The organism is Deinococcus depolymerans (genome assembly GCF_039522025.1).
In the GTDB taxonomy this organism is placed as follows: domain Bacteria; phylum Deinococcota; class Deinococci; order Deinococcales; family Deinococcaceae; genus Deinococcus; species Deinococcus depolymerans.
Map to the genome: position 1 here is coordinate 1 of NZ_BAAADB010000019.1, position 53,861 is coordinate 53,861.

57 protein-coding genes (1 of these 57 running past the window's edge) are annotated in these 53,861 nt (G+C 70.6%); 31 read left to right on the forward strand and 26 right to left on the reverse strand.

Translation table 11 applies throughout. From position 1 onward, the window contains the following. Nucleotides 1-573: 573 nt before the first annotated feature. Nucleotides 574-2,001 (reverse strand): aminotransferase-like domain-containing protein, encoded by a 1,428-nt coding sequence (locus ABDZ66_RS10225; protein WP_343758462.1) that lies wholly within the window; start codon nt 1,999-2,001, stop codon nt 574-576. Between the two features lie 98 nt (nt 2,002-2,099). On the opposite strand from ABDZ66_RS10225, the gene ABDZ66_RS10230 reads away from it, so the two are divergent. Beyond that, nucleotides 2,100-3,302 carry a benzoate/H(+) symporter BenE family transporter gene (locus tag ABDZ66_RS10230; protein WP_343758465.1) on the forward strand — a complete coding sequence of 401 codons (1,203 nt, stop codon included), beginning with the start codon at nt 2,100-2,102 and terminating at the stop codon, nt 3,300-3,302. Nucleotides 3,303-3,659: 357 nt separating this feature from the next. Here the strand turns inward: ABDZ66_RS10230 and ABDZ66_RS10235 are convergent, their stop codons facing one another. After that, nucleotides 3,660-4,676, reverse strand: a complete 1,017-nt coding sequence (locus tag ABDZ66_RS10235) for an LLM class flavin-dependent oxidoreductase (protein ID WP_343758467.1) — start codon at nt 4,674-4,676, stop codon at nt 3,660-3,662. A 110-nt stretch (nt 4,677-4,786) separates the two neighbouring features. Here ABDZ66_RS10235 and ABDZ66_RS10240 point away from each other — a divergent pair, with 110 nt between their 5' ends. Next, nucleotides 4,787-5,374, forward strand: coding sequence for a hypothetical protein (locus tag ABDZ66_RS10240; RefSeq protein WP_343758470.1), 588 nt, complete (start codon nt 4,787-4,789; stop codon nt 5,372-5,374). A gap of 205 nt (nt 5,375-5,579) precedes the next feature. On the opposite strand, the gene groL is transcribed toward ABDZ66_RS10240, so the two are convergent. Together groL and groES are read right to left on the reverse strand one after the other, a co-directional pair. Next, a complete protein-coding gene (gene groL, locus ABDZ66_RS10245; protein WP_343758472.1) occupies nt 5,580-7,214 on the reverse strand; it encodes a chaperonin GroEL in 1,635 nt (544 codons plus the stop codon). A gap of 145 nt (nt 7,215-7,359) precedes the next feature. After that, the gene (gene groES / locus ABDZ66_RS10250; RefSeq protein ID WP_221091337.1) at nt 7,360-7,647 is read right to left on the reverse strand and encodes a co-chaperone GroES; all 288 of its coding nucleotides are present in this window, start codon (nt 7,645-7,647) and stop codon (nt 7,360-7,362) included. Between the two features lie 278 nt (nt 7,648-7,925). Between groES and ABDZ66_RS10255 the strand changes: the two genes are divergently transcribed. The 5 genes from ABDZ66_RS10255 to ABDZ66_RS10275 are packed head-to-tail and all read left to right on the forward strand — an operon-like array spanning nt 7,926 to nt 11,330. Next, the gene (locus ABDZ66_RS10255) at nt 7,926-8,534 is read left to right on the forward strand and encodes a GGDEF domain-containing protein (protein ID WP_343758477.1); all 609 of its coding nucleotides are present in this window, start codon (nt 7,926-7,928) and stop codon (nt 8,532-8,534) included. Between the two features lie 29 nt (nt 8,535-8,563). Further along, the gene (locus tag ABDZ66_RS10260) at nt 8,564-9,196 is read left to right on the forward strand and encodes a nucleoside deaminase (protein WP_343758479.1); all 633 of its coding nucleotides are present in this window, start codon (nt 8,564-8,566) and stop codon (nt 9,194-9,196) included. After that, the gene (locus tag ABDZ66_RS10265; protein ID WP_343758481.1) at nt 9,193-10,152 is read left to right on the forward strand and encodes an NUDIX domain-containing protein; all 960 of its coding nucleotides are present in this window, start codon (nt 9,193-9,195) and stop codon (nt 10,150-10,152) included. Before ABDZ66_RS10260 ends, ABDZ66_RS10265 begins: the two co-directional genes overlap by 4 nt. Further along, the gene (locus ABDZ66_RS10270) at nt 10,149-10,757 is read left to right on the forward strand and encodes a histidine phosphatase family protein (RefSeq protein WP_343758483.1); all 609 of its coding nucleotides are present in this window, start codon (nt 10,149-10,151) and stop codon (nt 10,755-10,757) included. Before ABDZ66_RS10265 ends, ABDZ66_RS10270 begins: the two co-directional genes overlap by 4 nt. A gap of 21 nt (nt 10,758-10,778) precedes the next feature. Then, entirely contained in the window at nt 10,779-11,330 is a 552-nt protein-coding gene (locus tag ABDZ66_RS10275) for a GNAT family N-acetyltransferase (protein ID WP_343758485.1), read from the forward strand. A gap of 141 nt (nt 11,331-11,471) precedes the next feature. Here ABDZ66_RS10275 and ABDZ66_RS10280 read toward each other — a convergent pair whose 3' ends face one another. After that, the gene (locus tag ABDZ66_RS10280) at nt 11,472-11,987 is read right to left on the reverse strand and encodes a M23 family metallopeptidase (RefSeq protein WP_343758487.1); all 516 of its coding nucleotides are present in this window, start codon (nt 11,985-11,987) and stop codon (nt 11,472-11,474) included. 173 nt (nt 11,988-12,160) lie between these two features. Between ABDZ66_RS10280 and ABDZ66_RS10285 the strand changes: the two genes are divergently transcribed. Next, nucleotides 12,161-13,504, forward strand: coding sequence for a M16 family metallopeptidase (locus ABDZ66_RS10285; RefSeq protein WP_343758489.1), 1,344 nt, complete (start codon nt 12,161-12,163; stop codon nt 13,502-13,504). Continuing rightward, entirely contained in the window at nt 13,497-14,753 is a 1,257-nt protein-coding gene (locus tag ABDZ66_RS10290; RefSeq protein ID WP_343758491.1) for a M16 family metallopeptidase, read from the forward strand. Before ABDZ66_RS10285 ends, ABDZ66_RS10290 begins: the two co-directional genes overlap by 8 nt. Nucleotides 14,754-14,797: 44 nt before the next feature. Here the strand turns inward: ABDZ66_RS10290 and ABDZ66_RS10295 are convergent, their stop codons facing one another. From ABDZ66_RS10295 to mqnE, 3 genes are all read right to left on the reverse strand, one after another. Further along, nucleotides 14,798-15,658 (reverse strand): menaquinone biosynthetic enzyme MqnA/MqnD family protein, encoded by an 861-nt coding sequence (locus tag ABDZ66_RS10295; protein WP_343758810.1) that lies wholly within the window; start codon nt 15,656-15,658, stop codon nt 14,798-14,800. Between the two features lie 635 nt (nt 15,659-16,293). Next, nucleotides 16,294-16,638, reverse strand: coding sequence for a nuclear transport factor 2 family protein (locus tag ABDZ66_RS10300; RefSeq protein WP_343758493.1), 345 nt, complete (start codon nt 16,636-16,638; stop codon nt 16,294-16,296). A 4-nt stretch (nt 16,639-16,642) separates the two neighbouring features. After that, the gene (gene mqnE, locus ABDZ66_RS10305; RefSeq protein WP_343758495.1) at nt 16,643-17,791 is read right to left on the reverse strand and encodes an aminofutalosine synthase MqnE; all 1,149 of its coding nucleotides are present in this window, start codon (nt 17,789-17,791) and stop codon (nt 16,643-16,645) included. Nucleotides 17,792-17,904: 113 nt separating this feature from the next. Here mqnE and ABDZ66_RS10310 point away from each other — a divergent pair, with 113 nt between their 5' ends. The 3 genes from ABDZ66_RS10310 to ABDZ66_RS10320 all read left to right on the forward strand — a co-directional run bounded on the left by ABDZ66_RS10310 (nt 17,905) and on the right by ABDZ66_RS10320 (nt 20,674). Further along, a complete protein-coding gene (locus tag ABDZ66_RS10310; RefSeq protein WP_343758497.1) occupies nt 17,905-18,936 on the forward strand; it encodes a GGDEF domain-containing protein in 1,032 nt (343 codons plus the stop codon). Between the two features lie 257 nt (nt 18,937-19,193). Further along, nucleotides 19,194-19,592 carry a DUF3006 family protein gene (locus ABDZ66_RS10315; RefSeq protein WP_343758502.1) on the forward strand — a complete coding sequence of 133 codons (399 nt, stop codon included), beginning with the start codon at nt 19,194-19,196 and terminating at the stop codon, nt 19,590-19,592. After that, nucleotides 19,589-20,674 carry an MBL fold metallo-hydrolase gene (locus tag ABDZ66_RS10320; protein WP_343758505.1) on the forward strand — a complete coding sequence of 362 codons (1,086 nt, stop codon included), beginning with the start codon at nt 19,589-19,591 and terminating at the stop codon, nt 20,672-20,674. Before ABDZ66_RS10315 ends, ABDZ66_RS10320 begins: the two co-directional genes overlap by 4 nt. Before the next feature lie 166 nt (nt 20,675-20,840). Here the strand turns inward: ABDZ66_RS10320 and ABDZ66_RS10325 are convergent, their stop codons facing one another. Then, nucleotides 20,841-21,743: an RluA family pseudouridine synthase gene (locus ABDZ66_RS10325; protein WP_343758506.1), complete on the reverse strand. Its 903-nt coding sequence runs from the start codon at nt 21,741-21,743 to the stop codon at nt 20,841-20,843. Nucleotides 21,744-21,845: 102 nt separating this feature from the next. On the opposite strand from ABDZ66_RS10325, the gene ABDZ66_RS10330 reads away from it, so the two are divergent. Genes ABDZ66_RS10330 through ABDZ66_RS10345 form a run of 4 tightly spaced genes read left to right on the forward strand, consistent with a single transcriptional unit; the run spans nt 21,846 to nt 25,022 of the window. Next, nucleotides 21,846-22,604, forward strand: coding sequence for an FAD-dependent oxidoreductase (locus ABDZ66_RS10330; RefSeq protein ID WP_343758507.1), 759 nt, complete (start codon nt 21,846-21,848; stop codon nt 22,602-22,604). Then, entirely contained in the window at nt 22,601-23,596 is a 996-nt protein-coding gene (gene trmB, locus ABDZ66_RS10335) for a tRNA (guanine(46)-N(7))-methyltransferase TrmB (RefSeq protein ID WP_343758509.1), read from the forward strand. Before ABDZ66_RS10330 ends, trmB begins: the two co-directional genes overlap by 4 nt. A gap of 33 nt (nt 23,597-23,629) precedes the next feature. Further along, nucleotides 23,630-24,514 (forward strand): class I SAM-dependent methyltransferase, encoded by an 885-nt coding sequence (locus ABDZ66_RS10340; RefSeq protein WP_343758511.1) that lies wholly within the window; start codon nt 23,630-23,632, stop codon nt 24,512-24,514. Between the two features lie 55 nt (nt 24,515-24,569). Continuing rightward, a complete protein-coding gene (locus ABDZ66_RS10345) occupies nt 24,570-25,022 on the forward strand; it encodes a hypothetical protein (RefSeq protein WP_343758513.1) in 453 nt (150 codons plus the stop codon). A gap of 154 nt (nt 25,023-25,176) precedes the next feature. Here the strand turns inward: ABDZ66_RS10345 and ABDZ66_RS10350 are convergent, their stop codons facing one another. After that, entirely contained in the window at nt 25,177-25,929 is a 753-nt protein-coding gene (locus tag ABDZ66_RS10350; protein ID WP_343758515.1) for a peptidylprolyl isomerase, read from the reverse strand. A 107-nt stretch (nt 25,930-26,036) separates the two neighbouring features. Here ABDZ66_RS10350 and cmk point away from each other — a divergent pair, with 107 nt between their 5' ends. Further along, nucleotides 26,037-26,654 (forward strand): (d)CMP kinase, encoded by a 618-nt coding sequence (gene cmk, locus ABDZ66_RS10355; protein ID WP_343758517.1) that lies wholly within the window; start codon nt 26,037-26,039, stop codon nt 26,652-26,654. A 65-nt stretch (nt 26,655-26,719) separates the two neighbouring features. On the opposite strand, the gene ABDZ66_RS10360 is transcribed toward cmk, so the two are convergent. Beyond that, a complete protein-coding gene (locus ABDZ66_RS10360) occupies nt 26,720-29,416 on the reverse strand; it encodes a S8 family serine peptidase (RefSeq protein ID WP_343758520.1) in 2,697 nt (898 codons plus the stop codon). A 38-nt stretch (nt 29,417-29,454) separates the two neighbouring features. Further along, nucleotides 29,455-30,195 carry a DVUA0089 family protein gene (locus ABDZ66_RS10365; protein ID WP_343758522.1) on the reverse strand — a complete coding sequence of 247 codons (741 nt, stop codon included), beginning with the start codon at nt 30,193-30,195 and terminating at the stop codon, nt 29,455-29,457. Nucleotides 30,196-30,444: 249 nt separating this feature from the next. Here ABDZ66_RS10365 and ABDZ66_RS10370 point away from each other — a divergent pair, with 249 nt between their 5' ends. Both ABDZ66_RS10370 and ABDZ66_RS10375 read left to right on the forward strand, forming a co-directional pair. Then, a complete protein-coding gene (locus tag ABDZ66_RS10370; protein WP_343758524.1) occupies nt 30,445-30,990 on the forward strand; it encodes a hypothetical protein in 546 nt (181 codons plus the stop codon). Between the two features lie 355 nt (nt 30,991-31,345). Next, nucleotides 31,346-32,395, forward strand: a complete 1,050-nt coding sequence (locus tag ABDZ66_RS10375) for an alpha/beta hydrolase family protein (protein WP_343758527.1) — start codon at nt 31,346-31,348, stop codon at nt 32,393-32,395. Between the two features lie 3 nt (nt 32,396-32,398). Here the strand turns inward: ABDZ66_RS10375 and ABDZ66_RS10380 are convergent, their stop codons facing one another. The 5 genes from ABDZ66_RS10380 to ABDZ66_RS10400 are packed head-to-tail and all read right to left on the reverse strand — an operon-like array spanning nt 32,399 to nt 35,420. Next, nucleotides 32,399-32,995 carry a nitroreductase family protein gene (locus ABDZ66_RS10380; RefSeq protein WP_343758529.1) on the reverse strand — a complete coding sequence of 199 codons (597 nt, stop codon included), beginning with the start codon at nt 32,993-32,995 and terminating at the stop codon, nt 32,399-32,401. Between the two features lie 18 nt (nt 32,996-33,013). Then, nucleotides 33,014-33,703, reverse strand: coding sequence for a hypothetical protein (locus tag ABDZ66_RS10385; protein ID WP_343758531.1), 690 nt, complete (start codon nt 33,701-33,703; stop codon nt 33,014-33,016). After that, on the reverse strand, nt 33,700-34,281 hold the full coding sequence (locus ABDZ66_RS10390; RefSeq protein WP_343758533.1) for an HAAS signaling domain-containing protein: 582 nt from the start codon (nt 34,279-34,281) through the stop codon (nt 33,700-33,702). Before ABDZ66_RS10390 ends, ABDZ66_RS10385 begins: the two co-directional genes overlap by 4 nt. After that, on the reverse strand, nt 34,278-34,592 hold the full coding sequence (locus ABDZ66_RS10395; RefSeq protein ID WP_343758535.1) for a PadR family transcriptional regulator: 315 nt from the start codon (nt 34,590-34,592) through the stop codon (nt 34,278-34,280). The genes ABDZ66_RS10390 and ABDZ66_RS10395 overlap by 4 nt, the downstream gene beginning before the upstream one ends. A gap of 57 nt (nt 34,593-34,649) precedes the next feature. Beyond that, on the reverse strand, nt 34,650-35,420 hold the full coding sequence (locus tag ABDZ66_RS10400; RefSeq protein ID WP_343758537.1) for a TatD family hydrolase: 771 nt from the start codon (nt 35,418-35,420) through the stop codon (nt 34,650-34,652). A gap of 91 nt (nt 35,421-35,511) precedes the next feature. Between ABDZ66_RS10400 and ABDZ66_RS10405 the strand changes: the two genes are divergently transcribed. The 3 genes from ABDZ66_RS10405 to ABDZ66_RS10415 are packed head-to-tail and all read left to right on the forward strand — an operon-like array spanning nt 35,512 to nt 38,088. Further along, on the forward strand, nt 35,512-36,123 hold the full coding sequence (locus tag ABDZ66_RS10405; RefSeq protein ID WP_343758539.1) for a hypothetical protein: 612 nt from the start codon (nt 35,512-35,514) through the stop codon (nt 36,121-36,123). Between the two features lie 15 nt (nt 36,124-36,138). After that, nucleotides 36,139-37,038 (forward strand): LptA/OstA family protein, encoded by a 900-nt coding sequence (locus tag ABDZ66_RS10410; RefSeq protein WP_425544422.1) that lies wholly within the window; start codon nt 36,139-36,141, stop codon nt 37,036-37,038. 9 nt (nt 37,039-37,047) lie between these two features. Beyond that, a complete protein-coding gene (locus ABDZ66_RS10415) occupies nt 37,048-38,088 on the forward strand; it encodes an LptA/OstA family protein (protein ID WP_343758541.1) in 1,041 nt (346 codons plus the stop codon). Here the strand turns inward: ABDZ66_RS10415 and ABDZ66_RS10420 are convergent. Together ABDZ66_RS10420 and ABDZ66_RS10425 are read right to left on the reverse strand one after the other, a co-directional pair. Beyond that, on the reverse strand, nt 38,060-38,971 hold the full coding sequence (locus ABDZ66_RS10420) for a lactate/malate family dehydrogenase (protein WP_343758543.1): 912 nt from the start codon (nt 38,969-38,971) through the stop codon (nt 38,060-38,062). The two genes, ABDZ66_RS10415 and ABDZ66_RS10420, sit on opposite strands and share 29 nt — an antisense overlap. Next, nucleotides 38,968-39,432, reverse strand: a complete 465-nt coding sequence (locus ABDZ66_RS10425) for a universal stress protein (RefSeq protein WP_343758545.1) — start codon at nt 39,430-39,432, stop codon at nt 38,968-38,970. Before ABDZ66_RS10425 ends, ABDZ66_RS10420 begins: the two co-directional genes overlap by 4 nt. 154 nt (nt 39,433-39,586) lie before the next feature. Here ABDZ66_RS10425 and ABDZ66_RS10430 point away from each other — a divergent pair, with 154 nt between their 5' ends. Together ABDZ66_RS10430 and ABDZ66_RS10435 are read left to right on the forward strand one after the other, a co-directional pair. Beyond that, nucleotides 39,587-41,047 (forward strand): MBL fold metallo-hydrolase RNA specificity domain-containing protein, encoded by a 1,461-nt coding sequence (locus ABDZ66_RS10430; RefSeq protein WP_343758547.1) that lies wholly within the window; start codon nt 39,587-39,589, stop codon nt 41,045-41,047. 99 nt (nt 41,048-41,146) lie between these two features. Then, nucleotides 41,147-41,638 (forward strand): thioredoxin-like domain-containing protein, encoded by a 492-nt coding sequence (locus tag ABDZ66_RS10435; protein ID WP_343758549.1) that lies wholly within the window; start codon nt 41,147-41,149, stop codon nt 41,636-41,638. Between the two features lie 222 nt (nt 41,639-41,860). On the opposite strand, the gene obgE is transcribed toward ABDZ66_RS10435, so the two are convergent. The 3 genes from obgE to rplU all read right to left on the reverse strand — a co-directional run bounded on the left by obgE (nt 41,861) and on the right by rplU (nt 43,974). After that, nucleotides 41,861-43,201, reverse strand: a complete 1,341-nt coding sequence (obgE, locus tag ABDZ66_RS10440; RefSeq protein ID WP_343758551.1) for a GTPase ObgE — start codon at nt 43,199-43,201, stop codon at nt 41,861-41,863. Nucleotides 43,202-43,384: 183 nt separating this feature from the next. Further along, complete coding sequence (rpmA, locus tag ABDZ66_RS10445; protein ID WP_055363609.1) at nt 43,385-43,657, reverse strand: 50S ribosomal protein L27; 273 nt, start codon at nt 43,655-43,657, stop codon at nt 43,385-43,387. Nucleotides 43,658-43,671: 14 nt separating this feature from the next. Then, nucleotides 43,672-43,974, reverse strand: a complete 303-nt coding sequence (rplU, locus tag ABDZ66_RS10450) for a 50S ribosomal protein L21 (RefSeq protein WP_343758554.1) — start codon at nt 43,972-43,974, stop codon at nt 43,672-43,674. Between the two features lie 417 nt (nt 43,975-44,391). On the opposite strand from rplU, the gene ABDZ66_RS10455 reads away from it, so the two are divergent. The 6 genes from ABDZ66_RS10455 to ABDZ66_RS10480 all read left to right on the forward strand — a co-directional run bounded on the left by ABDZ66_RS10455 (nt 44,392) and on the right by ABDZ66_RS10480 (nt 49,353). Beyond that, nucleotides 44,392-44,754: a DUF1232 domain-containing protein gene (locus ABDZ66_RS10455; protein ID WP_343758556.1), complete on the forward strand. Its 363-nt coding sequence runs from the start codon at nt 44,392-44,394 to the stop codon at nt 44,752-44,754. A gap of 34 nt (nt 44,755-44,788) precedes the next feature. Next, a complete protein-coding gene (locus ABDZ66_RS10460; RefSeq protein ID WP_343758558.1) occupies nt 44,789-45,451 on the forward strand; it encodes a response regulator transcription factor in 663 nt (220 codons plus the stop codon). Nucleotides 45,452-45,459: 8 nt separating this feature from the next. Further along, nucleotides 45,460-46,848 carry a sensor histidine kinase gene (locus tag ABDZ66_RS10465; RefSeq protein ID WP_343758560.1) on the forward strand — a complete coding sequence of 463 codons (1,389 nt, stop codon included), beginning with the start codon at nt 45,460-45,462 and terminating at the stop codon, nt 46,846-46,848. Nucleotides 46,849-46,891: 43 nt separating this feature from the next. Beyond that, nucleotides 46,892-47,695, forward strand: a complete 804-nt coding sequence (locus tag ABDZ66_RS10470; protein ID WP_343758562.1) for an NTP transferase domain-containing protein — start codon at nt 46,892-46,894, stop codon at nt 47,693-47,695. A 108-nt stretch (nt 47,696-47,803) separates the two neighbouring features. Next, the gene (locus ABDZ66_RS10475) at nt 47,804-48,040 is read left to right on the forward strand and encodes a ferredoxin (protein WP_343758564.1); all 237 of its coding nucleotides are present in this window, start codon (nt 47,804-47,806) and stop codon (nt 48,038-48,040) included. Between the two features lie 377 nt (nt 48,041-48,417). Continuing rightward, nucleotides 48,418-49,353, forward strand: coding sequence for a magnesium transporter CorA family protein (locus ABDZ66_RS10480; RefSeq protein ID WP_343758566.1), 936 nt, complete (start codon nt 48,418-48,420; stop codon nt 49,351-49,353). Between the two features lie 228 nt (nt 49,354-49,581). Here ABDZ66_RS10480 and ABDZ66_RS10485 read toward each other — a convergent pair whose 3' ends face one another. From ABDZ66_RS10485 to ABDZ66_RS10500, 4 genes are all read right to left on the reverse strand, one after another. Beyond that, entirely contained in the window at nt 49,582-49,938 is a 357-nt protein-coding gene (locus tag ABDZ66_RS10485; protein ID WP_343758568.1) for a DoxX family protein, read from the reverse strand. A gap of 132 nt (nt 49,939-50,070) precedes the next feature. Continuing rightward, nucleotides 50,071-50,835 carry a ribonuclease PH gene (gene rph / locus ABDZ66_RS10490; RefSeq protein ID WP_343758570.1) on the reverse strand — a complete coding sequence of 255 codons (765 nt, stop codon included), beginning with the start codon at nt 50,833-50,835 and terminating at the stop codon, nt 50,071-50,073. Further along, nucleotides 50,832-51,716 (reverse strand): glutamate racemase, encoded by an 885-nt coding sequence (gene murI, locus ABDZ66_RS10495; protein ID WP_343758572.1) that lies wholly within the window; start codon nt 51,714-51,716, stop codon nt 50,832-50,834. Before murI ends, rph begins: the two co-directional genes overlap by 4 nt. Before the next feature lie 27 nt (nt 51,717-51,743). Beyond that, a complete protein-coding gene (locus ABDZ66_RS10500) occupies nt 51,744-52,967 on the reverse strand; it encodes an aminotransferase-like domain-containing protein (protein ID WP_343758574.1) in 1,224 nt (407 codons plus the stop codon). 140 nt (nt 52,968-53,107) lie between these two features. On the opposite strand from ABDZ66_RS10500, the gene fba reads away from it, so the two are divergent. Then, on the forward strand, nt 53,108-53,861 hold the 5' portion of the coding sequence (gene fba, locus ABDZ66_RS10505; protein ID WP_343758576.1) for a class II fructose-1,6-bisphosphate aldolase. It continues 164 nt past the right edge of the window; the window shows 754 of its 918 coding nt (coding positions 1-754); its start codon is at nt 53,108-53,110; its stop codon lies off the right edge, out of view.

Below are 53,861 nucleotides of genomic sequence, written 5' to 3' on the forward strand. Positions count from 1 at the left end.
CTGGGCGTGCGAGGCATAGTCACTTCGCATCAAGGCCCATGAGACCGGGGAATTTCAAGCCCCTGCCTCCTGGGCCTTCGTGCTGGTCGCTGTTCTCTCGCCCGTGGAAACTCTTGGGGCAAGAGTTTTGACTGGCGCGGCGTGTTTGTGTCGGGCGGTGACGGGTCCGGCCTCGACGCCATCCTGCCGCCCCCCGTAAGGCCCGCGCGCTGCGCGCACGACGGCCGGTGGTGATCTGCGGTGGCTGGCAGGGCACCTTGCCGAACGCCGCTGATCGACTTCAAAACCCAGCTTCGGCAGAAGCCCAAAAAGTAGAACCTTCCAGCACGCACCAAGTTGGCTGGCCAGCCCAGCGTCGTGGCAACGCGGCCCGTCGTGCGCGCAGCGCGCGGGGCGCCCGCCGCGAACTCGGAGGTCTGCAACCCCATCCGTGGCCGAACCCGCCAGTCACCCACCGACCACCCTAGAGAAATACCTGCCCAGTGCAACGCCGCTCCCCCTGCCCCCCTGGGGTAGGGGGCTGGGGGGTGGGGAGGCCCGCCGCCAGGCGCCCACCTTCCGACAGAGCCCAATTCACGCCAGCCGCTCACTCCCCCGGCTCGTGAACTCCGCCCAGGCCCGCGCGAGCCGGTTGACTGCTTCGGGGATGTGGTCGGGGTGCAGGGTGAAGGGGATGCGGAGGTACTGGTCGGGGAGGGGGTCGACGCCCATGCTGGCGCCGGGGTAGAGGCGCAGGCCGTGGCGGGCGGCGTGGTGGGTGTAGGCGCTGGCGGTGGGGGTTGGGAGGGTGATCCAGAGGAACTGGCCGCCGGGTGGGGTGGTGAATGTCCAGTCGGGGAGGTGGGTGCGGAGGAGGTGGGCGAGGTGGTCGCGGGCGGGGGTGATGGTGGCGCGGCGCTCGTGGATGAGGGTGGGGAGGTCGGTGAGGAGGTGGAGGGCGAGGTGCTGGGCGGGTTGGCTGCTGCCGAAGTCGGTGAGGGTCTTGGCCTGTTTGAGGGTGGGGGCGAGGGTGGGGGGGAGGCGGAGCCAGCCGATGCGCAGGCCCGCCCAGTAGAGCTTGCTGAGGGAGCCGACGTTGAGGATGGGGGCGTGGGGGGCGAGGGTGCTGAGGCGGGGGGGTGGGGGGGTGTCGGTGAAGGGGAGGTCGAGGAGGGTGTCGTCTTCGAGGGTGGGGAGCCCTGTGTCGTGGAGGTGCGCGGCGAGGTGTTGCCGGGCGGGGTGGGGGAGGGTGGTGCCGGTGGGGTTGTGGTGGGTGGGGGTGAGGAAGGCGAGGCGGGGGTGGTGGGTGCGGGTCTGGTGCGCGAAGTGGTGGGGGTCGAGGTGCTGGGTGGTGACGGGGGTGCCGGTGAGGTGGGCGCCGGCGGCGCGGATGACGTCGATGGCGCCGAAGTAGGTGGGGGTCTCGAGGAGGGCGGTGTCGCCGCGCCGGAGGAGGGTGTGGGCGGTGAGGGCGATGGCCTGCTGGGCGCCGCTGGTGATGAGGATCTGTTCGGGGGTGGTGGGGAGGCCGGCGCGGGTGTAGTGCTGGGCGAGGAGGTCGCGGAGTGCGGGGAGGCCGTGGGGGTGGTAGGGGCTGTCGTAGTGGGCGTGCTGGGTGGCGTCGCGCAGGCGGGTGCGTTGCTGGTCGGTGAGGAGGGGGACGGCGATGGTGAGGTCGATCTCGCTGGGGTGGGCCGCGCCGACGGGGGTGCGCAGCGTGAGGAGGGGCTGGGCGCGGGGGGCGGTGGGGGCGACGTGCGTGCCGCGTCCGACGTGCCGGGTGAGGTGGCCGCTGGCGGTGAGGTCGTCGAGGGCGGTGACGGCGGTGGCGCGGCTGACGCCGAGGAGGGCGGCGAGGGTGCGTTCGGCCGGGAGGCGCTGTCCGGGGGTGAGTTCGCCTCTGTCGATGGCGTGCTGGAGGTGGGTGTGCAGGCGGGTGTGGAGGGGGCCGGGGTGGTCGCGCCAGCCGCGCAGCAGGGCGGCCCAGTGGGGCGCGTCGGTGGGGCTGGGCGGCGTGGGCATGCGCTTCAGCTTACGGGCCAATCTGTCTGGATGAGCAGGCCAATGCGCGGGCCATTGCCTCTGCCCAGGGGGGGCCATCTGGGCGCAGACTCTGGGGCATGACCACGCTCCCTGCCGCCAGTGCTGCGCCCTCGTTCTGGCGGGATTCGCACCCGAGCGCGGTGCTGGCGGGGTTGATCACCATGCTGATCGGCTGGGCGGGCCCGAACGTGCTGATCTACTCGGTGGCGCAGGCCGCGCACCTCAGTGACGGTCAGGCGATGTCGTGGCTGTGGGCGCACGCGCTGCTGGCGGGCCTGACCGGGATCGTCCTGAGCCTGCGGACCCGCATGCCCATCCTGGTCACGTGGAGCACGCCGGGCATCGCGCTGCTCGTGACGGCGTTGCCGGGCATTCCCTTCCCGGAGGCGGTGGGGGCGTTCCTCACGTCGGGTCTGCTGGTGCTGGGTCTGGGGCTGTTCCCGCCGCTGACCAGGGGGTTGCAGGCCATCCCCGCGCCGCTGGCGGCCGCGCTGAACGCCGCGATCCTCCTCCCGTTCGGCTTCCGGGCGCTGCAGGCGTTCGGCACCGCCCCCACGCTGGTGGGCGTGATGATCGTCGCGTACTTCGCGCTGCGGCTGGTCGCGCCGCGCTGGGCAGTCGCGGGCGTCCTCCTGACCGGCGTGGTAGCCAGCGGCGTCCTGAACCTGTGGCATCCGCAGCCCGTCGCGCTGGCCCTCACCCGCCCGGAGTTCGTGCTCCCACAGTTCAGCCTGCACGCCACCCTGAACCTCGCCCTGCCACTCACGCTCCTCGCCTTCACGGGACAGTTCGTGCCGGGTTTCGGCGTCCTGAAGACCAGCGGGTACGAACCCGCGCCCGGCCCGATCCTGCGCGCCTGCGGCCTCGCCAGCAGCGCCGCCGCGTTCGCCGGATGCCACAACCTCACCCTCGGGGCGCTGCTGGCGAACATCGTCACGGGTCCCGAGGCGCACCCGGACGCCCGCAAACGCTACACCGCCGCCGTCTGGGCCGGCGTGTTCAACATGACCGTGGCGCTGTTCGCGGGCACCGTCCTGCACCTGCTGGGCATCCTCCCCACCCAGGCCATCGCCGCACTCGCCGGACTGGCCCTGCTCGCCGCCATGGGCAGCAGCCTCCAGGCCGCCTTCCAGGGTGCCCAGACCGGGAGCCTCGCCGCGCCCGTCGTCCTGCTCGTCGCCCTCAGCGGCATCACCCCGCTCGGCATCGGCGCGCCCTTCTGGGGCATTCTGGCCGGGCTGATCGTGTCCATGATCGAATCCCGGACTCGCGCAACCTGACGGACGTGTGGCATTCCCTGTGCGGATTCCGTCAGTCCGCGCTGCTGCCACTCTGCGGAGCAGCCCTACGGATCGCTCTGCTCGGATGGAAGGGGGGTGGCAACCCCTTCCATCCGGGGGGCCGTATCCCTCCACGGCTTGACACGCGGGGCGCGTCCCTGTAGAGTGATGGTTCTGGTCCGCAAGGACCGTGCAGTGCAGTCCACGTTGTACACGAATGCACTTGAGGGAGGCGCCCACCTCTAGGATTGACGAAAACACGGGCGCGCGAACAGAGGCAGTCGCCGGTCACACCGGCCTCCCTGATCCCCCAGAAAGCCACCCGAGCGGGTGGCTTTCCTCATTCAGCGTGCCGCCTCAGCGCCAGCCGAGGCCAGGGGCGACGTGCGTCAGGATGCTCCCGATCAGGTGCGCGTTGTAGTCCACGCCCAGCTGGTTCGGCACGGTGAGCAGCAGCGTGTCGGCTTCCGCGATCGCCTCGTCCTGCCGCAGCTGCTCGATCAGGCGGTCCGGTTCGTCGGCGTAGCTGCGGCCGAACACGGCGCGGTACTGGTCGATGGCGCCGAACTGGTCGCGACCGGCCTGCCGTCCGAAGTACGTGCGGTCCTGGTCGTTCACGAGGGCGAAGATGCTGCGGCTGACGGACACGCGCCCCTCGCGGGCGTGCCCGGCCTCGCGCCACGCGGCGCGGTAAGCGCGGATCTGCTCGGCCTGCTGCACGTGGAACGGCTTGCCACTCTCGTCGACCTTCAGGGTGGAACTCTGGAGGTTCATGCCCATCCGCGCGGCCCACTCGGCGGTCGCGTTCGACGCGGCGCCCCACCAGATCCGGTCCCGCAGGCCCGCCGAGTACGGCTCCAGGCGCAGCAGGCCGGGCGGGTTCGGGAACATCGGGCGGGGGTTCGGCTGCGCGAAGCCTTTGCCCTCGATCACGTCGAGGAACACCTCGGCGTGCCGCCGCGCCATGTCCGCGTCGGTCTCGCCGGGGGCGGGCGCGTACCCGAAGTGCCGCCACCCGTCGATCACCTGCTCCGGCGAGCCCCGGCTGATGCCCAGCTGCAGCCTCCCGCCGGAGATCAGGTCGGCGGAACCGGCGTCCTCGGCCATGTACAGCGGGTTCTCGTAGCGCATGTCGATCACGCCCGTGCCCAGCTCGATGCGGTTGGTTTTCGCGCCCATCGCGGCCAGCAGCGGGAACGGCGAGCCCAGCTGCTGCGCGAAGTGATGCACCCGCACGTACGCGCCGTCCGCGCCCAGCTCCTCGGCGGCGACGGCCAGATCGATGGTCTGGTGCAGGACGTCCGCCGCCGAGCGCGTGCCCGACTGCGGGGACGGATTCCAGTGCCCGAACGAGAGAAAGCCGATCTTCTTCATGGGCACAGGCTAGCGCCTATGGTTGAAAAAGTAAATCGGTTTGATTGGCAAATCTGAATATGGGTCGTGAAACGGATACCAGCATCCAGCCCGGCGGCTACCCTCAGCACATGGCCCGCAAACCCCGTACGAGACTCGTTGACCGCAGCGAGTATGACGAGATCACCGGGCGCCTGCAGCACTACGCCTGTTTCCATTGCCGCAAGGCCTTCAAACAGGGCTTTCCCAGGTCCGGGCACACGCTCCCATGCCCGCAGTGCCGCCAGCCCATGACGAACATGGGCACCGACTTCAGGGCCCCCGCCCAGCGCGAGCGCAGGCAATGGCAGAAAGTTCAGCAGCTCGCTCAGGCAGGCGTCCGGTTCTTCCCCGTCGGCAGCACGGGCACGCCCGGTGACCGTCCCGCGACCCTGGCGGAATTCCCCGCCTTCCTGCGGCGCATCCACCCGCCCAGCGCCGGGCAGCAGGAGTTGGAACGCGAGCCCAGCACGAAGTCTTCCGCCCCAAGAGAAGGCCGACTGGTCCAGCGCGGCCGGTTCCCACATCAGACCTATGAACTGCTGGGGGATGCACTGCACAGTGGTGCAGCTCTTGAACTCTTCAGGGAGGGCCGCTGGCAACCCATCACGTTCATGACCCGGGGAAGTGGGGGGCCACTCTTCCACACCCCTTCTTCTACCCCAGAACCAGTGTCATGACATACGTGTCGCACGCTCCGGTGTTTGTGACGCAGCGACATCGTCTGCGTTGGCCCGCACCATAGAAGAAAGCCGGAGCATCACGCCCCGGCTTCCCTCGCTCAGCCTCCGGCCATCAGCCGTCAGCCTTCTGCGTTTCTGGTGGCCTCAGACTCGGGGGCGGCCCCTCGTCTTTCTTGACCAGTCAACGCAGGAGTTGTTGCTCTTAGAAGTCCATGCCGCCCATGTCGGGGCCGCCGGCGGGTGCGGGGGCGGCCTTTTCGGGCTTGTCGCTGACGATGGCTTCGGTGGTGAGGATCAGTGCGCCGATGCTGGCGGCGTTCTGCAGCGCGGTGCGGGTGACCTTGGCGGGGTCGACGATGCCGGCGGCGACCATGTCGTCGACGTACTCGCCGGTGGCGGCGTTGAAGCCGAAGCGGGGCTTGTCGCTGTTGATGACGGCGTTCACGATGACGCTGCCTTCTTCACCGGCGTTCGCGGCGATCTGACGGGCGGGCTCTTCGAGAGCGCGGATCAGGATGCGGGCGCCGGTGGCCTCGTCGCCGGTCAGGCTCTCGGCGGCCTTGCGGACGGCGGGGATGATGCGCAGCAGGGTGGTGCCGCCGCCGGAGACGATGCCTTCCTCGACCGCGCTGCGGGCGGTGCTCAGGGCGTCCTCGTAGCGGTGCTTCTTCTCTTTGAGTTCCGTTTCGGTGGCGGCACCGACGCGGATGACGGCGACGCCGCCGGCGAGCTTGGCGAGGCGCTCCTGGAGTTTTTCCTTGGCGTAGTCGCTGTCGGTGGTGTCCAGTTCGCCCTTGATGGCGTTGACGCGGGCGTCGATCTGGGCCTGCTCGCCTTTCCCGTCGACGATGGTGGTTTCGTCTTTGGTGATGCGGACGCGGGCGGCGCGGCCGAGCATGTCCATGGTGGTGTTCTCGAGCTTGTGGCCGAGGTCTTCGCTGACGACTTCCCCGCCGGTGACGGCGGCGATGTCGCGCAGCATTTCCTTGCGGCGGTCGCCGAAGCCGGGGGCCTTGACGGCGGCGATGTTCAGGGTGCCGCGCAGCTTGTTGACGACCAGGGTGGCGAGCGCTTCACCTTCGACGTCCTCGGCGATGATCAGCAGGGGGCGGCCGGTCTGCGCGACCTTCTCGAGGACGGGCAGCAGGTCTTTCAGGGCGCTGACCTTCTTCTCGTAGATGAGGATGTAGGCGTCTTCGAGGACGGCTTCCATGGTGTCGGGGCTGGTGATGAAGTAGGGGCTGATGTAGCCCTTGTCGAACTGCATGCCTTCCACGACGTCCACTTCGGTGTCGAAGCCTTTGCTTTCTTCGATGGTGATGACGCCTTCCTTGCCGACCTTGTCCATCGCGTTGGCGATTTCCTCGCCGACCTGCTCGTCGTTGGCGCTGATGCCGGCGACTTTCTTGATGGCTTCGCTGTCCTCGACGGGCACGGCGAGGGTCTTGATTTCCTCGATGGCGGCGGCGACGGCTTTCTCGATGCCGCGCTTCAGGGCGAGGGGGTTGGCGCCGGCGGCGACGTTGCGCAGGCCTTCTTTCACGACGGCCTGGCCGAGCACGGTGGCGGTGGTGGTGCCGTCACCGGTGATGTCGTTGGTCTTGCTGGCGACTTCTTTCAGCAGCTGCGCGCCGATGTTCTCGAGCTTGTCTTCCAGCTCGATTTCCTTGGCGACGGTCACGCCGTCCTTGGTGATGGTGGGGCTGCCGAATTTCTTCTCGATGACGACGTTGCGGCCGCGCGGCCCGAGGGTCACTTTGACGGCGTTGGCGACGGCGTTCACGCCTCGTTCGAGGGCGCGGCGGGCTTGTTCATCGAACACGAGCTGTTTAGCCATGGTGATGCTCCTTTGGGGGCGGTGAGTGCAGAGCGCTGGGCTCTGGGGTCACGCCTGTTGAGTGGGATGGGGTGGGGGTTGGCTCCCCTGTGGGGGAGCGGTCAGCGCCGCTGACTGAGGGGCTGGGCCTCGGTCGGCGGGCGCGTTACTCGACGATGGCGAGGATGTCGCGTTCGGCGAGGATGGAGTAGTTCTTGCCTTCGAGGCTGACTTCGGTGCCGCCGTACTTGGCGAAGTAGACGGTGTCGCCTTCCTTGACGTCCAGCGCCACGCGGGTGCCGTTGTCGAGCATCTTGCCGCTGCCGACGGCGATGACCTTGCCGCGCTGGCTCTTCTCTTTGGCGGTGTCGGGGACGTACAGGCCGCCGGCGGTCTTCTGCTCGGCTTCCTCGATGATTTCAACCAGAACGCGGTCACCTAAGGGTTTCAGCATGTTGTGTCCTCCTGTGAGTTGGGGTGTGGAGCTTCGGCCTGCCGGACGCTCCGGCTGTTTTTGCCGTTCCGCACGCAATCCTAGGCGCGAAGTGACAAAAATGTCAAGTCGGGGAATCTGACAATTTGAGTCTGGTGCGCTCAAGGTGCGCCAGCACGCGCAAAGCGCATATGCCCTTGCCATCTCATAGCACAAACGTATATATGTAAGGAGAACATACGCACACAACCCGGCGCCTGGCGTGCCCGCACGCCCCCACCCCAGGAGGACTCCCGCACATGGCCACACGCCCCGCCATCCTGTCCCGCAACGCCTTCGAGGACGCCTTCGACGCCCTCGGCGCCGCCCCCCTCACCCTCGCCGTCCTGGACCTCGACCACTTCAAGACCCTGAACGACACCCTGGGCCACAGCGAAGGCGACCGCGTCCTGCGCGGCGTGGAACGCCTGCTGTCCGGCAGCCTCCCGTCGGGCAGCGTCATCGGCCGCATCGGCGGCGACGAGTACGCCTGCCTGCTCCCCGAAACCGCCGCCGAGACCGCCCTGATCCTCCTCGACGAGGTCATCAAGCACTTCCACATCCACCGCGACCCCCACTGGCCCAAGAGCCTGGGCCTCAGCGTCGGCCTCGCCTCGCGCCCCGCCCACGCCACCCACTACGCCGAGCTGTACCGCGCCGCCGAGGAAGCCCTGCTGCGCGCCAAACGCGAGGGCCGCGCCCGCGCCTGCATCTACGTGGAAAGCAAGATGGTCCTGAAAAGCAACTACTACAGCAAGAGCCAGCTCGACCGCCTCGCCAAACTGAGCGGCGCCCTGGGCCGCACCGAGGCCAGCCTGCTGCGCGAGGCCGTGGACGACCTGATCGAGAAGAACCGGGGTGAACTGTGACCGGGGTGGTGGGGGGTGGGGAGTGGGAAGTGGGAGGAGAGGCTGGGGCACTCGGCGCAGGCTGGCACGCGGCCCTGTCGGAGGCGTGGGACGCGTACCTGCACGGTTCTTATCCCGTCGGGGCCTGCGTCGTGGACGAGCGTGGACAGGTGATCGCCAGGGGCCGCAACCGCCTGAGTGAACGCCGCGCCGTCGAGCAGGGCGTGATCAGCGGGCATGACCTGGCGCACGCGGAAGTGAACGCCCTGCTGAACCTGACCACCACGCCCCGCCCCGAGTGCTACTCGTGGACGCTGCTCACGACCCTGCAACCGTGCCCGCAGTGCGCCGCCATCGCGGCGATGGGCGGCATGCGGCACGTATCCTACGCCGCGCCGGACGCCTGGATTGCCGAGTCGAACCTCCTGACGCACGATCCGTACGTGGCCCGCAAGGGCGTGAGGGTATCCAGAGCCCCGGAGCCCGTGCAGAGGGCGGCGCTGCGGCTGGTGCTGGTCGCCCACCTGGAGGACGGACAGGACCCGGACAGCCCCATGCTGCGCAGCTTCGCGTCGTACCCGGACGACGTTCACGCGGCGGCCGCCCTGCACGCCGCCGGCACCCTGGCGGCCCTGCGTGACCAGCGCGCTCCGCTGGCCGAGGCGCTGGCGGTGCTGGCATGACCCGCCCCGCCTTCGTGGACCTGTCGCCGGGCCTGGACCGTGTGGGCCGCGCCTGCGCGTGGATCGAGCGGGGGGACGGCTTCGTGCTGATGACGGGCCTGGAGTGGGGCGGGTGGACCCTGCCGGGCGGCGGCATCCACCCCGGCGAGACACCCGAGGTGGCCGCGGCCCGCGAGGCGTGGGAGGAGGCGGGCGCACACGCCGAGGTCGCGGGCGCCCCGTTCCCGATCGTGGGCGTCACTGGGGTCGAGAGCGTGTGCGTGCCCCTGCACCTGACCCGCCTGGAGCCCAGCCCGGAGGGCCGCCCCGTCACGTGGGTGAATCCCCGCTCGCTGCCGTGGGCGCAGGATCACCAGCTGCGGCAGGGCCTCGCGGCGCGCGGGCAGACGCCACCACACCTGGAGGTTCCGCCGCTGGTGCAGGCCGCGCAGGCGGTCGCCAGTCCCGATTTCGCGGGGGGCTGCTCGCCCGAGACGGGCCGCCTGCTGCGGACCCTGGCGGCCACGCGCCCCGGCGGGCGGGTGCTGGAACTCGGGACGGGAACCGGCGTGGGCGCGGCGTGGCTGCTCTCGGGCCTCGACCGCGCCGGGCGCCTCCTGACCGTGGAGGCCGACCCGGCGCGGGCCGAGGTGGCCTGGGCCGCGCTGCAGGCCGACCCGCGCGCCCGCGTGCAGCGCGGCGACTGGGGTGACGTGCTGCGTGACGGGCCGTTCGACCTGATCTTCGCGGACTGCGCGCCCGCGAAGACCCTGGACGCGCTGGACCGGCTGGTGCGGGCCCTGCGGCCCGGCGGGACGCTGATCATGGACAACTTCAGCCCGCCCGCCTTCATGTCGCCCGACCGGCACGCGGGCGACCCGCTCAGGGACGCGCTGTTCAGGCACCCGCAGCTGACCTGCACCGAACTGGAAGTCCGCCGCCGCGAACGCGTGCTGCTGGCCGTGAGGACCGCGTGACCGGCGAGCTGCACCTGACCGTCCTGCGCCACGGCCGCAGCCGCGCCGACGACGAGAACGTCCACGAGGGCCGATACGACAGCCCCCTGAACCCGGAAGGTGAGGCGCAGGCGGCCGCGCTGGCCGCGTACTGGAGGGCGAACCCGCCGGGCTTCGACCGGGCGTACTGTTCCACCCTGCAACGGGCGCACGGCACCGCCCGCATCGTCACGGACGCCCTGGGCGTGCCCCTGACCCCCACGGACCTGCTGCGCGAGTGGGACAACGGGCCACTGGCCGGCATGGGCCGCGAGGCGGCGCTGGAACGCTACCCCATCCCGGCGTTCCGGCACGACCTCGACCCGTTCACCGCCGAGGGGGGCGAGAGTCAGGCGGCGATCCGCGCCCGCGCGCTGCACGCCCTGGAACTCGTGTGGAATGGCGGCGGCCAGCGGGTGCTGCTCGTCACGCACGGCGGCTTCGGGAACAGCCTGCTGCGTGAACTGCTGGGCGCCTCGCGCGGCTGGTTCGCGTTCGGGGACACGGCCTTCGCCACGCTGCGCCTGAATCGGGGCAGCCACACGGCCCTGCTGACCGGCGTGAACCTCACGCCACACCTGCCCTGACCCGCCCCGTACAGTACCCGCATGCGCCACGACCTGACCCTGGTAGACGGCCCGTACACCCTGCGCCCCCTGACCGACGCGGACACCGCCCCGCTGATGGCACTGGCGCGGGCGCACGCGGCCGAGTACGCCCGCATGGGCACCTTTCCCACCCAGGAGCGCTACTACACCGGCGCGCTGGACGCCCCGGATCAGCTGCCGTTCGTGAAACTGGTCGGCGGCGAACTGGCCGGCGCGACCCGCTTCATGGAGATGCGCCCCGCGCACCGCCGCCTAGAGATCGGGAGTACCTGGCTGGCCCCGGCGTTCATGCGCACGCCCGCCAACCGCACCTTCAAGCGTCTGCTGCTGGACCACGCCTTCGGCCAGATGGGCATCCTGCGCGTGGAGATCAAGACGGACATCCTGAACACCCGCAGCCAGCAGGCCATTGAGCGTCTGGGGGCGACCCGCGAGGGCGTCCTGCGCCAGCACATGCCCCGCCCGGACGGCACGCAGCGCGACACGGTCATGTACTCCATCATTGCGGAGGAATGGCCGCAGCTTCGGGCGCGGCTGCTGGGTGCCACCTGATACGGACTCCGTTTGTTTCGTTAACAGATCGGACCACCACCGATCTGTCAACTCCACGTCCGGAACCCGGTTTTCTCCCACTCGCTTCGCTCGGATTGAACGGCTCTGTAAGCCATTCAATCGGAGTCCGTATGACCACCCCTACTCGTTGATCAGCAGCGGGTAGGGGTTGATCGCGCCGCCCGCCGCGTAGATCCCGTAGTGCAGGTGCGGGGGCGTGCCCTTTGCGTTCCCGCTGTCGCCCACGTAGCCCACCACGTCGCCCTGCTCGACCCAGTCGCCGCGCTTCAGGTCCGGGTAGCGTTCCAGGTGCGCGTAGTAGTGCCGCTGCCCGCCCGGCCCGAGGACCATGACGGTCCGGCCCCCCAGGTTGTTCGGGCCGACGTTCACGACCACGCCGCGCGTCGTGGCGCGGATGGGCGTGCCGCGCGGCGCGAAGATGTCCACGCCCTCGTGCCGGCGGCCCTGACTGCGCGCCCCTCCCCAGGTGTCCACGAAGCGCTGGCCCGGCAGCGGATTGGGCAGCGACCCCTCGGTCGCCCCCGGCTCCGACAGCAGGGCCGCGTACCGCCGCGCACCCTCAATCTGCGGCCACAGCAGGAACGCCGCGCCGCCCAGCACCGCCAGCGTCACCAGCCAGCCCAGCACCCGCCTCATTCCTGCCCTCCAGTGCGTCCTGGCCTCATCCTGCCCAGCATGGCGTGCGGGGGCCGCGCCCGAACCGGACAAAAGTTGCAGAGTGCCCCCACCATGAAGCCCGCCTCAACGGGGCCGGACCGGACCGTGCGCGCGGCCCCCGTCGGCCGCGCCGGGCAGGGTAGACTGACCGGATGCCCGCGCGTTCCCACCCCATTCCCGCGCACCTCTGGACGCTGCCCGGCGGCCTGACGGTCGCCTTCGAACGCCGGTCCGGTCCCGGCTTCGCCTTCGACCTGCGCGTGCCCGTCGGCAGCGCCCACGATCCTGCCGGGCAGGAAGGGGCCAGCGGCGTGCTGGAAGAATGGCTGTTCAAGGGTGCCGGCGGACTGGACGCCCGCGCCCTGCAGGACGCCTTCGACGACCTCGGCGTCCGCCGGGGTGGCGGGGTCGGCCCCGAAGCGACCCGCTTCTCCGTCAGCGGCCTGACCGCCGACCTGCGCGCCGCGCTCACCCTGACCGCCAGCGTCCTGAACAGCCCTCACCTGCCGGAAGACGAACTGCCGGTCCTGACCGACCTGGCCCGCCAGGACCTCGAGGGGCTGCTGGACAGTCCCGCCGACCGCCTCGCCACGCTGGCGCGGCAGACGGCGTTCCCCACCCCGCCCGGCGCGCCCCTGAGCGGGTACGGGCACCCCGCCAGCGGCACCCCGCAGGGCCTGGAAGCCCTGACGCCCGCCTCGCTGCGCGCCCACCTGCAGCGCTACGGGCAGGCAGGCAGCGTCCTGGGCCTCGTGGCGGACCTGGACCCCGGCGAGGCCCGCGACCTGACGGCCGCCGCGCTCGGCGACCTGCGCCCCGGCGTGCACGACCCCATTCCCGCTGCGCTGCGCACCCGCGCCCACGCGCACACCACCGACCCCGACGCCGAGCAGACGCACCTGAGCCTCACCATGCCCGGCGTACCCCCCGGCCACCCGGACTGGATGGCGTGGCAGGTCGCCCTGACCGCCCTGAGCGGCGGCAGCGCCAGCCGCCTGTTCCACGCGGTGCGCGAGGAACGCGGCCTGGCATACGCCGTGAGCGCCAGCCCGGTCATCCTGGGCGGGCAGGGATTCCTGGGCGCGTACGCCGGCAGCACCCCCGCCCGCGCACCCGAGACGCTGCAGGTCATCCTGGCAGAACTGCACCGCCTCCCGCAGGGCCTGACGCCCGCCGAGTTCGGCCGCGCCCGCGCCGGCCTGGACGCCAGCGTGGTCTTCGGCGCCGAGAGCATGCGCGCCCGCGCGCACGCCCTGACCCGCGACGCCGCCGTGTTCGGCCGGATCCGCAGCGTCCCGGAACTCCGCGAGGCCCTGGCCGCCCTGACCCTGGACGACGTGAACGCCTTCCTGGCCCGCTACCACCCCGCGCCGGACGTCACGACCGTCACCATCGGCCCCGAGGCGCACGGCCCCGGCGAACCCCTGACGGCCGGGAACGCCGAACCCACCCCCCCACAGCCTTCCGATCACCCCAGCGAGACCCTGCATGCCTGACCCTGCCCCCCAACACCACCGCCTGCCCGGCGGCCTGACCCTGCTGCTGGAACCCGACCCGGACGCCCAGACCGTCGCCGCCGGTTACTTCGTGAACACCGGCAGCCGCGAGGAAAGCGCCGCCGAGATGGGCGCCAGCCACTTCATCGAGCACCTGCTGTTCAAGGGCAGCGACACCCTCAGCGCCGCGCAACTGAACGAACGCCTCGACGACCTCGGCGGGCACGCCAACGCCTTCACCAGCGAGGAAGCGACCGTCTACCACGCCGCCACACTCCCGGAACGCACCACCGACCTGCTCGGCACGCTGACCGAACTGATGCGCCCCGCCCTGCGCCCCGACGACATCACCACCGAACGCGGCGTGATCCTCGAGGAGATCGCCATGTACGCCGAACAGCCCGCCGTGCGCGTCACGGACGAACTGCGCGCCGACTACTGGGGCGACCACCCGCTCGGCTGGCCCATCCTGGGCACCGCCGCCACCGTCACGGCCCTCACGCCGGACGCGCTGCGCCGCAACCACCGCGACCGCTACGGCGCCGACCGCGTCACCCTGACCGTCACCGGCCAGTTCGACCCGCCCGCCGTGCTGGACTGGGCCCGCACCCACCTGCAGGACTGGCCCGCCGCGACCCGCCCCGCCCCCCCACGCCTGCCCGCCCCGCGCCCGGACCGCGCCGCGCCCCGCCACCCCGGCACCGTCCGCGTCATCAACGACCCCACCCTGAGCCGCGTGCAGGTCACGGCCGCCACGCCCGGCCTGGACGCCACCCACCCGCTGCGCGAGGCGGCGCACGTCCTGGCCGACCTGATCGGCGGCGAGAACGGCGCGCTGTACTGGCACCTGATCGACGACGGCACCTGCGACAGCGCCGACCTGGGCCACCTGGAATACCAGGACGCCGGCACCTTCGAGGGCGGGTTCTCCTGCGACCCGGACCGGGCCGCCGCCGCGCTCGCCACGTACCGCCGCGTGCTGACCGGTGCGGGCGACCTGATCACCCCGGTCGCCGTGCGCCGCGCCGCCCGCAAACTCGCGGTGGGCACCCTGCTGCGCGCCGAGACCCCCCAGGGCCGCCTGTTCGCGCTGGGCATGGAACACCTCGCCACCGGTCACCCCCTCACCACCGAGGAACACGTCCGCCGCTACGAACAGGTCACCGCCGACGACGTCCGCGAGGTGCTGCGCCTGTGCCCGCTCGACCACCTGACCGTCGTCGCCCTGGGGCCCATCGACCAGCTCTGATCCCGGGCCAGTTCAATCGGAGTCCAGTTGAACCGCAGGCCGGTTCAGCGCGGGCCGGGGCGGGGGCCGAACGTCAACGGTGCGTGACCCGGCACGGCCTTCGCCGCGAACTCGTGCAGGCCCAGCCGGTCCGGCGCTTCCAGGTGGTAGCGGAAGTTCCACAGGTAATGCTGCACCACCCGCTCCGGCAACCCCAGCTTCCGCGCGTGCCGCGCCGCCACGTCCGCCAGGTGCCCGATCCCGTCGCGCCGCGCCTCCCGCATCGCCTGCACCAGCGCCGCAGGCGGCGGGCGGTCCTTGCGGTACGCCCACACCGCGAACGTGAACGGATGCCCCGTCAGGCGGAACCACTCCTCCGCCAGATCCGTCACGCTGATCCCCCGCGCCGAGTGCGGCAGGCTGGTCATGGTCGTCTCCGGCGTCAGCGGCCCCACCACCCCGTACCACTCCCGCAGCGCACTGTCCCCGATCCGCAGCACCCCGTCGAACCCCTGCGAGAGCAGCGCTTCCGCCTCACCCTCGGCCCGCTCCAGCGTGGGGCTCAGGCCCCGCTCGCGCAGCAGCACCTCCAGCAGCGCCACACTCATCGCCGACTGCGCCGTCAGCGCCACCCGCCGCAACTCCTCCAGCGGGCGCGTGTGAAACAGATTCACCGAGTACACCGGCCCCAGCACCGCCACACTGAAATCCGGCAGGGCCTCCAGCACATCCGCGTTCCGGATGAACTCCACCGCGCTGATGTTCGCGATATCCACCTCACCCGACAGCAGCGCCGCATTCATCTGCGTCGGCACGCCCGTGATCGCCGTCACGCCGGGCGGCAGCACCAGCGAATCCAGAATCGGCGCCACATTCGTGAAATGAATCCAACCCGCGCGGTACGGGTCGGGCGTTCCCCAGTCCACCTGCGCGACCTCTCCGGCGATCAGGGCGGCGCGGCTCCCCGCGTCCCGGACGGGATGCTCGCTGGGCACGGGCGGCCGACTGAATCCGAAGCGCACGGTGCGGCCTTCCAGACTCCTCAGCTCCGGAATCTGCAGTTCCTCCGGGTAGCTCTCGTGGTTCATCTGGCCGTACAGGTACACCTGGGTGTCGTTCACGACTTTCAGGTCTTCTACCCGGTCGCGGTAATTCCAGACGTAATCCTGCGCCACCCCCTCAACCCACGCCGTCACGGGCGCACCCGAGCGGTAGAAGGCATGCCACGCGTCACCCAGGCCGAGTTCCAGCCGGCCGAGCTGCTGCTCTCCCAGCGTGTGGCGTCCGCTGAGCGGATCGGGCGCCGGCCACTCCTGACAGGAGAAGCGCAGGAACTTGAAGCCCCGTGTCCAGTCGATGCGCTGATGAGTGGCGCGGCTGATGACCAACTCACCCCGCTCTGCGCTGTCCGGGCTGGCCTGAGCCCCAAGCCGGAACAGGACACTCCAGTAGGGCGAGGTGACCGGATCGGCGTCGGGCGGGTATGGGAGGACGTGGTCAATCACGCCCTCTACACCGTGTGGAGCGGCCTGACCCGTATCCAGAACGAGCTCGTATTCCGTCACGGGATGACCTGCACGCTGACGGCCTGCCAGTGTCCGTCCTGGCGGGCGTAGACGCGCAGGAAGCTCTGTACGCGCTGACCTGCGGCGTAGAGGGTGCCGCGTGTGATGGCGGTGTCGCCGTGTACCCGGGCGGCGTGCCGTTCGAAGCTGAGGGGGGTGGTGGGGTTGGTCTGCATGCCGGTCAGGAGTTCCTGTTTCGTGACGGGGGTGCCGTCGTGGTAGAAGCCCAGCCAGTCGTCGGCCAGGACGGCGTCCAGCCGGGCCGGGTCGCGGTGGTGGTACGCGGCGTTCCACTGGTCGTCCAGGGCGAGGATCAGGTCGAGGTCGCCGGGTGCGGGCATGGGGTCAGTCGGCGGCTTCGGTGGCCGGGGTGCGGGGGAAGGTCGCCAGTTCGTTGTAGTACGCGTCGCGCAGGACGGGGGTGCGGCCGGCGTGCTGGATCATGCGGATCATGCCCTGTTCGCTGAGTTTCATGGGGCTGGTCGCTCCGGCGGCGTGCGCGATGTGTTCCTCCTGGATGGTGCCGTCGATGTCGGACACGCCCCAGTCGAGGCTGACCTGCGTGAGTTCGCTGCCGATCATGACCCAGTAGCCCTTGATGTGCGGGAAGTTGTCGAGGTAGATGCGGGCCACGGCGAGGTTGCGCAGGTCGTCGAGGCCGGTGGTGAAGTCGGTCTTGCCGAGGTTCTGCGCCAGGGTGTTCCCGAGCGGCTGGAACGCCAGCGGGATGAACGCGTGGAACCCACCGCCGAAGCGGGCCACGGAGTCGTCCTGCAACGTCCGCAGGCGGTCCATGTGGTCCAGGCGTTCTTCCAGCGTCTCGATGTGGCCGTACAGCATGGTGGCGTTGGTGCGCATGCCCAGGGAGTGCGCCTCGCTGTGAATCTGCAGCCATTTCTCGGCCTTGACCTTGTTCTTCGCGACCTGCCGGCGCACGCGGTCGGCGAAGATCTCGGCGCCGCCGCCGGGCATGGCGGCCAGCCCGGCGGCCTGCAGTTCGCGCAGGACCTCCAGGGTGGGTTTCTTGCTGATCTTGCTCAGGTGTTCGATCTCGGCGGCGGTGAAGGCCTTGACCTGCAGGTCCGGGAAGGCCTCGCGCAGGCCGCGCACCATCTCGGGGTAGTACTCCCACCTGTGGTTGGGGTGGTGGCCGCTGCTCATGTGCAGTTCGGTGATGCCGGGCAGGTAGCGGCGGCGGACCTGTTCGGCGACCTGTTCGGGGCTGTAGTCCCAGGCCCGCGCCTCGTTCTTGTGCGCGGCGAACGCGCAGAAGGTGCAGCCCACGTAGCAGATGTTCGTGAATTCCAGCCGCATGGAGTGCACGAAGTACACCCGGTCGCCGTGCAGCTGCTGCTTGCGCAGGTTCGCCAGTCTCATCAGGGTGTTCAGGTCGCGGGTGTCGTACAGCTGCATGCCCTCGGCGAAGGTCAGGCGTGCGCCGGCCTCGACCTTTTCCACGATGGGCGCGAGTGCGGGGTCGGAGAGCCACTTCATGCGTGCAGGATACGCCCGGACGGGGGCCGTGAATGTCCCCATGAACGGAATCCCCGGGGGGTGGGCGGACCGTCAGATTCCTGACAGCGCCGCGTGGGATACTGAGCGGTACCTTGAACCTACATGCCTCCGACGCGCAGCGGCAGATTGCCCGGTACCGGTCCCTGGTACGGGTGACGGCGGCCCTGTCACGGCACGTGCGGACCGATGACCTGCTGCGCGCCATGCATGAGCAGGTGCGGCTGCTGTTCGACACGCCCATCACGCTGCTGGCCCGCTGCGTGCCCGGTGGCGGCTGGCACTGCCTGACGCTGGAGAGCGACAACGTGGCCGAGCAGGACATCGCCCCCCGCCCGGACGGCCTGCTGGAGCGGGTGTTGCGCGGCACGCTGCGCCTGGAGAACGACCTGCCCGCGTACCTGCGCCGCGAGAGCCTGGGCATCGTGCGCCTGCACCACCGGTCGGACCTGCCGCACACCCTGTCGTGGATGGGCGTGCCGCTGCATGCCGGGGAGGTCACGGGCGTGCTGTCGGTGCAGAGTTACGCGCAGGGGGCGTTCACGCCCGAGGACCTGGAGTTCCTGGAGCTGCTGGGCGTACACCTGAGCATCGCGCTGGAGAACGCCGCGCTGCATGAACGGGTGGAACGTGAGGCGCACACGGACCCGCTGACCGGGCTGTGGAACCGCCGGGGTTTCGGGGAGCGCGGTGAGGCCGCCCTGCGTGCCGCGCATCGGGACGGCGCGCGCTTCACGCTGGCGGTCATGGACCTGCAGGATTTCAAGGCGGTCAATGACCGTTTCGGGCACGCGGTCGGTGACGAGGTCCTGACCGGACTGGGGTTGTTGCTGCGCCGACTGACCGGGCGCGGCGCGCACGTGTTCCGCCTGGGTGGCGACGAGTTCGCGGTCCTGCTGCCCGGCGACAGCGGGCAGGCGCGTGGCACGCTGTCACGCTGGCTGGAGGACGTCCGGGGGCACCCCTGGCCGACCGCCGCGCCGCCGCACCTGAACATAGGGCTGGCGCAGGCGCACCCCGGGTATTCCATGAGTGACTGGCTGCGCGAGGCGGACACCCAGATGTACGAGGCGAAACGGCGACGCCTGCACCTGCTCGGCACGGAAGCCGACCGGGCCGGTGACTGAGGCGGACTCCGATTGAATGGGCTGCAAAGCCCGTTCAATCCGAGCGAAGCGAGCAGGAGCAAACCGGGTTCCGGACGTGGAGCTGGCAATCCGGTGAAGTTCCGGATTGTTGGCGAAACAAACGGCAGTCCGTATGAGACGGACGCCGGGGTGACGCAGGGCAGGGCCGTCCGGCTCCGGTGAAGCGGTCCGTCTGGGAGCGGGAAGCGTGAAGTTTCGGGGTGCGGTGGAACCGCCGCGTGCGCTACGCTGCGGACGTGAAGCCTGAACCTGTTCGTCCCGAAACAGAATCGGTGGGAGAGGCGTCAGGGGAAACCCCGCGCGCCGACAGCGCCGCCACGCAGGACGCCCCTGCCGGGAACGCCCCCACCGAGCGCTGGACGGTGGACGGAATCGAGGACACCCCGGCCGGCCCGGTGGCCCGCCTGGAACGCCCGGACGGGCGGACCGTCCTCCGGCCCCTGCCGGACCTGCCACCCGGCCTGCGCGAGGGCGACCTGCTGGCCGTCACCGACGGCCCGGACGGCGTGAGCCTGCAACGGCTGCCGGAAGAGACCGCCGCGCGCCGCCGCGCCGCCCAGACGGCCCTGGACACCCTGAACGCGGCCGACCGCGCCGCCCTGCCCCTGAACGACGACGGAGAGATCACCCTGTGAGTCCCAAGAAACCCGCCCGCGACACCCCCACCGCCCGCAAGGCCAGCGCCCCGCCCCGCGGCGACAGTCCGCGCGTGCCGGCCAGCCGGCCGTCCGGGAAGGCAGCCTCCCCCCGCGCGGGAACGGCCGCGAAGGCCGGGGCGGCCCGGGCCACGTCAGGCCGCGCCGCGCCGCGCCGGGGGGGCGGGCCGCGCCGCAGCGGTCCGAGCGCGTCGGACCTGCTGGGCCTGCTGATCCTGGGCGTCACCGGCACGCTCGCCGCCTGCGGCTGGATGAAACAGCAGGACGCAGGCCCCGCCGGACGCCCCGCCCCCGCGCCGTCCGGCGGGACCGTCACCATCCGCTTCCTGGACGTGGGCCAGGGGGACGCCGTGCTGATCCGCAGTCCCGAGGGCAAGACCGCCCTGGTCGACGGGGGCCGCAGCGGCGAGCGGCTGAGCGCCCAGCTGAAGAAGTACGGCGTGACCCGCCTGGACCTGATGATCGCCACCCACGCCGACGCCGACCACATCGCGGGACTGGTGCCGGCCGCGGCCCTGAAACCCCGCGTGTTCATCAACAACGGGCTGGGCGGCACGACCCAGACCTGGGAGCGGCTGGTGAAGGCCCTGCAGAACGTGGAGGCCACCTTCACGAAGGCCGGCAACCAGACCGTGAATCTGGGCAGCGTGAAACTGCGGATTGTTGCCGCGCCGCCGGGCATGCCGGACGATCAGAACCTGAACAGCGTGGGGCTGGCGCTGCAGTTCGGGGCGTTCCGCGCCCTGATGACCGGCGACAGCGAGACCCAGGAGACCGAGGGCTGGCTGGCGCAGGAACGACCGGACCTGCGCGGTCCCTTTCAGGTGTACAAGAGCATTCACCACGGCGCCAGCAACGGGGACAGCGCCGGCTGGCTGGCGAACGTCCGCCCGGAGAACGTCGTGATCAGCGTCGGGCAGAACAGTTACGGGCACCCGACCGCGGCCGCGCTGCGGCTGTACCGTCAGACCGGCGCGCGCGTGTACCGCACGGACCGGCACGGCACCGTGACCTTCGAGGGCCGCGCGGACGGCACGTACTCGGCCGACACCGAACGCTGATACGGACTGCCGTCTGGTTCGTTCACAGTCCGGAATGGGGGGCGCCGGGGTGGCCAACGCCACGCCCGGCAGTCCTCCGGGCTCCCACGCTGCGGGGCCGCCCTCCGGGTCGCTCCGCCCGGCTGGAGCGGTGCCCGCACGCCGTTCCACCGGCGTCCGTATGGGGTCATCCGCAGCGCAGACCGGGGGGCGGCGGGGCCTCGACCCGCACCTCCTGGCCCGTCAGCGGGTGCCGGAACTGCAGCGTCCAGGCGTGCAGGAGATACCCCAGGTCGCCCGGCAGGCCCGGCAGGTCCGGCAGTGGCAGCCCGCCCACGCCGTACAGCGGGTCGTCCACCAGCGGGTGCCCGGCAGCGGCGAGGTGAATGCGGATCTGGTGGGGCCGGCCGGTGTGGATCTCCACGTCGAACAGCGTCTGCCCGGCGCGGCGCTCACGGACGGCCGCCACGCTGCGTGACGCCTTGCCGGCCGGACTGGCGGCGAACACGCTGCCCAGGCGCGGGTGCGGCACCGGCCCGATGGGCGTGCGGATGTCCAGCGTGTCCCACTCCGGCACGCCCGCGCCGACCGCGCGGTACACCTTGCGGACCTCGTGTTCCCGCCACGCGCGGGACAGGGCCGCGCCCGCCTCCCCGGTGCGGGCGAACAGCACCACGCCGCTCGTGCCGCGCCCCAGCCGGTGCAGCGGACTGGCGCCCGGATAGCGCAGGCGCACCTGCGTGAGCAGCGTGTGCGTCAGGAACCCCGCGCCCGGCAGTGTCGGCAGGCCAGAGGGCTTGCTGACCGCCACGAGCGCCTCGTCCTCCAGCAGCGCCGCGTAGTCCAGCGGGGCCGCCTGCTCCCGCCACGGGGGGCGGTGCCACACGACCACGTCCCCGGCGCGCAGCACCTCGTGCCCGCTCGCCGGCACGCCCCGGACCTCCACTTCACCCGCCGCCAGCCGCGCCGCCCACGTCGCCCCGTCCGAGTGCCGGTACTCGCGCGTCAGGAACGCCAGCACCCGCTCGCCACCCGCGCGTACCTGCGAGCGGAACGCGAACCCGTCATTCGATGGTGCGTCGTCGGACATGCCCTCCAGGGTAAAGGGTTGCGGGTGGCAGGACGTGCGTCGGGGCGCTGCCCACAGCCCACACCCCACGGCCCACAGCCCTGGAAGTTACACTGGAGGGTGATGTTTGGTCCTGTTTCTCCGAGAAGTCGCCCGCAGCCGGGGCACCTGTATGACGTGGCCGTGGTCGGGGCCGGGCTGGCCGGAACGGAACTGGCGTGGCGGCTGGCCCGCGCGGGCCGGGACGTGCTGCTGGTGTCGCAGGCGCTCGATCACCTGGGGAACCTGTACCAGCCGACCACGGCGGGCGTGACGTTCCCCCCGGAGAGTCTGTTCGGGGAGGTGCGCGCCGCGCTGCACCCCGACACGGACGGCTGGACCTTCCACCGCCACCTGAAGGCCCGGATAGAGGAGACCAGCGGCATCCACCTGCTTCAGAGCACCGTCACCGCGCTGGACGAAGAAGAGACGCAGATCGTGCTCTCCACCTGGGAGGGTCCGAAACTCCACGCCCGCCTGTGCGTGCTGGCCGTCGGCGCGTTCCTGAAGGGCCGCCTGCTGGTGGGGGACACCATGGACGAGGCCGGACGCCTGAGCGAGGTCGCGTACGACTTCCTCGCGGACGACCTGACCGCCAGCGGCATCTGGCTGACCGGCAGTGAGCGCCGCGCCGAGGGCGAGGGCGTCGAGCCGCCGTACGACGTGCGCTTCCTGACACCCGCCCCGACCGAACTGGACGGGTTCCGCGTGAACCGCCTGGAGCGCGTGCGGATGCTCGGGCAGTGCACGCCCGGCGAGCACACCTACGGGAGCGTGCTGCGCGACGCCGCCCGCCTCGCCGGTGACCTGCTGACCGACCTGAACGCCGGGGGGCACGCATGATCGCCCGCCTCGGCGACTTCCGGTTCCCCGACAGCGCCGCGCGCCTGTACCCCGCCACCCCGGACCGCCCCTGGGTGCTGGAGGTCGGTTTTGGCGACGGGCGCTTCTGGCCGCACTTCGCGCGCACGTTCCCCGAGGCGCCCAACTACCTGGGCGTGGAACTCTCCGGCGTGTCCCTGCTGAAAGCCAACCGACGCCTGCGGGACGCGGGCCTGGAGAACGCCCTGCTGACCAAACTGCCGGCCGACGTCCTGATCCGCGAGGTGATCCCGCACGCGGGGCTGGACCTGATCGTCGTGAACTTCCCCGACCCCTGGCCCAAGGCCGGGCACACCGACCACCGCCTGCTGCGCGTCCCGTTCTTCCGCATGGCAGCCAGCCGCCTGAAACCCGGCGGGTCCATCCTGCTCACCACCGACCACGACGAGTACTTCGAATTCGCGTGCGAGCAGGCCCACGCCAGCGGCGTCATGCAGGTCGGGATCACCGACCCGCCCGCCGCCGCGCTGGAAACCAAGTACGCCCTCAAGTGGCGCGACCTTGGCCTGGGCGTCAACCACGCCCGCTTCACGCCCACCACCCACCTGCCCGTCCCACACGGACACACCGCGCCCTACCCGGAGGACCCCACCGCCGTGCCCCACGCCGTCCTGACCCTGCCCGACACCTTCGCCCCCCAGACCTTCCAGAAACTCACGGAACGCAACCCCGCCAGCCGCAATGCCGACGAGGGTGCCGGCTGGACCGTCATCCTGCTCGACCTGTACCAGGGACTGCGCCGCGACGGCTGGGTCGTCCTGGCGCACGTCGTGGAAGGCGACCTGACCCAGGAGGTCCTGATCGGCATCACCGCCCGCGAGGACGGCACGCACCTCGTGCGGCTCGCCAAGTTCGGCGGCCCGATCATCACGACCGGCGTGAAGGCCGCCGTGGGCGTCGTCACCCGCTGGCTCGAAGGTCAGGGCGCGGTCGTCAAGCACCACGGGTACTGACCCCTGACGGCGCTGCACTTCACGACCGAACCCATGAGCGTCCTCCTTCCCGCCGTGCGTGATCGGCTGCGCGCGGCGGGCGAGGTGACCCTCGAGGTGCCCGACCCCGACGCGGGCCTGGGCCGCTACGCGGGCGAGGTGACGCGCCACGGCGTCCACCGTCCCTGGCACACCTGGACGGACCTCGCGGACCTGCTCGGCGCGCACCTGCTGACCCCGGACCGGGCAGGGGAGGGGCGGGTGCGCCTGACGCTGCGCACGCACGCCCCGGCCCGCGACCCGGATCACGCCGGGTACGGTCCGGACGGCGACTGGGCCCGCGTGAACAAACTGGAAGACCCGGTGTTCCTGGCGACGTTCACCGAGGCACTGCGGCGCGTGAACCCCCCCCAGGGCGGGCGGGTGCTGGCCCTCGGCGTGAACGCCGGGCATGAACTGGACGCCCTGCCGCTGGCCTTCCCCGGCCGCCCCCTGACGGTGGTGGGCGTGGACCTCGACCCGGCCGCCGCGCAGGCCGCCCGCGAGCGCCACCCGCACGCGACCGTCCTGGCTGCCGACGTGAACGCCCTGCCCCCGGAACTGGGCCGCTTCGACCTGATCCTGGCCCTCAGCCTGCTGCAGAGCCCCGGCGTCACGCAGGACGTGCTGCTGGCCGCGCTGCGCCGCCACCACCTGACCCCGACCGGCGGCCTGATCCTCGGGTACCCGAACGCCCGCTACCGTGACGGCACCCTGTCGTACGGGGCGCGGATGCGTAACTACGCCCGCCCGGACCTGAGCCTGCTGAGCGCCGACGTCACCAATGCCCGGCGCGGCCTGCAGAAGCACGGGTTCAAGGTCTTCGTGACCGGCAAGTACGAGGTGCTGCTGACCGCCATTCCCGCCCAGGCCCGCACGCCCACCGACCTGGACCTGTGAACGCCGGTCAACTTTGCTCGCGGGGCACTCAGCCGTGCGTTAGGGTGGGCCGCGTATGCGTTTCCTGTCCCTGCTGCCCCTGACCGTCCTTCTCGCCGCCTGCGCTCCCAGCGCCACCACCGAAGACACCTTCAAAGGCCCCCTGGTCGAGGGTGAACAGTGGACCATCAGTGGCTCCGACCAGAACAACAAGCCGCTTGATGGGAAGGTCGTGGTGCCCGGCGCTCCCCAGTACGACCGCACGGACCGCGAGTGGTACTACCGTAACGAGGGGGCGCGCATCTACTTCCAGGAGCGCAGCGGCGAGTTCCAGGTCTGGGATACCCGCAACCCCGCCCGCTTCGTCATCTGCATCGTGCGCGCTCCCTACCGCTACGACGAGCAGCAGAGGCGGTTCGCCGGGATCAGTCTGTCCGGCTCCCTGGCCGAGATCAACGCCGTGTTCGCCAAGCTGAGCGGCAGCGGCACCCGCCTGACCGGCGGCGACTGCACCGTCACGCGCCTGTAATACGGACTCCGATTGAATGGGCTGCAAAGCCCGTTCAATCCGAGCGAAACAAACGGAATCCGTATGATACGGACTGCCGCAGTCCGGATCAGGCAGTCATGAAGGCGGCCGCCCCCCTGAACCTGGGGGGCGGCCGCCTGTGCCGGTGGTCGGCTCAGCCCTTGGTCAGGATGCGCACGCTGAGGATCTCGTCGGCCTTGGCATCCGGGATCTCGGCGTTGCTCTGGTCCATGGTGCGCGTCAGTTTCGGCAGGATGTCGTCGCCGGTCACGACCTTCCCGAAGATGGTGTGCTTGCCGTTCAGGAAGTCGGTGGGCACGAAGGTGATGAAGAACTGACTGCCGTTCGTGGCGGGGCCGCTGTTGGCCATGGCGAGAATGCCGCCGCTGTCGAAGGTGAGTTTCTGCCGGAACTCGTCCGCGAAGCTGTAGCCGGGCCCGCCGGTGCCCCACTCGGCCTTCTTGCTGTCGTCCACGCTCTTGGGGTCGCCGGTCTGCGCCATGAACCCGTCGATCACGCGGTGGAAGCGGATGCCGTCGAAGTAGTGGTTGCGGGCCAGGAACACGAAGTTGTTCACGGTGACCGGCGTTTCCTGCTCGTACAGGTCCGCGAGGATCTGCCCGCGGCTGGTGTCGATCAGCGCGTAGTAGTCCTTGCCGTCCGCGAGGGCCATGTCCGGCTCGGCCTTGAACTCGCGCGTGGGTTTATCGGTCAGTGCCGCGACGGCCGTGAAGCCGGCGGGCACCGGCCCGGGCTTGCTCACGTCGGGGGCGGCCGTGTCCTTGGCGGGGGTCTCGGTGGCGGGGGTCTCGGTCTGGGCCGCGTCGGTCTGGGCGGCCGCGTCGTCCTTCTTCTGGCAGGCGGTCAGGGCAAGGAGCGCGGTCAGGATCAGGGCAGCGTGTTTCATCGTTCCCTCCAGTGTAGCGGCCCGGACGGGCGGCGCGTCACGCAGAAGGTGGACGCCGGCCGTCCGGGCGGGGCCAATTCCGGCCGGTGCGGTACACTGCCCTCTTGATGATCGTGACCATTGACGGCGTGGCAGCCAGCGGAAAATCCAGCGTGTCCTCGGGGGTCGCGCAGGCCCTCGGCGTGCCCTACGTGAGCAGCGGCCTGCTGTACCGCGCCGCAACCCTGCTGGGCCTCGAAGCGAACCTGGACCTGCACGACGCGCCGCAGCTGCTGACCCTGCTGGGCACCCGCCCCGTGCACCTGGAACCGCTGGCCGGCGGGAACCGCGTGTGGCAGGCCGGGCGGGAACTCACGGACGAGCTGCACTCGACCCGCGTGGACCGGGGTGTCAGTGTCGTGGCGGCCCTGCCGGAGGTGCGGGCGTGGGTGGACGCCCAGCTGCGCGCCCTGCCCGAACCGTTCGTGGCCGAGGGCCGCGACATGGGGACCAACGTGTTCCCGCACGCCAGCCACAAGTTCTATCTGACCGCCAGCGCCCGCATCCGCGCCGAACGCCGCGCCCGCGAACGCCCGGAGGACGTGCCGGCCATCGAGGCCGCCCTGCAACGCCGTGACGAACTGGACACCGTGCAGAGCGCCCCCGCCCCTGACGCGCTCGTCATCGACACCGGCCCGCTCGACCTGCAGGGCGTGATCGACACCATCCTGACCCGCCTGCGCTGAGCGGCGCGTCACGAACAGCGCCGCCTCCCGACCGGGAGGCGGCGCTGCGTTGTGCGCTCAGGGGTTCAGGGACGCGCGACGATGAACTTCTGGGTGGTGTACACCTCGGTGTCGCTCGCGACGCTCTCGTCACCCTGGGCCTTGAGGGCCTTCAGGCGCAGCTGGTACGTGCCGTTCGCGGCGTTGGTGCCGTTGCTCAGCTTGCCGTCCCAGGCGTAGGTGTTGTAGGCGTCGCAGGTGCTGCTGGTCTGCGCGATGTTGTTGGTGCAGTTGCGGCCCAGGTACTCCTGCTTGAGCAGGGTATCCACGACGGCGCCGTTCGCGTCGAGCAGTTCCATGGTCATCTTACGGACCTGGTGCGAGAGCTGCGCCAGCACGTACGGGGCGTCCTTGGTCAGTTCGGTGGGTTTGGCGGGATCCAGCGCGACGTCCTTGAAGGTGTAGTCGATGGGCGTGGTCACGACCTGCCCTTCCTCGAAGAAGACGTCTTCCTTGTCGTCGAACAGGGCGGGGAAGTTGTAGCTCGTGCCGCTGATCGTCAGGTTCCCGAGCGCCTGGATGCTCTGGTAGTCACCCTTGAAGCCGGCGTAGGGAATCACGAGGTTGCGGCCCTGGCTGCCCTCGAGGACGATGTACCCGCCGTACTGGGCCTTGTCGGGCGCGGCGGCCGGGGGCGTGATGACCACGTTCAGCTCGGTCTCGCCGCCGGCGGGAACCGTGACGTCCACGTCGGCCTTGTCGGCGTCCTGACCGTTGATGGTCATGGTGGCGTAGGCCTGGCTGGGGGTGGGGGCCAGGGTGGTCCCGCCGACCGTCAGGGCCGGGTAGTGGTAGGCCTTGAAGGTCTCGGTGCGGGTCCAGGTGTTCTGCAGGACCACGACCTTGCTGCGCGTGGCGAAGCTGGCACTCTCACCCAGGCTGAGCTTGTTCGGGGTGGCGCGCACGGTGCTGTTGTACGACCCGACGATGTCCACCATGCCGGCGCCCTGGCGCTGCACGTAGTCCGGCAGACCGGTGAACAGCGTGCCGCTGGCCGCGCGGTACCAGCGCAGCGTGGCGCTGTTCATCAGCAGGCCGCGCATGTCCTTGGCCTTGGTGTTCGGGAAGGCCTGCAGCATCAGCGCGGCGGCGCCCGCCACGTGCGGGGAGGCCATGGAGGTGCCGCTGAGGGTGGCGTACCCGCCGTTGCCTTTCTCCAGGGGGTAGGCGCTGCGGATGTTCCCGCCCGGCGCGGCGATGTCGGGCTTGAGTTCCAGGTCGGCACTCAGGCCGTACGAGGAGTACGAGTCGAGGGTGTTCGCCGTGGGGCTCGGGATGTTGATGGTGCCGCTGTTGAAGGTCATGGTGACGCCGCCGGCGATCAGACCGCTGATCTTCGCGCCGTCCGCCGCGCTGCTGAACACCACGGGAATGGTGATGGGCGTCGCGCCCGCCACGGTGGGGCTCAGGTACCCGGCGGTGTTGTTGTACAGGATGACGGCGCTGGCACCGGCGTCCTGGGCGTTCTTGGCCTTCTCGTAGAAGGTGCAGGTGCCGCGGCGGATCAGCACGGCCTTGCCGGTCAGGCTGCCGGCCGCGAAGGGGTTCACGCCGCCGACCAGGCAGCCGTCGTTGGTGGTGGTGGGGGTGCTGGTGGCGAGTTTGGTGACCGGGAAGGCGGCGCCCACCTTGCCTTCCGGCGCGCCGGAGGCGGCAAAGTACGCGACCTTGCTGCCGTCGGGCGTGATGGTGAAGCTCTTGACCTCGATCTCGGTGTTGCTGACCGATGCGACCGAGATCACGTTGTCGCCCATGGTCACGCCGCCCATGGAGTACTGGCCGCTGGCGCCGCTGTTCCCGGCGGACGCGACGACGACCATGCCCTTCTTGACCATGCGGCTGCCGACCTTCGCCGACGGCGTGCCTTCCCAGTTCTCGAAGGCGGACCCGATGCTCAGGTTCACGACCTGCATGCCGTCCTTGTAGGCCTGCTCCAGGGCGGCGATCATGATGTCCTCGCTCGTGCTGCCCTCGCAGCCGAACACGCGGTACGCGCCGAAGCTGACCTCGGGCGCCACGCCCTTGAAGCCCTTGCTGGCGTCGTTGCCGCCCACGATCCCGGCGACGTGCGACCCGTGACCGCCGCAGTCGTCCGCGATCGGGTCGGGTTTGGTGGGCTTGCCGAAGTTGTAGTCGTCACCCACGAAGTCGTACTGCGCGACCACGCGGCCCTTGAAGGCCGGGTGATCCAGGTCGATGCCGGTGTCGATCACGCCGACCTTGATGCCCTTGCCGGTCAGGCCCAGTTCGTTCTGGGCGATGTCGGCGCCGGTCATCTTGATGGCGGAGAACATGTCGGGCGTCAGGGCGTCGGTCAGGTTGACGTCCACCTGCGGCGCGGCGATCTCCCGGACGGGGTACACGCCCAGCACGCCGGGCAGGCGCGACACGCGGTTGATCTCCGCCTCGCTGGCCTGCACGGAGAAACCGTTGAACAGCGTCTGGTAGCTGCGCACTTCCTGGTACTGGATGCCCTGCTGCGCGGCCTGCGCGCGGAAGGTTGCCTGCTGGCTGCTGACGCTCTGCACGCTCAGCACGGTGGGGTCGCCGGCCAGTTCCACGAACCAGCGGGTCGGGGTGTTCGGCGTGGTTTTCAGGATGCTGGCGCGGTTGGCGGTGGGCGCCGAGCCGGTGGGCGCGGAGGCGGTGGGGGCGCTGGTACCGCAGGCCCCCAGGACCAGCGCGAGACTCAGCAGCGAAAGGGATTTGACCGTGTTCTTCACAGGAAGCTCCTTGGGTTCAGAAGTGGGCCGCGGGCTGCTCAGCGGCGGTTCAGGGCGATCTGGTAGGTGTTCGTGACCCGGTCGTTCTTGGCGGTGGGGTCATCGTAGATGTCGAAGCTGGTCACGACGACCGTGTACGTGCCGGCAGCCGGGGCGTTGAAGCGGATCTCGGACTCGAGGCCCGCGCCGCTGTCGTCGTCCTTTTCCAGCACGGTGCGCCCATCGGGCATCAGGATCATCACGTAGGGGTCCAGGGTGCTCTTGGCGTCCACGCTGACGCTCTGCACCGTGAGCTTCAGGGCCTCGCCGGCGGTCGCCGTGAACTTGTAGTAGTCCTGGTCGCGGTCCTGCCCGGTGATGACGCCGCTGATGGGCGTACCGACGCTCAGGGGCGTGGCGGCCGCGACGCTGTTGTTCGGTTCGTTCCGGTCGGCGATGGCGACGGTCAGGGTGTCGGACGCCTGCCCCACGTTGGCGGTGTAGTCGTGCGCCTTGACCGTGAGGGTGTGGGTGCCGTTGTCCGCGAAGGTGTAGGCCTTGCTGGCGCTGTAGGGCGCGGTGGTGTCCGTGGCGATCAGGACGCCGTTGTCGTAGAACTCGACCTTGCTGACGTCGTCGCCGCTGGCGGTGGCCGTCATGGTGACCGTTCCGGCCGCCACCAGGGTTTTCGGAGTGACGCTGAGGGTGGCCGTGGGAGCGGTCATATCGAGGGGGCCGACGCCGCACGAGGTCAGCGCGCCGGTCAGAGCGAGAAGTGAGATGGCACCGAATCGCTTCATGAGAACTCCTTGATACCTGGGGGAACACGCGCGCATCCCCGGGAAGACGGTGGAAGGCAAGGCAGGTCAGACGGACGTGACCGTTCAGGCACCTGATTTGAGATCAGGGTTTGTGTTGCTATGGAAGACAAATATAACCCTCACGCGGCCGCGCCACAAGGGCAGTTCAGAACATTCTCAGATGGATCTCAGGTCATCCGCCGGGCGGATCACACCCGCCCGTCAGGTCCGTCCCGTACCCTGAAGGTCATGCGTTCCGTCCTGCCTGCCCTGCTGCTCCTGAGTGCCGCCCTGGTCGCCTGCCGACCCCAGGAGGTCCGCCCGCCGGACGCCTACCCGCTCGGCGGGACCGTGTCCGGCACCTGGGGAGACAGTCCCCGCCTGCGGCTGGCGCTGGTCGGGACGGGCATTCCCGGCGCCCTGACCAACAACAGCGCCGTCCCGCAGAACGTGGTGGCCAGCGCCCCGAACAGCTGGCAGTTCGGCTTCGACCTGCCCGCCCCCGGCCTGTTCAACGTGGCCGGCGTCTACCAGGTCGTGGTGTTCAACGACGCCAACAACGACGCCCGCTACAACGTGGGCGAGACGGTCGCCCGCAACCGCCTCTGGCTGGTGGTCAGCCCGGCCGACGCGACCATCCCGGCCGTGACCCTCCCGGACTTCCTGGGCGGTGCCGAGGCGCTGCCCGCCATGACGGTCCGCCGGGGCTGGAACCTGTACGACCAGTCCCGGCCGCTCGGCAGCGGCAACCCCAGCGCCTTCACCACCCTGTCCGGCTATGACCTGAGCCGCTGACCCGCCCCCACCGCCGGAACCGCCGGCCGGGCGGTGGCGTTGCCCGCCCGGAATCCGCTCTGCTCCTCCTCGCTCTGCGGCGCAGCTCTCCGAGTCGCATCCGCTCGGATTGAACGGGCTTTGCAGCCCATTCAATCCGAGTCCGTATGAGAGACCGCTCTCCGGCACCTCAAGGCTGGACGGTCGGCCCGCTCGCAGTGTGACCCGCTGCCTCCCCCTACGGTGAGGCCATGAGTCTGCCCCGCACACCGCCGGCCGTGGCCACCCGGACGCCGGCTGATACGGATTCCGTTTGTTTCGTTAACAGATCGGTGCGTTGGCGGGGCGTGAACGCAACAGACGGAATCCGTACCACATGCGCCGCCTGACCCGCCTGCTGCTGCCGGCGCTGCTGCTCGGCGGGACGTACGTTGCCGTTACCCGGCCCGACAGCCTGCCGTTCCAGCGGCCCGCGCCCACGCCCGCGGGCCGCGCGGACCCGGAGACAGTGGAATCCGGTGGGGAGGCCGGCACCGGACCCCTCCAGAACCTGAGCGACACCGCGCTGAAGGCGGCCGTGGCCCGCAACCCGGTCAGCATCCAGGCCCTCAAGGCCCGCGAGTACCCCGGCAGCGCCCTGACCGTGCGGCAGACCCTGGCGGCGGGCAGCACCTACACCCGGCAGGTCGTGAGTTACCAGTCCGAGGGGCTGCGCATCAATGCGCTGCTGACCGTCCCGCGCGGCACGCCCCCGCAGGGAGGCTGGCCCGCCATCGTGTTCAACCACGGGTACATCCCGCCCGCCGAGTACCGCACCACGCAGCGCTACGTGGCGTACCAGGACGCCTTTGCCCGCGCGGGCTTCGTCACCCTGAAAAGCGACTACCGGGGGCACGGCAGCAGCGAGGGACAGGCCCTGGGCGGCTACGACGACCCCGGCTACACCGTGGACGTCCTGAACGCCGCCGCCAGCCTGCGGCGCGACCCGCGCGTGAACCCCGACCGCCTGGGCCTGTGGGGCCACTCCATGGGCGGCCAGCTGAGCCTGAAAGCCATGATCGTGGACCCCCGCCTGAAAGCCGCGTCGCTGTGGGCGGGCGTGATCGCCAGCTACGACGTGCTGGCGACCGACTGGAACCCGCCCCCCGGCGAGCCGCGCACCCTGGACGCCCTGAACCGCCGCTACCTGCGCCTCCTGAGCCCCAACGCCTACCTGCAGGAACTGAACGGGCGGCCCATCCAGCTGCACCACGGCACGAACGACGCCGACGTGCCGTACTCGTTCCAGAAGAAGCTCGCGGACGACCTGAGAAACGCCGGGCAGAGCGCCGAGGCGTACCGCTACGAGGGCGACAACCACAACCTGTCCGGCAACCTGCGCGTCGCCCTGAACCGCAGCGTGCAGTTCTTCAAGGAGAATCTGTAGGGGTCACTCCACCCAGGTCACCTTGTCGGCCAGGGGCACGCGGCTCGCGGACGGCAGCTCAGCCGCCGGGTAGCCCAGCACCAGCAGCCCCATCAGCTTCGGCGCGCCCAGCGCCTGCGCCGCCACCGGACTGACCATCACCGGGCCGCTCACCCACTTCCCGACCAGCCCGAACGCCGTCGCCGCCAGCCACATGTTCTGCGCCGCGCACGCCAGGGCCGCCTGCTCCTCCCACTCGGGCATCTTCGGCTTCTCGGGCATGTGCAGTTCCAGGCTGATCCACAGCGGCGCCCGCCACGCCCGCGCCCGCTGCGCCTCCAGCGCCGATTCGCTGTCCCGGTCCGGCGCGGTACCCGCCGCGTACGCCTGCGCGAACACCTCAGCCAGCCGCGCGCGCCCCTCACCCGTGAACACCGTGAACCGCCACGGCTCGGTACGCCCGTGATTCGGCGCCCAGATCCCCGCCTCCAGAATCGCTTCCACCACCTCACGCGGCACCGCGTCGGGTTTCAGCAGACCGATATCCACCGTGCGGCGCGCACGGATCACATCCAGCACCGTCAGGGCAGCGGGGGGAAAGGCAGCGTCCAGCGTCGTCATGCCCCCACTATGCCGCGCTCACCGCGCGCCGCGCCACGCCTTCCCGGCCAGGGTCAGCGCCTCACGCGGACGCTTGAGGTAGGCACCGAGCAGCGACCCACCCAGCGCTGCCGCCAGCAGAAGCGGTTCCGTCACCACACTCGGTGCGAACACCGGCAGACTCAACGCGAATCCCAGCGGCGCGAACAGCGTGCCGTACATGCGACGCAGCACTGCCGCCGACCGTACGGGCTGACGCCGGATCAGCTGCTGCACTCCCTCCAGCAGCGCCAGTTCCAGCGCGAGCAGGACCGGCACGACCCAAGTAAAGTTCCTTGATCCCAGCAGCGCGGGCAACCCCGGCCAGCCGCAGACCAGCCAAGTCAATAGGGCCACAGCCCCCACGCCCCACAGCGCCCTCCTCCAGAGCGGCATGCGTTGCTTCACGCCATCCGTCAGCAGGCGGCGCATCTGCCCGTCCCGCTCCAGCCACGCCACGTCCGCCCGCGTGAAGAACTGCCCCTCCAGCGCCGCCCGAACCTCGGCCGCCGGACCCAGTGCCGCCAGCGCCTCCCGGATGGCCGCAGCGTCCGGCTCACCCGGCGCCACGGCCTCCAGCACATGCCCGGTCAGGTCTGCCCGGATCCGCGCCGCCGAATCCTCCGGGAACGGCGCCGTCACCTCATCCAGATAGGCGGCCAAATCCGCGCTCAGATCAGCCGGAGTCACGCTCGGCCCCCGAGGGTCAGGGTGCGCCGCATCCGGCGGGCCTGTTGCATGGTGTCGACCAGCCATACCACCCATAGGACTGGCAGCAGCCATAGGATGGCCCCAAAGGAGGGCGGATCACCCAGCCACGCCTGCACGCTCCAGCCCAGCCACAAGGTGAAGTTGAAGAGCCACTGTCCGGCCGTGGCCAGCAGGAGATTCCTGACGGGCTGTGGTTCGCTTCGTACGAGCAGCCACGCTGGGCAGGCCAGCACGAGGGCGGTCGTCGCTGCAACAGCTTCGACATCCTGTTCAAACCACAGCGCGGCCAGTCCGTACCATGCGACCAGTAGCAGCATGAACCACCACACCTTTGGCCCCTGCACGTTCCTGAGTTCCTGATCTGTGGCGTAGGTGCGCCGCAGCGCGCGGTTGACGTGCGCGGGGTCGCCCAGGGTGGCGATGGCTTCCGGTTCGGTCAGTCCGCTGTGCATGGCGTCCTGCACGTGAGCGTGGTACTCGGCGGTCATGCGGTCCCGCGCGGCGGGGGCAAGGTCGCGCAGCGCAACGTCCAGCCAGTGGTTCAGCGGGCCGGTCATGCGTTGCCGCCCAGCACGGCCTGCACGGCGCCGACCTGGGCCTGCCAGTCGCGGCGGGTGCGGGCCAGCGCGGCGCGGCCCTTGTCGGTCAGGCGGTATTCGCGGCGGGTGCGGCCGGCGACCTCGTGTTCCTGGCTTTCGATGAGCCCCTCGGCTTCGAGGGCGTGCAGGGCGGGGTAGAGGGCGCCTTCGCGGGCGCGCAGGAGGCCTTCGCTGCGGGTGTTGATGGCCTGGGCGATGGCGTAGCCGTGTTCGGGCTGGCGGTCGAGGACGGCCAGGATGAGCAGGCGGAGTTGCTCGCGGGCGTTCATGCCTGCACGATACCTCTGGTTTGGATGCATCTCAAGTCGAGGTATCGTGCCCGACCGTCAGGTCAGTGGCAGACGGTAGGCGCGGCGGGTGTTCGCGTCCGTCGCGGCTTCCAGTTCGGCGGGGCTCAGGCCGCGCAGGGCCGCGATGAACTCCAGCGTGTGGCGCACGTAACCGGGCCGGTTGGGCTTGCCGCGTTTGGGTACGGGGGACAGGAAGGGCGCGTCGGTTTCCAGCAGCATCCGGGGCAGGGGCAGGTCGCGGGCCGCCGCCTGGATCTCCTGCGCGTTCCTGTACGTGGTGTTCCCCGCGAACCCGAAGTACGTGTGCTCGCCGCGCTCCAGGCCGAAGCGCAGCAGTTCCGGGTGCCCGCTGAAGCAGTGCAGGATCACCGGCACGTCCGGCCACGCGCGCAGCACGTCCATCACGCCCCGATGGGCGCTGTCCTGCCCGGCCTTGTCCCGCGTGTGAATGACCAGCACCTTCCCGCTGCGCCGCGCGAGGTCCAGCTGCCACTCGAACGCCGACACCTGCGCGGCGCGTTTCGTGTCGTCCCAGTAGTCGTCCAGGCCGCTCTCGCCGATGCCCACCACGCGCGGGTGCCCGGCGAGCGCCTCGATCTGCGCGCGGGCGTCCGGGCTGTCCTCGTCGGTGTCGGTGGGGTGCAGGCCGACCGTGGCGTACACGTCTTCAAACTGCTCGGCCAGCGCCACGGCGTTCCGGGCGTGCTGGGGGCTGGCGCCGATGCAGACCATGGCGTTCAGGCCCAGTTCGCCGCGCGCGCCGGCCGGATCGTCGATGTAATCCAGGTGGGTGTGAGAGTCGATCATGCCGCCCAGGGTAAGCGCGTGGCGTGCGGGGCGTGGTGCCTCCCACCCAATCCCCACCACTCTCATGAGAGGGGCGCGCTAGAGTGCGCCCGTGCAGAAACTCGGCCTGTACGCCCTGACGGGCATCCTGGGGTTCGCCCTGATCTTCGCGCTGCTGCCCGGCGCGAACCGGGCGACCGTGCCCACCGGCGCGGTCCTGTCCGGCGTGCAGCTCACGCTGTACCCGTCCCGCGACCCGGACGCCGTGTGGCAGTTCCGGGCGGGGCAGGTCACGAACGACCCGCTGCTGGGCGAGACGCACCTGACCGAGCTGGGCGAGGGGCAGCGGTTGCTGCGCGAGCGGGACGCCTCGGGCCGCCTGACGGACCGCCAGACGCTGGACGCCACCCTGAGCGCCCCGGACCTGACCATCGACGGGCAGGACAACATGACGACCCGTCAGGCGCGCATCACGCTGGTGCAGCAGTGTGCCGACATCGACCTTCAGGGCACCGAGCAGACGCCCGTGAAGATCGAGCAGGGCAGCGGCTTCAGCGCGCCGGTCGCGGAACTCGACTCGCCGCTCATGACCGGACACGTCGAGAAACTCCGCATGGGCTTCGACTTCAACATCGAGGATTCCGACAACGCCAACTCGACCCTGCAATACGACCTGGACGGCACGGAACGCTGCGAGAACGGCCAGCGTGTCCCCGGAGCCTGACCTTCAAGGAGTCCCATGATGAACCGCACCAAGACCCTGTCCCTGCTGGCCCTCCTGACCGTCACCGCGCCCGTGCTGGCGCAGGCCGACGCCACCAACCGCCTGATCACCATCCAGGGCGGCCCGCGTGGCGACGTGCGTAACGGACCCCTGACCTTCACCGGCAGTCCCGTGAAGGCGAAGGTCAGCACCCTGAACATTGAGGCCTCGCAGGCCGTGCTGGCCGCGCCCAAGGGCACGCCGCTGATCGAGGCGAAAGGCAAACGCACCGCGAACTTCACCGGCACCGTGAAGGTCACGCGCGGCCGCCTGACCGCCAGCGGCAGCGCCCTCGCGTACGACGAGACGACCGGGCAGGGCGTCCTGAGCGGCAACGCCAGCGCCACCTTCGTCCCCGAGAAGAAGGAGGACGGCGACACCGTCACCATCAAGGCCGCGCAGATGAGCCTGGACGTGGACAACAACGTGTCCACCAGCACGGGCGGCGTGACCCTCTCCACCGGCACGCAGGACGGACAGGCCGAGAAACTGGTGTTCGACGAGGACCGCGAACTGGCCCAGCTGACCGGCAAACCCAGCCTGACCCGCGCCGCCCGGGGCAACCAGAAGGAACTGGTCATCACCGGCCAGGAGGTCCGCGCGCTCACCAAGACCAAGACGCTGTACGTGCGCGGCAGCGTGAAACTCGTGCAGGGCACCACCACCACCACCGGCGACGCCGTGTACTACGACGACCGCAGGAACGTGGCATACGTGGTCGGGAACGCCGTCAGCGTGGACAGCAAGAGCAAGGTGACCGTCAAGGCCCCCGCCAGCGGTTACCTGGAGCAGCGCACCGACCTGGGCCGCGTGCGCGCCCTGAACTCGGCGTACAAGGTTCCGGCCGAGCAGTTCAAACTGCGCGGCGAGAAGTAAACTGCGCGCATGCCCCGCACCCGCCTGACCGTCACTGCACTCCTGACCGCGCTGCTGGCGGTCACGGGCGGGTGGCCGGGCGGGCGGGCGCAGCAGGCCGAGCCCAGTCCACCCGCCCCCATCCAGAGCGCACCCGCTGAGGCCGCCCCCGCGCCGACCACTCCGGACGCCGCGCCGGACGCCGGGGCCGAGCAGTCCAGCCTGACCCTGGTGCGCCGCAGCGAGAAGGACGGCAAGGACCGCCGCATCGAGATCGTCAAGACCGGCACGGACGACACCACGGGCGTGTTCGCGCTGTGCCAGCCGCTCCCGGACGACCCGGAGGGAGCACCGACCCTGGCGGTGTTCAGCGAGACCGGCGCGGGCGGCGTGCAGATCACCATCGACAAGAACGTGATCCGCGTGCCGCTGGCGGTGGTCACGCAGAACGCCCCGAAAGACGGGCAGGACGGCAGCGACGGCCGCGTGGAGGCCAGCGCCGGAACGGGCCGCTTCCTGGAACGTGGGGAGGTGCCGCCCGACACCACCGACCGCCTGACCCGCTGCGAGGTGCAGGCCATCCCGAAACCCGCGCCGGACACCGTGACCGTCACGCAGGGCCGCACGGAGCTGAAGGGGCAGAAACTGGTGTACGACAGCGCCGACGGCATCGCCCGCATCGACGGGCCGATCACGTTCACGCGCCGCAGTGACACCGACCCCCTGAACGGCAGGAGTGACCGCATCGAGGTCAGCGTGGACGACGAGAAGACCACCCTGGTCGGCAACGTCGAACTGAAATCCGCTGGCGGACGCACCAGCCGCGCGGCGCGGGTGGAGTACGACGACACCCGCAACGTCGCGCGGCTGTACGGCACGCCCACCCAGCCAGCCGAGAGCGTCAAGGGGGGCGACACCCTGCGAGCCGGTCTGATCGTGTACGACCTCGACCGCAACGAGGTGTACGCCATGAAGGCCGAGGGGGGCACCATCACGGGCGAGTTCACGGACTCGGACCCGGCGCCCCCCAGTCCGGCGCCGGTCAGTCCAGGGCTGCCAGCGCGTCCCTGAGCACGGCGGCGCTGCGTTCCAGTTGCTGGCGTTCCGGTCCGGTCAGCGCCGGCGGGATGGTGTCCAGCACGCCGCCCCGGCCCACCACGCGCGGCAGGCTCAGGCTCACGCCGAATTCCGGGGTGGGGGCGCTGACGGTCAGGATGCCGCGCCGGTCACCCAGCACCCGCTCGGTGATGCGGGCCAGGGCCGCGCCGATGCCGTAATAGGTGGCGTGCTTCCCGGCGATGATCTGCGCCGCCGCGCCGCGCGTGTCCGCGTCGATCTGCGCGCGGATCTCCGGCGTCCACTCGCGGCCGCGCGCCGCCATGAAGTCCGCGACCGGCAGGCCCGCCACGCTGGCGGTACTCCAGGCCAGGACCTCGCTGTCGCCGTGCTCGCCCAGCACGTGGCCGTGCACGTGCGTGCCGTCCACCCCGGCGTGCCCGGCGATCAGGTGCCGGAAGCGGGCGCTGTCGAGGACCGTCCCGGACCCCATCACGGACGCGCCGGGTGCCAGCCTGGCGGTCAGGTCCGTCAGGACGTCCACCGGGTTCGTGGCGATCAGCAGCGTCGCGCCGGGCGCGGCGGCGACCACCTGCGGGATCAGCTCACGGAAGATGGCGGCGTTCTTCTGCAGCAGGTCCAGGCGGGACTCGCCGGGCTTCTGGTTCGCGCCGGCCGCGACGATCACCACGGCGCTGCCCCGCAGGTCCGTCAGGGGGCCGCTGCCCACCCGCGCGCCGTGACTGACCGGCGCGGCGTGCGCGATGTCCTGCGCCTCGGCCCGGGCGCGCGCGCCGTTCTGGTCGGTGAGGATGATCTCGCTGCACGAGCCGCGCAGCGTCAGGGCGTACGCGGCGGTCGCGCCGACCAGTCCGGCCCCGACCACCCCGACTTTCACCCGCGCACCTCGCGGCGCACGGTCAGGACCGGGATGCGGCTGCGGGCCACGATCTTCTCGGCGGTGCTGCCCAGGAAGAAATGCTCGATGGCGCCCTGCGCGTGCGTGCCCACCACGATCAGGTCCGCGTTCCAGCGGTCGGCGGCGTCCAGCACGCCGGTCACGGGATCCCCGACCATCAGTTCGGTCTCCTCGTCCGCGCGGGCCAGCTGCGCCATGCGGGCGGCGTCGGCGTCCTCCAGGGTGTGCAGCAGGGCCGGGTCGGGCATGGCGGCGCTCACGCCGCCCATCAGGTCCGGCGCGGCGGTCACGCGGGCGTCGGTCACGTGGACCAGCCGCAGGGTCGCGCCGGCAAAGCGGGTGCGGGCGACCTCCAGGGCGTGCGCGGACGAGTCCGAGAAATCCACGCCCACCAGGACGCGCTGAAAGCTGCTGGTCGCTGCCGCTTGGTGCTGGGTCATGCCCTGAACGTACACCCCGGCCCGGTCCGGCCCGCCGGAACATGAATGTCCCATGAAGGCCCGGGGCGGATGGTGCCCCGCCGATCCCACCCCGTCGCCGCTTTCACCCCCGTGGGGGGCCGTGACGCCCGGACCCCGGGCGGTACACTGGCCCATGAGACTCCAGAGCTTCGGGGCGGCCCTCACGGTCACCGGCAGCATGCACCTCCTGACCGTCGGCGAACGGCACGTGCTGATCGACTGCGGCCTGTTCCAGGGCAACGACGAGCTCGAGGCACGCAACCGTGAGCCGCTGCCCTTCGACGTGGCGGGCCTGGACGCCGTGATCCTCACGCACGCGCACCTGGACCACGTGGGCCGCCTGCCGCTGCTGGTGAAACTCGGCTACCGCGGGCCCATCCACTGCACCGAACCGACCGCCGCGCTGGCCGAGACGGTGCTGCTGGACTCCGCACGGCTGCAGGTGGACGGCTACCGCCACGACCTGCGCCGCGCCCGCCGCCAGGGCATTCCCGACGATCAGGTGCCGCCCCCGCTGTACGAGGAGGAGGACGTGCACCGCGCCCTGGCCCTGCTGCGCCCGGACCTGCGTTTCGCGGAGACGGTGCGCGTGGCCGGGCTGCGCGTCACGCCCCAGCGGGCCGGGCACATCCTGGGCAGCGCGTACCTGCTGATCGACACCGGCGACGCCCGGCTGATCATGAGCGGCGACCTCGGCAACCGCGAGAGCGGCCTGCAACTGGACTTCACGCCGCCGCCCCCCGCGGACGCCGTGGTGCTGGAAAGCACCTACGCCAACCGCACCCACCGCCCCTGGCCGGCCACGCTCGCCGAGTTCCGCGACGCGCTGCGCGACGCGGTGCGGCAGGGTGGCAAGATCCTGATTCCCAGTTTCGCCATCGAACGCACCCAGACGATCCTGCACACCATCAAGGGACTGATGGACGCCGGCGAGGTCCCGCGCATCCCGGTGTTCCTCGACTCGCCCATGGCGGCCCGCGCCACGCACGAGTACTTCGAGTACGGCGACGAACTGATCCCGGAAGTCCGGGACGCCCTCCAGGCCGGCGAGGACCCCTTCCGGCCCGGCACGCTGCACGTCGTGCCGACCAGCGCCGAGTCGCAGCGCATCAACCGCTACGACGGCCCCGCGATCATCCTGGCCGGGAACGGCATGATGACCGGCGGGCGCATCCAGCACCACCTCAAGCATCACCTCTGGAAACCCAGCACCAGCCTGATCAGCGTGTCGTACCAGTCCCCCAGCAGCCTCGGGGGGCGCATCGTGACCGGCGCGGACCACGTGCGCATCATGGGTGAGGAGATCGCGGTTCGCGCGCACGTGTACACCATCGGCGGGTTCTCCGCGCACGCCGACCAGGACGACCTGCTGGCCTTCCTGGACACGGCGGGCCGGCCCCACGTGTGGCTGGTGCACGGCGAACCGGACGTCATGGACTCGTTCCTGCCGGTCCTCGCGGCGCGCGGCCTGAAGGGCGACATCGTCCCGGACCGGCAGCCGGTGGACCTGACCGGCCCCGGCTACCCGGACGGCCGCCCCCCCGGCTTCGTGCCTGCCTCCCCGCGCGGCGCGCACGCCGAGGCGGGCGAGTAGCGCGGGCAGGCCAGCAGGGAAGGGGGCGGGCGGGCCGGGACGGCCAGGGGAGACATGCCCCTGGGCAGCGCCCACAGCGGCGCGCTACGCTGAAGGACCATGAAACGTGCCCTGCCCTTCCTGCTGCTTGCCCTGACTGCCTGCGGTTCCAAAGGCATCGAGGGTGTCCAGACCTTCACGTACCCGGCGGGCGACCACCGCAGCGGCTCACTGAAATACGCCGAGAATCCCCCGGCCGGCGGGCCGCACAACCCCTCGTGGCAGAACTGCGGGGTGTACAGCAGCCCCCTGTACAACGAGTACGCGGTGCACAGCCTCGAACACGGCGCAGTGTGGATCACGTACCGCCCGGACCTGGACGCCGCCGGGCTGGACACCCTGAAGAACCTGGTGGACGGCCGCCCCTACACGCTGCTCAGCCCCTACGAGGGCCTGGACACCCCGGTCGCCATCAGCGCCTGGGGCGCGCAGCTGAAGGTGGAGAAGCCCGACGACGCCCGCCTGAAGGCCTTCCTGGACAAGTACGAGCAGGGCGCGACCGCCCCGGAACGCGGCGCGGCGTGCAGCGGCGGGTACAGCGGCACCAGCTGATACGGACTCCGATTGAATGGCTTACAAAGCCGTTCAATCCGAGCGAAGCGAGTGGGAGAAAACCGGGTTCCGGGCGTGGAGCTGGCGACCCGGTGGGGTTCCGATCTGTCAGCGAAACAGACGGAATCCGTATGAGCGGCACACACGGAGACGGACTCCGCTTGAAAGGGGAGGGGCCGGAGGTGGAATTCGTTCCCCTCCGGCCCCCCTTCCGGGTCAGGTTCAGCCCTTGTTCTCGTCCTCGTCGAAGTACTCGAAGCGGTGCGGCCCGATCTCGACGGTGTCGCCCTCGCGCGCCCCGGCGCGTTTCAGGGCGTTGTACAGGCCCTGGCGTTTGAAGACGTTCCCCAGGTACTCCGAGGCTTCTTCCAGGTAGCGCGAGAAGCGCACGATGCGTTCCTCGAAGCCCCCGCCGATGACCTTCCAGACCCGCTCCGGCTGGCCGTCGTTGATGATGCCCACGCCCTGCGCGGCCGGGTCGATGCGGAACTCGATGCGCAGCGGTTCCTCGCGCACCACGTCCGACTCAATGTCCAGCGCGTGCGTCTGCGCCCACAGTTCCCGGTCCGGCAGCAGCTGGAACAGCGACTCGCGCAGTTCGTTCAGGCCCTGACCTTCCTTGGCGCTCACGCGCAGCACCGGCAGGCCCGACCCGATCAGTTCGTCCTCGACCATCACGGCCAGGTCCTCGTCGACCAGTTCCACCTTGTTCAGCGCGATCAGCGCCACCTGCTCCAGCAGCGTGGGGTCGTAGGAACGCAGCTCGGCCTGCAGTTGCGCCAGTTCGCCCACCGGGTCGCGGGTCACGTCCAGCACGTACACCAGCACGCGCGTGCGGCTGATGTGCCGCAGGAACTCCAGGCCCAGGCCCTTGCCCTCGCTGGCGCCCTCGATGATGCCGGGAATGTCCGCCAGGGTCAGGCGCTCGTCGAGCGGGCTGCCGTGCGCGTCCACGCGGTCCACGACGCCCAGGATGGGCGACAGGGTCGTGAACGGGTAGTCCGCGATGGCCGGGTTGGCGCGCGACAGGGCCGCCAGCAGGCTGCTCTTGCCGGCGTTCGGGTAGCCCACGAGGCCCACGTCCGCGATCAGGCGCAGTTCCAGGCGCACGCGGCGCTTCTGCCCCGGCGTGCCCAGTTCCGCGAAACGCGGGGCCTGACGGGTGCTGCTGGTGAAGGTGCTGTTCCCACGCCCGCCCAGACCGCCGCGCGCGATGACCTTCTCCTGCCCGACCCGCACGAGGTCCGCGATGACCTTCCCGGTCTCCTCGTCGAAGGCGGTCGTGCCGACCGGCACGTCGATGTAGATGTCCTCACCGTCGGCCCCCTGGCGCAGGCGGCCCTCGCCGTACGCGCCGTTCGGGCCCTTGAACTTGCGGCGGCCCAGCAGCCGCTCCAGCGACTCGACGCCCTCGATGGCGCGCAGGATGATGCTGCCGCCCTTGCCGCCGTGCCCGCCGTCCGGGCCGCCCTTCTCCATGTACTTCGCGCGGTGGAAGGACATGCTGCCGTCCCCGCCGTTGCCGGCGGCCACCTCGATATTCAGAACGTCACGAAACGCCACTGCACTCACCTCTCCCTTCGGGGCAAGGTGCGTGCCGCGCGGCACCGTCCTCACCCTGCTTGATTCGTTGCGGCCCTGCGGCCCCGGCCCGCGCGCGGGTCATGAACCCGGCAGACCGTAAAAAAGCGCCCCACCCTTCACCGGGGCAGGGCGCTGAACTGCCTGAAAACCCGAGACCGGGACTCAGTCAGCGGCGAGTTCGGTCGGCACTTCGATGCTGATGAAGCGGCCCTTGGCGCCACGGTTCGTGAACACGACCTTGCCGTGCTCGAGTGCGAACAGGGTGTGGTCGCGGCCCATGCCCACGTTCGGGCCGGCCTTGAACTTGGTGCCGCGCTGGCGGACCAGGATGTTCCCGGCCAGCACCTGCTCGCCGCCGAACTTCTTCACGCCCAGGTACTTGGGCTGGCTGTCACGTCCGTTCTTGGACGAACCTACGCCTTTCTTGTGTGCCATGTCGGTGTCCTCCCTTAGCCCTTGATGCCCAGAATCTTGATGGCCGTGTAGTCCTGGCGGTGGCCAGTGCGGCGGCGGTACTGCACGCCGCTCTTGTACTTACGGATGTAGATCTTCTCGCCGCGGCCGTGCTCGACCACTTCGGCGTTCACGACGAACTTGGCAACGGCGTCGCCGAACAGGGCCTTGTCGCCGCCCACGAAGAGAGGGGCCAGGTCGAGCTTGTCGCCCGCTTCGCCTTTCAGGCTCTCGACGCGGATCACGTCGCCTTCCTGAACGCGGTACTGCTTCCCGCCGGTCTGAATGATTGCAAACATTGTGATTCCTCCTGCCGCACGGCCGGGAATCGCTGCCCCGGACGGCTTGGACCTTGTCGCGCACCCGCACAAGCGGGTCACCAAGCAAGCACTGTACCACAGCACGGGGCGAATCGGTAGACACGAGAACACACCCGGCCGTCCGGAACTCAGGCGACGGAAGGCGGGGTCTCAGGCAGGCCACACCGGGAACCCGGCGCGCGTGGCGCGGCCTGGGGGGGTGTGAATTGCGTGCGTGTTCCCGTCTCCCGTGAACGTGTCCTCGCGGTACACGTGGACTCGCCGCGGCGAGCCGGTGATTGCCTGACCTCCAGCGCTGCGCCGGCCCCGGTCAGGGGCGCGCTCACAGCGGACCCCCCCAGCATACCACCCCGGCGCGGGCGCAACGCCCGCCCCCCGGACCGCGTACCGAGGGTCGTGATTGCACGTATCCGCTCGGGCTGGCGCGACTCGCTGGCCCTGCTGTTCGCCCTCGGGGACCGCCGCACGCCCGCCGGGGCCAGACTCATGGCGGCCCTGGCCCTCGCCTACGCCCTGCTGCCGCTGGACCTGCTCCCGGACCTGACGCCGGTGCTGGGTCTGGCAGACGACGTCCTGATCGTCCCGACCCTGCTGGCCCTGGCCGCCCGCACCCTGCCCGGACCCGTGCTGACCGAGGCGCGCACCCGCAGTCTGCGCGTGCAGCGCCGCCTGCCCTGGCTGATCCCCACCGGAATCGCCGCCCTGCTGCTGCTCATGGCCCTCGGCGGCTGGCTGCTGTGGCGGGCCGTGAGCGGCTAACCACCCCTTAACCGCCGCGCTTAGACTGAACGGCATGAGACTGCTGCTCGTGGAGGACGACGCCCGCATCGCGCAGCCAACCCTGGGGGCGCTGCGCGAGGCCGGGTACGCCGTCACGTGGGCGCAGACCGGCCCGGAAGGACTGGAGGCCGCCGCGCTGGGCGAGTTCCCGCTGGTGGTGCTGGACGTCATGCTGCCCGGCATGGACGGCTTTCAGGTGGCGCGCGAACTGCGCGAACAGGGCGTGGATTCGGCCGTGCTGTTCCTGACGGCACGCGGGGAACTGGATGACCGGGTGCAGGGCCTGGACCTGGGCGGCGACGCGTACCTCGTCAAGCCGTTCGCGGTGCCCGAACTGCTGGCGACGCTGCGGGCCCTGTCGCGCCGCGAGCGGGGGGCGGGCGCACCCCGCGTGGCGTTCGCGGCGGGGCGCGGCACGCTGGACAGCGTGGCCCGCACGGTCACCTGGGACGCGCAGGAGGTCGCCGTGACGGGCCGCGAGTACGCGCTGCTCGAAGCGCTGGCCCTGTCGCCCGAACGGTGGTTCACGCGCGAGGACCTGATCGACCGCGTGTGGGGCCCGGAATTCGGCGGCGAGGCGCGGATCGTGGACGTGTACGTGCGCTACCTGCGGCGCAAACTGGCCCCCGAGGCGATCAGTTCCGAGCGCGGACGCGGATACCGCGTGGAACGCTGAGGGCCCGCGTGCCGCTGACCCTGCGGGCGCGGCTGGCGCTGTGGGCCGCGCTGGCGACCGGACTGGCCGTGGTGCTCGTCGCGGCCGGGCTGTTCGTGTCCGTGAACGGCTTCCTGCGCCAGGCGCAGGAGCAGCGGCTGCTGAGCGTGGTCGGGGCCGTGCAGGGCCGCGTGGAGGCGCTGCTGAGACCCGCTGAGGACGCCGACCTGCTGGGCGCGCTGCTGGGCGTGGCGACCGTGTCGCAGTCGGACCTGGAACGCCTGGCGGACGCCGTGGACCGCCGGGGCGTGGAACTGCGGCTGGTGGCCGTTCAGCGGGGCGAACTGACGTCGGTGGGCACCCGCTCCTTTCCCGGCGGGGTGCCGCTGACCCTGCGGCCCGGCCCGGGCGGGTACCTGAGCGCGGACCGCGCCCACCTGATCCTGGTGCGGCCCCTGCGGGGCGACGCGCTGCTGCAGGTGGCCGTGGACGCCCGGTCCCTGTCGGAGGCCCGGCAGGCATTCACGCAGGCGCTGACGTGGCTGCTGCCCCTGGCACTGCTGCTGTCCCTGCTGGTCGGGTGGGTGGTGGCCGGACGGCTGCTGCGGCCCGTGCGGACCCTGGAGAACGCCGCGCGGGCCGTGGGCGAGGGCGGGGACCTGCGCCGCCCCCTGCCCGGCGCGGGCCACGGGGACGAACTGGCGCGGCTGGCACTGACCCTGCAGCAGAGCTTCGCGCGGCTGGCAGACGCCCGCGAGCGCGAGCAGGGGTTCCTGCGGGCCGCCGCGCACGACCTGCGCTCCCCGCTGGCCGCGCTGACCGCGCGGGTGGAAGGCACCCTGGCCCGCGACCGCGACGCCGCGCGCTACCGCGCGGACCTGCAGGAGATCGGGACGGACATCACGCGGCTGTCCACCCTGGCCAACCACCTGCTGCTGCTGGCCCGCGACCCGGGCGCCGTGCAGCGCGCGCCGGTCCCGCTGCGGGACCTCGCGGCGGACGCCGTGGACCGCGCCCGGGAACTGGACCCCCTGGCCGACGTGGACCTCGCCGCGAGCGGGCCGGTCACGGTGCCGGGCGACCGGGTGCTGCTGGGGCAGGCCATCTGGAACCTGACCACCAACGCCGTGCGGCACGCCCCGCAGGCGACCGTGACCGTGACCGTGCAGGCCACCCCGGGCGGCGCGACCGTCACCGTGCGCGACGACGGCCCCGGCGTGGACGCCGCCACCCTGGCCCGCCTGGGCGAGGCCTTCTACCGCCCGGACGCCAGCCGCGCCGCCGACGCTTCGGGGGTGGGTGGGCACGGCCTGGGGCTGGCGCTGGCACGGCACGTGGCGCAGCTGCACGGCGGCACGCTGGAACTGCGCAGCGCCCCGCGGCAGGGCTTCACCGCCACGCTGCACCTGCCGGGCTGAGCTGCTCGCCGGCACGCGGCGCGGTCTGCTACCCTGGGCGGCAATGACACAAACGGATGCAACGCCCTGGAGCGCCGTGGTGCTGGGCGGCGGTGACCCCGGCGATCCGTTCGCAGCGGCGCACGGCGTGAAGGTCAAACCCCTGATTCCCGTGGCGGGCGAGCCGATGGCGCTGCACGTGCTGCGCGCCCTGCGCGGCAGCGGCCGGGTGGGCCGGGTGGCCTACGTCGGCCCGACCACCCCCGCCCTGGACCTGCTGATCGACGGGCGCGTCACGGACCACGGCACGCTGCTCAGCAACCTGGAGGCCGGCGTGGACGCCCTGCGCGCCGCCGGTCTGCGCCCGGGCGAGCGGGTGCTGGTCGTCACGGCGGACGTGCCCATGCTGCGGGCCGAGGAGGTCCGCAGCGTGCTGGACGCCGCGCCGCCCGGGGCGGGCCTGGTGTACCCGGTGGTGCGGCGCGAGGTGTGCGAGGCCGCGTATCCCGGCGTGAAACGCACCTACGCGCGACTGCGTGACGGGACCTTCACGGGCGGGAACCTGTTCCTGCTGGACCCGGCCCTGATCGGGCAGTTCCTGCCGAGGCTCCGCGAGGTCCTCGCGGCGCGCAAGGCCCCGCTGAAACTGGCGGGCCTGATCGGTCCCGGCGTGCTGCTGCGACTGGTGACGGGCCGCCTGAGCGTGGCGGCGCTGGAGGCGAAGGTCTCGGCGCTGCTGGGCGTGCCGGCGCGGGCGCTGATCACCCCGCACGCGGCGGTGGGAACCGACGTGGACAAGGACGCGGACCTCACGCTGGCCGAGGCGCAGCTGACCGGGCGCCCGGTCGCGGCCCCGCCCGGACACTGAACCGCGTCCCAATCCTGACCCGGTGGGTCGGTTTTGCCCGCCTGAACGTCAAAAATCCTGTCTGCTCTGCCCTTGCGGCGAGGCGGACAGGTGTGCATACTGTTCCTCATGCCTCACGTGATCGTTAGCCCCTGCATTGGCGTCAAGGACCAGGCCTGCACCGAAGTCTGCCCGGTGGAATGTATCTACGACGGTGGCGACCAGTTCCTGATCCACCCCGACGAGTGCATCGACTGCGGCGCGTGCGTGCCCGCCTGCCCCGTCAGCGCCATCTTCCCCGAGGAGGACGTCCCGGGCGGCGAGGAAGACTTCATCGTCAAGAACCGCGCCCACTTCGGCCTGTAAGCCGGACCCCGGTTGAACGGGTCACAACCGTTCAGTCCGGGCGTGGCGTTGGCAATCCGGTGCTGTTCCGGGTTGAGGCCGACACAGACCGAATCCGTGGAACGCCCGCCGCCCGCCCCGACCCTCACCCGCCCGGTGGGGGTCTTTCCGTGCGGCGCGCGGCCCCCGCGCTTGCCCCGCCCGCCCCCGCAGGGCTAGCATGACCGGCGCTGCGCCCGCAGGTGCGCCCCAGGAGGTGACAGACGTGAACCCCGAACCGCTGGACGCCGAACCGCCCAGTTCCGACCGACCGCCCCGCCCGGTCGGCACGTCCAGACCGGCTCTCCCGCACCCCCTGGAGGACCCGCCATGCACCACACACACCCGGGCCGCGCCGCATGCTGACCTACTACCGCAGCATCGGCGGGAAGCTCACCAGCACTGACGGGTACACCGACGGCTGCTGGATCAACGCCGCCGAACCGACCGCCGAGGAACTCGCCCGCGTCGCCCGCGAGACCGGCCTGGACCTCGACTACCTGTCCTACCCGCTCGACCCGGACGAACGCTCCCGGTTCGAACGCGAAGACGGGCAACTGCTGATCATCATGCAGACCAGTTACCGCCTGCCGGAAGAGAGCGACATTCCCTACGACACCGTTCCGCTGGGCATCCTGCACACCGACCACTGCATCGTGACCGTGTGCGCCCTGCCGGAGAACCCGGTCATCAAGGACGTGCTCGGCGGGCTGGTGCGGCGCGTCAGCACCAGCAAGAAAAACCGCCTGACCCTGCAGCTGTTCCTGCGCAACGCCCAGCGCTTCCTGATCGACGTGCGGCAGATCAACAAGCGCGTCGACGCCATCGAGGACAAGCTGGAGAACAGCCAGCAGAACCGCGAACTGCTGAACCTGCTGAAACTCGAAAAGAGCCTCGTGTACTTCCTGACCGGCCTGAAGGCCAACGAGGCCATGATGGAGCGCGTCAAACGCGACCGGATCTTCGAGATGTACGAGGAAGACAGCGACCTGCTCGACGACGTCCTGATCGAGAACCTTCAGGCCATCGAGATGGCGTCCATCGCCAGCAACATCCTGACCAGCATGGCCGGCGCCTTCGCCAGCGTGATCAGCAACAACGTCAACCAGGTCGTGAAGGTCCTGACCGTCACCACCATCCTGGTCGCCATTCCCACCCTGGTCACCAGCATCTTCGGCATGAACGTGCCCGTCCCGTTCCACGACAGTCCGGAAGGCATCTGGATCGTGCTGGGCCTCGCCGTGGCCCTCGCGGTCGCCGTGGCCGGCGTGTTCTACCGCCTGCGCGTGCTGTGATACGCACTCCGATTGAATGGGCTGTAAAGCCCGTTCAATCCGAGCGGATGCGACTCGGAGAGCTGCCCCGCAGAGCAGGAGAAAAACGGGTTCCGGACGTGGAGCCGGCAATCCGGTGAAGTTGCGGATTGTTGGCGAAACAAACGGAATCCGTATGAGGGGGTGATGGTGAATGGGTGATGGTTGACAGAGGGTCGCCCCTTCCGTCAACCATCACCGTTCAACCTTCTACTCCTTACTGACGTACAGCAGCGCCCCGAACAGCGCGAGGTTCTTCAGGAACTGCGTCTGCTGCTGCGCGCGGTCCTTGCCGTCCTTGTCCCAGAAGGGATGGCCGATGACGGTGGTGGGGATCAGGCTGGCGGCCAGGGCCACGCTGGCCGCGCGCGGCGCGAGGCCCAGCGCCATCAGCGCCCCCGCCCCGACCATGACGCCGCTGTTCACCTTGACCGCCAGTTCCGGTTCCGGCACTTCCGCACCCCGCGCGGCCCGCACGATGGGGTCCGGGTTCTGCAGGTGATCGAGGCCGCTCTTGATGAAGATGCTCGCGAGCAGCGCCCGCCCGATGAATCTCGTCACGCTCATGGGTAACCTCCTTGGAACTTGTCCCGGAGTCTAGCGCAGCCGCCCGCCCCGCCCCGGTGGATCAGGCACGCCAGACGTTCACGCGCCCTGAAGGACCGGCCGCACCCGGAAAGGACCGCGCGGGCCCGGCCGTCACATGCCCTGAATGACCGACAGCTGCCGGGTCAGGTCCGCCATGACGCCCTGCACCGCGAACGCCCCGGTGGACAGCAGCCGCACGTACTCCTCCTGCGTCAGGGCGCCCTCCTCGGCGCCGCCCTGCACCTCGATGATCAGCCCCGTGTCGGTGGCGACCACGTTCAGGTCCGCGCGGGCCACGCGGTCCTCGGCGTAATCCAGGTCCACGCGGACCTCGTCGCCCAGCAGGCCCACGCTGATCGCGCCCACGTTGTGCGCGATGGGCCAGTCGGTCAGCTGCCCCTTCTGGATCAGGCGGTCGCAGAAGTCATGCAGCGCCGCGTGCCCCGCCAGGATGCTCGCCACGCGCGTGCCGCCGTCCGCGACCAGCACGTCGCAGTCCACGTACAGCGTCTGGTTCCGGAAGGGCCGCAGGTCCATGCTGGCCCGCAGCGCCCGCCCCAGCAGCCGCTGGATCTCGTAGCGGCGGCCGTCCTGCAGGTTCCGTTCGCGTGCCTGCCGGTCGGTCGTGGCGCGCGGCAGCATGGAGTACTCGGCGGTCAGCCAGCCTTCCTTGCTGCCCCGCATGTGCGGCGCGGGCTTGTCCTGAATGCTGACGGTCGCCATGATCTCGGTGCGGCCCATGATCAGGTGCGCGCTGCCCGGCGCGTGCGGGTTCACGCCACGCTTGACGCTCAGCGGGCGCGGTTCGAGAAGGGTGCGGCCCTCACGGACCGGGAGGGGCGGGACTTTGCCGGAACTCTTGGATGCAGTACTCATGTCTGGATGGACTCAATTCTGGGCAGCGGCGGGGCCGCCCGGTTGGATTGACCGTCAGTATACCCGCCCGCGCCGATCCCCCCGGCCGCCATTCCACCCGCCGCCATTCCACCGGCCGCCAGCAGCGCCGCCATGACCGGCGCCGCCCGCGCGGCGTCCCCCGTCACCACGAAACGCTCCTGGCCTCCCGACTCCCGCCCGGACAGCGCCCCGCACCCGGCCAGGACGCGCCGCGTGTGCCGCGCGACGGCCGGCCCGCTGTCCAGCAGCGTGAACGTGTCCCCGAACTCCGCGCGGATACTGCCCGCCAGGAACGGGTAGTGCGTGCAGCCCAGCACCAGCTCATCGGCGCCCGCCTCGGCCAGCGGCGTCAGGACCTCGCGCAGCACCTCACGCGCCCGCGCCGAGTCCGCCTGCCCCGCCTCGACCAGCGGCACCAGCTCGGTACTCACGGCCTTCAGGACCTGCACGCCCGCCGGGTCCGCGAACTCCCGGATCACGTCGGCCAGCAGCGTCCCGCGCAGGGTGCCCGGCGTGGCCAGCACGCCCACCACGCCCGAACGGGTCGAGAGCACCGCCGGTTTCACGGCCGGGACCAGCCCGATGATCGGCAGGTCGAAACGCGACCGCAGGTGCCCCAGACTGAATGCCGACGCCGTGTTGCACGCCACCACCACGCCCTTGACGCCCCGCGCGTGCAGCGCCGAGACCGCCCGGTCCGTCAGGTCCCGGATCTCATGGTCAGGGCGCGCCCCGTACGGCACGTGCGCCGTGTCGGCCAGGTACAGCAGGTCCTCGCCCGGCAGGGCGCGGCGCAGGTCCGCCAGGATACTCAGGCCCCCCACGCCACTGTCGAACACGCCAAGCGGTGCGTCACTCATCCGCCCTGATGATACGGGACCGCCGTCTCAGCGTTCCGCCAGCGCCTCGCGCAGCGTGTCACCCAGCGCGCCCATGCCCTGCGTGATCTGCTCCGGCGTGGCGTTGCTGTAACTCAGCCGCATGGTGTTCTCGCCGCCGCCCAGCGCGTAGAAGGGACTGCCCGGCACGTACGCGACCTTGCGCTCGACCGCGCGGGGCAGCAGCGCCTGCGTGTCCACGCCTCCCGGAAGGGTCAGCCACAGGAACATGCCGCCCTCGGGGGTCGTGCACTGCACGCCGTCCGGGAAGTCCGCGCGGATGCGTTCCAGCATCAGGCGGGCGCGCTCGCCGTACGCCTGCCGCACCCGTTCGATCTGACGTGGCAGGACGTCCTGCACGAGTTCCGAGATGATCATCTGGTTGAAGGTGGGGGTGTGCAGGTCCGCGCCCTGCTTCGCCTGGATCAGTTTATTGATGACCGGCGCGGCCGCCTGCACCCAGGCGTCCCGCAGGCCCGGCACCAGCGTCTTGCTGAACGAACTGGAGTAGATGACGTGGTTGCGGTCCGGGTCGCCGTGCAGTTCCAGGCCCAGGCTGTACAGGCTGGGCGCGGCCTCACCCGTGAAGCGCAGCTGCCCGTACGGGTCGTCCTCGATCAGCAGGACGCCGAAGCGCGCCGTGAGTTCCACCAGGCGGCGGCGACGCTCGGCGCTCAGGGTGCGCCCGGTGGGATTCTGGAAGTTCGGCACGGCGTACAGCAGTTTCGCGCGGGTGGTGTTCAGCACCTCCTCCAGCGCGTCCACGTCGATGCCGCCCTCGTCGGTGGGCACCTGCACGTAGCGCGGCTGGTACGGCCGGAACGACTGCAGCGCGCCCAGGTAGGTGGGCGCCTCCACCAGCACCACGTCCCCCTCGTCGATCAGGACCTTGCCGAGCAGGTCCAGGCCCTGCTGGCTGCCGGTCACGATCTGCACGTTGGCGGCCGGAATGCCGGCCTGCGCGCCGATCCACTCGCGCAGCGGCGGGTGCCCCTCGGTCGTCGAGTACTGCAGCGCCGCCGGGCCGTACACGTCCAGCACGCGGTTGCTCGCGGCGCGCACCTCGTCCAGCGGGAACAGTTCCGGCGCGGGCAGCCCACCCGCGAAGGAGATCACGTCCGGCCGCTGCGTGATCTTCAGGATCTCGCGGATGGCGCTGGCATTCATGCCCTGCGCGCGGCGCGACAGCCGGGTGGACAGGTCGAAGGGGAGCGGGACAGGGGAAGCGCTCATGCCTGTCATGGTAGTGGCTGCGCGGCCCTGTCTACCCCGACCGGCCCTGTCTACCCCGACCGGCCCGGTCGTGTGGACGGCCCCCGCCGGTCGGACCGGCCGCGCCGGGTAGAGTAGAAGGCGCTCAAGGAGGTATTCACATGCTCGTCACCGGTAATGACATTCTGGTTCCCGCCCGCGCCGGCAAGTACGGCGTCGGCTCGTTCAACACCAACAACATGGAGATCACCCAGGCGATCATCCACACCGCCGAGCGGCTGCGCAGCCCCGTCATGGTGCAGATGAGCGAGGGCGCCATCAAGTACGGCGGCCAGGACCTCGCCAACATCGTCATCGATCTGGCCAGGCGTGCCACCGTGCCCGTCGCGCTGCACCTCGACCACGGCAGCTCCTACGAGTCGGCCCTGAAGGCCATCAAGATGGGCTTCACGAGCGTCATGATCGACGCCTCGCACCACGACTTCGAAGGCAACGTCAAGGAAACCAGACGCGTCGTGGAGGCCGCGCACGCCATGGGCATCAGCGTGGAAAGCGAACTCGGCCGTCTGGGCGGCATCGAGGAACACATCGTCGTGGACGAGAAGGACGCCTTCCTGACCGATCCCGAGGAAGCCGTGCAGTTCATCGAGCAGACCGGCACCGACTACCTCGCCATCGCCATCGGCACCAGCCACGGCGCCTTCAAGGGCAAGGGCCGCCCCTACATCGACCACGCCCGCATCGAGAAGATCGCCGGCCTGACCGGCATCCCCCTCGTCGCGCACGGCAGCAGCGGCGTGCCGCAGGAGATCGTGGAACGCTTCCGCAAGGCGGGCGGCGAGATCGGCGACGCCGCCGGCATCGCCGACGAGGACCTGCAGCGCGCCACGGGCTTCGGCATCGCCAAGGTGAACG

What these genes read in the sequence shown, in the direction of transcription:
- ABDZ66_RS10225 (WP_343758462.1), bottom strand. Translation starts at nt 2,001, where the DNA reads ATGCCCACGCCGCCCAGCCCCACCGACGCGCCCCACTGGGCCGCCCTG.
- ABDZ66_RS10230 (WP_343758465.1), top strand. Translation starts at nt 2,100, where the DNA reads ATGACCACGCTCCCTGCCGCCAGTGCTGCGCCCTCGTTCTGGCGGGAT.
- ABDZ66_RS10235 (WP_343758467.1), bottom strand. Translation starts at nt 4,676, where the DNA reads ATGAAGAAGATCGGCTTTCTCTCGTTCGGGCACTGGAATCCGTCCCCG.
- ABDZ66_RS10240 (WP_343758470.1), top strand. Translation starts at nt 4,787, where the DNA reads ATGGCCCGCAAACCCCGTACGAGACTCGTTGACCGCAGCGAGTATGAC.
- groL (WP_343758472.1), bottom strand. Translation starts at nt 7,214, where the DNA reads ATGGCTAAACAGCTCGTGTTCGATGAACAAGCCCGCCGCGCCCTCGAA.
- groES (WP_221091337.1), bottom strand. Translation starts at nt 7,647, where the DNA reads ATGCTGAAACCCTTAGGTGACCGCGTTCTGGTTGAAATCATCGAGGAA.
- ABDZ66_RS10255 (WP_343758477.1), top strand. Translation starts at nt 7,926, where the DNA reads ATGGCCACACGCCCCGCCATCCTGTCCCGCAACGCCTTCGAGGACGCC.
- ABDZ66_RS10265 (WP_343758481.1), top strand. Translation starts at nt 9,193, where the DNA reads ATGACCCGCCCCGCCTTCGTGGACCTGTCGCCGGGCCTGGACCGTGTG.
- ABDZ66_RS10275 (WP_343758485.1), top strand. Translation starts at nt 10,779, where the DNA reads ATGCGCCACGACCTGACCCTGGTAGACGGCCCGTACACCCTGCGCCCC.
- ABDZ66_RS10280 (WP_343758487.1), bottom strand. Translation starts at nt 11,987, where the DNA reads ATGAGGCGGGTGCTGGGCTGGCTGGTGACGCTGGCGGTGCTGGGCGGC.
- ABDZ66_RS10285 (WP_343758489.1), top strand. Translation starts at nt 12,161, where the DNA reads ATGCCCGCGCGTTCCCACCCCATTCCCGCGCACCTCTGGACGCTGCCC.
- ABDZ66_RS10290 (WP_343758491.1), top strand. Translation starts at nt 13,497, where the DNA reads ATGCCTGACCCTGCCCCCCAACACCACCGCCTGCCCGGCGGCCTGACC.
- ABDZ66_RS10300 (WP_343758493.1), bottom strand. Translation starts at nt 16,638, where the DNA reads ATGCCCGCACCCGGCGACCTCGACCTGATCCTCGCCCTGGACGACCAG.
- mqnE (WP_343758495.1), bottom strand. Translation starts at nt 17,791, where the DNA reads ATGAAGTGGCTCTCCGACCCCGCACTCGCGCCCATCGTGGAAAAGGTC.
- ABDZ66_RS10325 (WP_343758506.1), bottom strand. Translation starts at nt 21,743, where the DNA reads ATGTCCGACGACGCACCATCGAATGACGGGTTCGCGTTCCGCTCGCAG.
- ABDZ66_RS10330 (WP_343758507.1), top strand. Translation starts at nt 21,846, where the DNA reads ATGTTTGGTCCTGTTTCTCCGAGAAGTCGCCCGCAGCCGGGGCACCTG.
- trmB (WP_343758509.1), top strand. Translation starts at nt 22,601, where the DNA reads ATGATCGCCCGCCTCGGCGACTTCCGGTTCCCCGACAGCGCCGCGCGC.
- ABDZ66_RS10340 (WP_343758511.1), top strand. Translation starts at nt 23,630, where the DNA reads ATGAGCGTCCTCCTTCCCGCCGTGCGTGATCGGCTGCGCGCGGCGGGC.
- ABDZ66_RS10345 (WP_343758513.1), top strand. Translation starts at nt 24,570, where the DNA reads ATGCGTTTCCTGTCCCTGCTGCCCCTGACCGTCCTTCTCGCCGCCTGC.
- ABDZ66_RS10350 (WP_343758515.1), bottom strand. Translation starts at nt 25,929, where the DNA reads ATGAAACACGCTGCCCTGATCCTGACCGCGCTCCTTGCCCTGACCGCC.
- cmk (WP_343758517.1), top strand. Translation starts at nt 26,037, where the DNA reads ATGATCGTGACCATTGACGGCGTGGCAGCCAGCGGAAAATCCAGCGTG.
- ABDZ66_RS10365 (WP_343758522.1), bottom strand. Translation starts at nt 30,195, where the DNA reads ATGAAGCGATTCGGTGCCATCTCACTTCTCGCTCTGACCGGCGCGCTG.
- ABDZ66_RS10370 (WP_343758524.1), top strand. Translation starts at nt 30,445, where the DNA reads ATGCGTTCCGTCCTGCCTGCCCTGCTGCTCCTGAGTGCCGCCCTGGTC.
- ABDZ66_RS10375 (WP_343758527.1), top strand. Translation starts at nt 31,346, where the DNA reads ATGCGCCGCCTGACCCGCCTGCTGCTGCCGGCGCTGCTGCTCGGCGGG.
- ABDZ66_RS10380 (WP_343758529.1), bottom strand. Translation starts at nt 32,995, where the DNA reads ATGACGACGCTGGACGCTGCCTTTCCCCCCGCTGCCCTGACGGTGCTG.
- ABDZ66_RS10390 (WP_343758533.1), bottom strand. Translation starts at nt 34,281, where the DNA reads ATGACCGGCCCGCTGAACCACTGGCTGGACGTTGCGCTGCGCGACCTT.
- ABDZ66_RS10395 (WP_343758535.1), bottom strand. Translation starts at nt 34,592, where the DNA reads ATGAACGCCCGCGAGCAACTCCGCCTGCTCATCCTGGCCGTCCTCGAC.
- ABDZ66_RS10400 (WP_343758537.1), bottom strand. Translation starts at nt 35,420, where the DNA reads ATGATCGACTCTCACACCCACCTGGATTACATCGACGATCCGGCCGGC.
- ABDZ66_RS10410 (WP_425544422.1), top strand. Translation starts at nt 36,139, where the DNA reads ATGATGAACCGCACCAAGACCCTGTCCCTGCTGGCCCTCCTGACCGTC.
- ABDZ66_RS10415 (WP_343758541.1), top strand. Translation starts at nt 37,048, where the DNA reads ATGCCCCGCACCCGCCTGACCGTCACTGCACTCCTGACCGCGCTGCTG.
- ABDZ66_RS10425 (WP_343758545.1), bottom strand. Translation starts at nt 39,432, where the DNA reads ATGACCCAGCACCAAGCGGCAGCGACCAGCAGCTTTCAGCGCGTCCTG.
- ABDZ66_RS10430 (WP_343758547.1), top strand. Translation starts at nt 39,587, where the DNA reads ATGAGACTCCAGAGCTTCGGGGCGGCCCTCACGGTCACCGGCAGCATG.
- ABDZ66_RS10435 (WP_343758549.1), top strand. Translation starts at nt 41,147, where the DNA reads ATGAAACGTGCCCTGCCCTTCCTGCTGCTTGCCCTGACTGCCTGCGGT.
- rpmA (WP_055363609.1), bottom strand. Translation starts at nt 43,657, where the DNA reads ATGGCACACAAGAAAGGCGTAGGTTCGTCCAAGAACGGACGTGACAGC.
- rplU (WP_343758554.1), bottom strand. Translation starts at nt 43,974, where the DNA reads ATGTTTGCAATCATTCAGACCGGCGGGAAGCAGTACCGCGTTCAGGAA.
- ABDZ66_RS10460 (WP_343758558.1), top strand. Translation starts at nt 44,789, where the DNA reads ATGAGACTGCTGCTCGTGGAGGACGACGCCCGCATCGCGCAGCCAACC.
- ABDZ66_RS10470 (WP_343758562.1), top strand. Translation starts at nt 46,892, where the DNA reads ATGACACAAACGGATGCAACGCCCTGGAGCGCCGTGGTGCTGGGCGGC.
- ABDZ66_RS10475 (WP_343758564.1), top strand. Translation starts at nt 47,804, where the DNA reads ATGCCTCACGTGATCGTTAGCCCCTGCATTGGCGTCAAGGACCAGGCC.
- ABDZ66_RS10480 (WP_343758566.1), top strand. Translation starts at nt 48,418, where the DNA reads ATGCTGACCTACTACCGCAGCATCGGCGGGAAGCTCACCAGCACTGAC.
- ABDZ66_RS10485 (WP_343758568.1), bottom strand. Translation starts at nt 49,938, where the DNA reads ATGAGCGTGACGAGATTCATCGGGCGGGCGCTGCTCGCGAGCATCTTC.
- rph (WP_343758570.1), bottom strand. Translation starts at nt 50,835, where the DNA reads ATGAGTACTGCATCCAAGAGTTCCGGCAAAGTCCCGCCCCTCCCGGTC.
- murI (WP_343758572.1), bottom strand. Translation starts at nt 51,716, where the DNA reads ATGAGTGACGCACCGCTTGGCGTGTTCGACAGTGGCGTGGGGGGCCTG.
- ABDZ66_RS10500 (WP_343758574.1), bottom strand. Translation starts at nt 52,967, where the DNA reads ATGAGCGCTTCCCCTGTCCCGCTCCCCTTCGACCTGTCCACCCGGCTG.